Source organism: Ralstonia sp. 1B3, assembly GCF_036631435.1.
In genome coordinates, this window is sequence record NZ_JAPNUG010000030.1 from 1 (window position 1) to 57671 (window position 57671).

Below are 57671 nucleotides of genomic sequence, written 5' to 3' on the forward strand. Positions count from 1 at the left end.
GCAACGTTCAGCGTCGGTTGACCCAACTCGCGGAAGATGCCCACGTCCACCAGCCCCGGCACCTTCTTGAGCTGCGCCTGGATGTCGTTGGCCTTGGCTTCGAGCACGTTGAGGTCGTTGCCGAACAGCTTGACCGAGTTTTCGCCCTTCACGCCTGACAGCGCTTCATCCACGTTGTCCTGGATGTACTGCGAGAAGTTGTATTCGATGCCCGGGATCTTCTCCAGATGCTTGGATAGCCGTTCGACGAGTTGCTCCTTCGTCATGCCGGCAGGCCATTGGTCGGGCGGTGCGAAATACAGGCCGTATTCCTGGTTGAACACGCCCGTGGAGTCGGTGCCGTCGTCCGGGCGGCCGATCTGCACCGAAACCTGCTTGATTTCCGGCTGCTTGACGAAGTACGCGCGCAGGTCGCTCGCGACGGACGCCGAGTAATCGAGGTCGACCGTATTGGGCAGCGTGATGCGTAGCCACAGGTTGTTTTCTTCGAGCGTGGGGAGGAACTCCGTGCCGAGGAACGTGGCGCTGTACAGCGTCAGCAACAGTGCCGTGATGGCCGTGGCAAAGACGGCCATCGGCCGCGCGATCAGCTTGCGCAGCAGGGGCTTGTACCAGCGCAGGATCGCCGTGATGAACGCCGGCGAATGCGGATGCAGCGTCTTGCCGAACACGAACGACGTGGTAGCCGGCACGAACGTCAGGCTCAGCACGATCGACGCCATCAGCGCAAAGCCCATCGTGAACGCCATTGGCTTGAAGATGATGCCCTCCACACCGCCGATGAAGAACAGCGGCGAGTACGCCACGATGATGATGCCGGTGGAAAAGATCATCGCGCGCTGCACTTCGCTGGTCGCCTTGACGATGGCGTCATCCAGCTTCTCGGCACCTTCTTCCAGGTGCCGCATGATGTTTTCCATCACGATCACGGCCGCATCGACAATCACCCCAAAGTCGATCGCCCCGAGCGAAATCAAGTTGGCCGGCACATGGAAGTGCTCCATGCTGATGAACGACACGCACAGCGCCAGCGGAATCACCGCCGCCACCACGGCCGCCGCCCGGAAGTTGCCCAGGAAGACGAACAACACCGCTAGCACGAGGGAGATGCCCACCACCAGCGTGTGTTCGACCGTGCCCATGGTGATGTCGAGCAACACCTGGCGGTCATAGAACGGCTTGATCTGAACGCTCTTGGGCAGAATGCCGTTGTTCAGCTCCGCCACCTTCTCGCGCACCTTGGCGAGCACCTCGCTTGCGTTGGCGTCGCGCTTGAGCAGCACAATGCCTTCGACCACGTCGGGCTGGTCGTTGTATTGCACTTGGCCAAGGCGCTGCACGTTGCCGACTTCCACCTCGGCAATATCGCGCACGCGCACCGGCACGCCGTTGTTGGCGGCCACAACCACGTTGCGGATGTCGTCCACCGTCTGCAGCAGGCCGACGCCGCGCACGACGAACTGCTGCTCGCCGTCGCGCAGCAGGTTGCCGCCGGTGTTGTTGTTGGCGTTGCCGATGGCCGTGATGAGCTGCGACAGCGTGATGCCGTACGACTGCAGCTTCGCCGGCGACGGCACGATGTGGTACTCCTTCACCTTGCCGCCGAAGGAGCTGACATCGGCCACGCCCTGCACATGCTTCAGCTCTTTGGTGATGTCGTAGTCCTGGTAGCTCTTGAGCGTGGTGAGGTCCACGCCGTCGCCAACGAGGCGAAAGCGCATGATCTCGCCCGTGGCGTCCGAGTCGGGGCTCAGCGACGGCTGCACGCCAGGCGGCAGGTTGGCTGCGGCCACGTATTGCGCGAAGTTCTGCCGCGCCTTGAAGCTGTCGGTGCCTTCCTTGAACTTGAGCGTCACGACCGACAGGCCGAACAGCGATACCGAGCGGAACGACTGCACGTCGGGCACGCCGGCCAGCGCGTTTTCGATCGGGATGGTGATCTGCTGTTCGACTTCGGTTGTGCTGCGGCCCGGCCATTGCGTGATGGCCTGCACCGACAGCGGCGCCACGCCCGGATACGCCTGCAGCGGCAGTTCGCGGAAGGACAGCACGCCGGCCACCAGCAGCGCGATCGCCAGGAAGACGATCAGCAGCCGGCGCTTGAGGATGCCCGCGATGGGGTTGAAGCCCATGCCTACGCTCCTGCCTTGACGATCATCTCGTTGAGCAGCGCGGCGCCGCGCACCACCACTTGCGACGAAGCTTCAAGCCCGGCTGTCACGGCGAAGTTGCCGTCGGTGCCGGTGTCCTTGCCGTGCACTTCCACGCGCTTGAAGTGCGTGGCATCGCTCTGCACGATCACGTAGTAACTGCCGTGGTCTTTCACCAGGGCGGACTTCGGCACCACCGTGGCCTGGCCGCTTCCGGTCTGGATGCGCGCCGTGGCGTACATCTCGGGGCGCAGCAGGCCGTCGGGATTCGGCACGTCGCAGCGCACCGTCAACGTGTGCGTGGCCGGGTCGATGTTCGGGGCGATAAAGCTCACGCGGCCCGTGAACTCGCGGTCCGGATACGCCGATGTGTGCAGCGAGATCGGCTGGCCGATGCGCACGCTGGCAATGTCGTTTTCATACACATTGCCGGTGAACCACAGCACGCGTATCGACGATGCTCATGAACGAATCGCCCACGTTCAGGAAGGCGCCCGGATCCATGTTGCGCTTGACGATCGTGCCCGAGATGGGCGCGCGCAGCGTCAGGTGTTCAGCGGGGGTGCCGCGCTTGGCAATCTGCGCGACATCGGCATCGGACATGCCCAGCACGTGCAGGCGGCCCGCGGCGGACTGCACCGTGGCGTCGGCATCGTCCTGCAGATCCTTCATGTTGGAACCCTTGAGCTGGCGGGCAGTATTCAGCGCCAGCAGGTATTCCTTCTGCGCGGAGATGAAATCCGGTGCGTACAGCTGGGCAATCGGCTGGCCCTCGCGCACCTGCGCACCTTCGAACAGGAGGATCTGGTCCAGCCGCCCGGCCACGCGCGCCGAGGCCAGCTTGGTGCGCTCGGCGTTGTAGGCGAGCTTGCCCGGCGTGGACAGCTCCACCGGCACCGCTTGCTGGCCGACCTGTGCGACCTTCACCTGCTGCGGGTCGAAGCCGCCGGCCGGAATTTCAACGGCGTCGGGTTTCGGACGCGACGCGGCAGCCGGCGCAGAGGCCGGACTTGCCGCAGGTTTCGCGGTCTCGGCCGGCACGGCGGCAGGCCACTTGCGTCCGACGACCACGCCCGCAGCCAGTGCTGCGGCCAAGGCGATGACTGCAACAACGGGAGAGAACTTCTTCATGATGTTATTGAGCTTGAACCGGCGAGCGGCCGGTGGCCGCGAGCAGCGCGTGATAGGCCTGCAAGGCCGTGGCCTGTGCCTGCGCGACCGACAGTTCGGCGTTCTTGAGCGCGCCCTGTGCCGTGAGCAGGTCGTTGAAATCGGCGTTGTTGCTGGCGTAGTTGGTCATCGTGACGCGATACGCCGCCAGCGCCTGCGGCAATTGCCGCTGCTTGTTGAAGTCGAGCTGCGCAAGCGTCTGGCGCAGCGTGTTGTAGGCGGTATCGACCGCCAATAACGTCTGCTGGCGCACCGACACGTCATTCGCCTCGGTGGCAATCTGGCTTTCCACCGCCTGGTTCACGCCGTACTTTTCCTTGGTCAGGAACCAGAACGGAATGATCACGTCCAGCTCGATCTGGTAGCTGTTCGGGCGCACGCCATATGGCGGGTTGTCGGTGGTGACGGTGGCGATGACCTGGAAATCGGGCAGGTACGCCTTGCGCGCCAGCGTCACGCTCTTGCGCGCGGCGTCCATCAGCTCGGCCGATGCCTTGATCGACGGGTGCTCGCGCAGCGCCTGGTTTTCCAGCTCGGGCAGTTCCTCCGGCAGATGCACGGACTCGTCGTCAGCGCGCAGCACGAGCGGGAAGCTCGGCTCCTTGCCGATGAGCGTGTTCAGTGTCTGCAGCGTGGTGTCGTACTGGCGTTGTGCGGCAAACAGGTCGTTCTGCGCGCTGCTCTGCATGACCTGCGCGTTGAGGAAGTCGGCGTAGGCGGCGGCGTTGTTGGCGTAGCGCACACGCGTGATCTGCTTGACCTGTTCCAGGCGCGTGATGGTCAGCTTCTGTACGTCGATCTGTTTCTGCAGCGCGATCGCCTGGTAGTACGTGGTGGAAAGCTGCGCGTAGAGCTGCAGGTACAGCGCGTCGTTTTGCGCGTTCAGCGATTCCGCCTGGCGATCGGCAATCTCGGCCGCCAGCGCTTTCTTGCCCGGAAACGGGATCTGCTGCGTCAGGTTGTACTGGCTGCCGCCTGCGCGGTTGACCGCCAGCGGGAATCCCTTGGGGATGCTGTTCCAGATGTAGCCGAGCTGCGGGTTGTTGGGCGACGCAAGCTGCGGCGGTATCGACTTGGCCGAGAGGTAGTTATGGCGTGCCTGGATCAGCTGCGGGTTATTGCCTTTCAGCTCCTGCAACAGTTCGACCAGGTTGAAGCCGGCGCCCGTCACGCCTGGCACGGAAGGCTTGATCGGCGGCATGGTCGCGACCGGCATGCTCGCCACAGCCGGGGCCGATGCCGGCGTGGCTGCCCAGGCAGCGGCAAATGGCAGGCAGGCCACCGCGCACAGCACGGCCCTTACCCGTGGATGGAACGCACCCCGATGTTTCACTGCAGCAGACTCCCCTTGAGACGGGAGCGTTTTTACCGACGCGATCTTTCAAGCGCCTTTCACGACTCGGCAAGCCGTCAGGGTGTTAGAAAAACGCGCAAAAACGCGCCCAGCGGCGGCAGTCTGCGACAGTTGTATGACAAGACATGGCGGGCGTCTCAGGCTGGCGCAAGGGGGCATGGCATGCCGACGCGGGCAGCCAGTGCATCGCGCGTGGCCTGCAAGCTGGCGATGCGGACATCGATGGCGGCAAGTTTCTCCCGCAGCAATGCCGTAACGGCGGCGTCGATGTCGGGTTGCTGCCACACCTGCGCCATCCCTTCGCCAATCTCTGCCAGCGTGAAGCCCAATTGCTGCGCGGTGCGCACGTATTGCACCAGTTCCACAGTTTCGGGCGGGTACGCACGGTACCCGTTGCTCCGGCGCCGCGCGCGGATGAGGCCGCGTGCCTCGTAAAAGCGCAGGCCATCCCGCGAGACGCCGGTGGCGGCGGCCAGGTCGCCGATGGAAAGATCGCCGGTGCGCGCATTGGAAGCGGAATTGGAAGCGGGAAGGGCAGGCATGGTGGTTTGGAGGGCTGGGAACGCCGAAGGCTTGACCTTGAGCGTACACCAGGCTTTACCGTGGCGGCTCCTTCACTTCACCTCTGGAGTTTCCCCATGGTTTCCGAATCGACCTTCCTGCGTATCGTGCGGGCCAGCGCCTGGTATGACCTGATCGTGACCGCGCCGTTTGCCACGCCGTGGACGTTCGCGCTGTTGCATCAGGCGCTCAGCGCATTGGCGCATGCGCTGGGCATCGGCAGCTTGCCGGCTTTTGAGCCGACGCATTTGCTGATGGCCAATCTGATGGGATCGGTGGTGTGCGTGTGGTCGGTGCTGCGTCTCCGACAGACGAGTGTGGCGCTCGGCCGGTACGACGCCGTGGCGCGCTGGCTGTTTGCGACGTGGCAGGCATACGCACTGGCATCGGGCGCTACGCTGCTGGTGGTGCCGTTCCTGATCGCGGAGGTTGGCTTCGGGCTGCTGCAATCGCTGCCCGTGGGCCGCGTGCCCGGGCGAGCAGGCGCGCGGGCAGCGTAACCGCGTGCGCGGTTTAGCGCGCGGCGGGGGCGCTGGCGGGTGCCTCGGGCGGCAAGCCGGCCGGGATGTACGGGCCGCCGCCCAGCACCTGCATGCGCGACAGCACGCGCAGCTGGTTGTCGAGCTTGGCCGCGTCAACAAAGCGTTTGACGTCGTCGCCGGCGCGCCGGGCCATCTCGGGCGTATCGACCCAGCCTGTCAGCGTCACCTTGCCGTCGGGGCTGGAGCGGATGCGGATCTGGCGTGTGCTGAGCGCGGTGTCCTGATCCAGCGCCGCCTTGACCTGGTACGACAGCAGCGAATCGTCGAGCATGCGTGCGCCGGTGCTGTTCGGGCTATCGCCCCACGCGCAAGCCGTAAGCAATGCTGCGGCGCCAATTGCGGCCAATACACCGGCCGAGGCTGCGACGGAGAACTGAGGGAAGCGCATCGATGCTCCTGAAGAGAGGGCGACAAGCCGACATCATAAGCCCGCCGCCCACCCAATCTGCTTAACGCGTGCGGCGCTGCCAGAGCGTCTGCGCCGCTAGCCAACCCGGTCCCACCGTTGCCACGAGCGCAATCAGCACGCCCCACAAAATGAAATTCGATGGCCGATGCCGATAGATTGGCCCAGTACGACATCGCCGCCACCATGTTGACGAAGAACAGTCCCACAGCCGCCAGCCTCGGCACGATGCCGGCCAGCATCAGAGAAGGGAAAACCAGTTCGCCGAACGTGCCGAGCGCTGCTGCCAGTGCGGGCGGCAACAGCGGCACCTTGTATTCCTCGGTGAAGAGCAGCACCGTCGTGTCCCAGTCGTGCAGCTTGGTCAGGCCGGAGCGGAAGAACACGTAAAAGAGATACGCCCGGGCGATCAACAGGATGACCGAACACAGCGTGCTTTGCGGACCGGCAAGCCGATCGAACGACGCGCGCAGGCGCGTAAGCGGGGCAAATGTCGTGGTGAGGGTGTTCATGGCGTGTCTCCAGTAGACGAGGTTGTTGGGCAGGCAGACAGTGCGAGCAGCCCCGAGCGATAGAGGCCGGACAGGCATGCAGTCAGATCAAAATCCGGCCGCTCGGCTAACGTGGTTTCGAGCGCCGCTTGAAGCGAAGTCTCGGCTTCGCAAGCGGCGAGGAACGTGGCGGTCGCAGGATCAAGATCGAGCACGGCAACGCGATGCCCGCGCACGGCAATCGCCGCGGCTTCTCCCACCCCAAGATTGATTTCATTGAGCGCGATGGTTGCGTCAGCCTGGTGCGCGCGCCAGATCGACACGACCGGCCACCGCGACGCCACCCACTGCGCACCGTTGGCCAGGCTTGCGCAGATGGTGTCTGCAGGCTGCGCGAGCAGCGTGGCGTCAGGGGCTTCAACGTGTGCGTCCGGGGCGTAATGCGCCCAATGCACGCACCATTCCAGTCGCGCCACATCGGCCAGATAGGGCACGCTCTGCGCCAATGGCGATTGCGCAATGACGTCCGGCAACGCATTCCCGTAGCGATGCAAATTCGGGGACGTAGATGCCTGCGCGGTCAGCGTGTCGCGCGCGAGCGCATCAAAGCAGTCGTCGCCGACGAGCGCGCGGCAGACGGGGTAGGCCCCCGCCAATGCGTTGCGCAGAATGGCCAGACGCGCGTTGCGGTAGATGGCGATGCCGCGCGTTTCAGCGTCGCTTACAGAATGCGTCAGTGCGCCGACGAGGTCCGCTTCCCAGTCACGCAGTCGCATGGCGCGGCTCCCGCATGACGTGGGCGTGGCGATTGAGTACCGCCTGGGCGCGTGCCGCTTCGTCCAGCAACACCTGCACGGGCGGCAGTTCAGCGTCCCATTCGATCAGGGTCGGGCGCGGGCCGTGCTTGGCAATCCACGCGTCGTACAACGCCCAGACGGGCGCATGGACGGGCGCGCTGTGCGTGTCGATCAGCATGCCGTCTTCCACGCTGAAGCCGGCCAGGTGAATCTCGCCGACCAGCGTTGGGTCGATGTCGGCGAGCACCGATTCGACGGTCACGCCGTGGTTGACGCTGTTGACGTACAGATTGTTCAGGTCCAGCAAGATGCCGCAGCCCGTGCGCCGGGCGAGGGCGGTCAGGAATGCACCTTCGGAGACGTCGTCGGCATCGACCAGCGTGCGGCAGTCGATGTATGCAGCGATGTTCTCGATCAGCAGCGGCCGCTTGAGGATGTCCTGTGCGCGCATGACGTTGGCGCAGACGATGCCGAGCGATTCGCTTGAATAGGGCAGCGGCAGCAGATCGTTGACGACCTGTGCGCCGCTGCGGTTGAAGCACAGGTGCTCGGAAATCGCGGCAGGCGCAACGGCGTCCGCCAGCGCAGCGATGGCGCGAACGTGTTCGACGTCCAGCCCATCTGCGTTGCCGAGCCCCATGCCCACGCCGTGCAGGCTCACCGGCTGGCGCTCTCGCGCGGCCAGCAGCGCTGCACGTGCGGGGCCGCCATACAGATAGTTCTCGCTGTGCACTTCCGCCCACGGGAAGCGCGCTTCCCCGTGCAGCAGGGCGGGAAAGTGCGGTGCGCGCAGGCCTGCGCCGGCGCAGGTTGGCAGAGCGGTCTGCATGGCGGTCACCCGGCGTCGCGCGTTACTTCGACGGAGCCTGCATCGTGCCGCCCATCTGCGCGCAGGTGCCGGCCGGCACGTACTTCCACGACATCGGGTCTTTGTCGATCTTCGACTGGCCTGCGCAGGCGTGGGCGCTGCCGGGGCTGGCGCAATCGTTCTGGCCGGCCTTGGCCACGCCGTAGCACTTTTCCTTGCCGGCAGCGTCGGCGGCCTGCACCGGCGTCGACAGTGCGCCGAGTGCGAGCAGGCTACCCAGGGCGGCGGCGATCATGGCGTGTTGTTTCATGTGTTCTCCTTGATTGAACAGGTGTCGTTGAACGGCTGGCAGGGCGAAATCCCTCGCCGTACGGTTCACTGCGGCATCGCGCAGAGGTGTTCCGTGCACCTTCGTCGGCGCATGGCAACGTTCCCCACGGAGAACAGAAATTTTTCGAGTTTTTTGGAGACAGGTAAATCGGCAACAAAAAAGGCGACCCGGACGGGGCCGCCTTCAGGTCGAGCAGGAAAGATTTACTTGGCGTGCGCAGCGCGGGTGCGGGCTGCCTTCTTGGCGGCAGCGGATCGGCCGGCCGCGCCCTTGGTGGCGGCGCCCTTCTTGGCCGCCGCCGAGCGCTCGCTGCTCGACCGCTTCGAAGCTGCGCTGTGCGCCTGTTTGGACAGCGCCGACTTGGACGCCGCCGAATGGCCTTCCTTCTTCAGCGTGCGTGTCGTGGTCTTGCTGCGTTTGGCCGTGGATTCCTTGCTCGCGCTGGCGTGGCTGCTTTTCTTGCCGCCGGTCTTGCTCCCGGCCTTGACGTCGTGTTCTGCCTTCTTGCGGGTGGCGGCCGACGCCTTGCCTTCCCCCGGCGGCTTGACGGCAACGCCAGAGCGGCGCGCCTTGGACAGTCCGATCGCAATGGCCTGCTTGGTGTTTTTCGCACCGTGCTTGCCTTCGCGGATGTGATCCATCTCTTCCTTCACGAAGTTGCCTGCCTGCGTTGAGGCGGCCTTGCCGTGGCGCTTGTCGGCGCGCGCACGTTCTACGGTCTTGCGTTCCGGCATGATGACGTCCTCCGTTGGGTTGGAGCGCCGGCCGGCAATGGAGTGGAACAACTCGCAGATCAGCAAACCGGCAGCGCTTACGCCAACAACCACGCAACCGGCGTACCTGCGCTGTCTGCGCGTCAGCCCACGCGGAAATGCTCGATGCTCTGTCCGGCGTTGACGGCGCGTTGCAGCCAGTCCGGCATGTCGCCCGAGCCGTCCCAGTGTTGGCCGTCGGCGCTCATGTAGACGGGGCCAACGGGTGCGGGCGGTGCGGGCGGCGGTGGCGTGTCAAAGCAGCCATGCGCCTGCAGGTCTTCGACAGACAGGCCGTACATCTGCATTTGTTCCAGGATCCAGGCGATCGCGGTGTCGCGACCCGGCGCCGGCGGGTGACCTTCCTTCATCTTGTGCGTATCTTCGGGGTTTCTGTCCGCCGGCTGCCAAAGGGGAGAGAGGCAGGGCGCGCCGGGCGCCAGCGGAAAACGCACAAGAATAACAGCAGTTGGGCCGCCCATTCGTGTTGCCGGTGGGGCGGCCTATTGCGCGTATTGCGTTATTTGGAGACGGCGGATTCGCTCTGCGACCGCAGCCACCGATATGGCGACCACCCCAGATTCATACCGGCCGCCGCCAGCAGGATCGCCGCCGCGCCCAAGACTTGCGCCAGTTGCAATCGATGTCCGAACGCAACCATGTCCACGGCGATCGCAACGATCGGATAAATGAACGACAGCGACCCCGTCAGATGCGTCGGCAGCCGCTGGATGGCGCCATAGAGCAGGATGTACATCAACCCCGTATGCACGACGCCCACGGTGACCAGCATCACCCACGCATGGGCATCGGCTGGCGGATGCGACAGGTTGGCCAGCGGCGCCAGCATCAGCACGCCGACGCACACCTGGATGAGCGCGATCAGATGCGGCGGCGTTCCGGCCAGCTTCTTGATCAGCAGCGCGGCCACCGCGTAGGCAAACGCCGCGCCCAGCGCCATCGCAATGCCCGTCAGGTAATCCGTCCCAGCGCTGGCGGCCGGTCCCACCTGCACGATCAGCACCACGCCGATGAAGGCGATGGACAGCCAGGTGAGCTTGGCTGCCGTCAGCTTTTCCGACAGAAACAGCGCGCCCAGCCCGACGAGCATGAAAGGCTGCGTGTTGTACACCGCCGTGGCAATCGAGATGGACGCGCGCGGATACGCCGCAAACAACAGCAGCCAGTTGATGACGATGGCCACGCCGCCCAGCGCGGCAATGCCGGCGCGCCGCCACGTGATCGCGCCGCGCAGCAGCCCCAGCCCTGCGCATACCACCAGCAGCGTCAGCGCCCCGAACACGCAGCGCCAGAACACAACGTCGGCCACGGGCTGGCCGGAGCGGACGACGAACCAGCCGATCGTCCCGGAAATGATCATGGCGGAGGTCATCTCGACCGTGCCGCGCGCCTTATTGTTCATGCGAACCACCTTGTGCGTTGGATGCAAGAAGGATCGCATGCGAATAGGGCGACTTCCATTGCTTTTCTAAGGCAAAATTCACGTTGTTTTTCATGAAATAAGGCGAAACGCCTCAACCGATTGCGGAAGAGAAAATGAACGCGATTGACGCCCTGGACAAGCGCATTCTTGACGTCCTGTTGACCGATTCCCGCATCTCGCTCAAGCAGCTGGCCGAGCAGGTGGGGCTGTCGTCCCCGAGCGTGTCGGAGCGCCTGCGCCGGCTGGAAGAACGCGGCGTGATCCGCAATTACACCGTCGACATCGACCCGACTGCGCTGGGCTACACGCTGCAGGCCATCGTGCGCGTGCGGCCCATGCCGGGCAAGCTGCATATCGTGCAGCAGCTGATCGAAGAGATTCCGGAGATTGGCGAATGCGACAAGGTCACCGGCGAGGATTGCTTCATCGCCCGCCTGTATGTGCGCTCGATCGATCAGCTCGATGAGATTCTCGATCGCGTGGCGTATCACGCCGAAACCAATACCGCCATCGTCAAGGCGCAAACGGTGAAACGGCGCGCGCCGCCGTTTGCCGCGGTTGACTGACGTGCTGGCGGTTACGCCACGACCGGCTCCTGGATGCCTGCACGGGCCATGGCTTGCCGCAGATCGGCAATCAGGTCTTCCGGTGCCTCCAACCCCACATTGAGCCGCACCAGGCGGCCGCGGTAGTGGCGGTTCGGCCGCGCCAAGTCCGGATAGGGCATCACGAGGCTGCTGGTGCCGCCCCAGCTCATGCCGATCCGGAACATGCGCAGCGCATCGATGAACGCGTTCACTTGGTCGGCAGAAACGCTTTCCTGGAACACCACCGAGAACACGCTCGTTGCGCCGGTAAAGTCGCGCTTCCAGAGTTCATGGCCCGGGCATGACGGCAGCGCCGGATGCAGCACGGTGGCAATGCAATCCTGCAGATGGAGCCAGCGCGCCACCGCCAGCGTGGAGGCTTGCAGGCGCTCCAGCCGCAGCCCCAGCGTTTGCAGGCCACGCAGCGCCAGGCTGCAATCGTCGGGCGAGGCGCCCATGCCGAGGTCGGCAAACGCGCTGCCCACGCGCTCGAACATCGCTTCCGAATTGACCGAGACGGAGCCGAGCAACAGGTCGCTGTGGCCGCCCACGTACTTTGTCAGCGCTTGCACGCTGATATCCACGCCGTGCGCGAAGGCATCGAAATACACGCCCGCCGCATAGGTGTTGTCGAGCGCCACCGGCACGCCGCGCGCGTGCGCCGCTGCCACGATGGCCGGCACGTCCTGGATTTCCATCGTGACCGAGCCGGGGCTTTCGGTCCAAACCAGCGCGGTGTTCGCTCGGATGCGCCCCGCGATGCCGGCGCCGATGAGAGGATCATAGGTTTCGACTTCGATGCCCATGCGTTTGAGCAGGCCGTCGGCCATGCTTCGGTTGGGCCCGTACGCGCTGAATGGCACCAGCGCGTGGCTGCCCGCGCCGCAGCAGGCCAGGTAGACGAGCGCGATGGCAGCCTGCCCGCCCGGGACGATAAAGCTGTGGCGTGCGCGCTCCAGTTGGGCGATCCGCGCGCCCAGTTCGATGGCGGTCGGCGTGCCGTACAGGCCGTAGGTATAGCCGTGCTGCGCATGGCGCCAATCGTCCACGACCTGCGCTGCGTTGTCGAACAGCACGGTTGAGCCGCGGTAGACGGGCGTTACCAACGAACGAAAGCCGCCAGGAGCGAGCATTTCCGGGCTGACGAGCTGGGATTGCCAATGCATTGGATGGCCTCTGCGAACGAAATGATGACGAAATCCTATGTCACGTCGGCAGAGCAATTTCCGCTATTCTGCCCAGCCAGACGCAAAAATTTCTCGCCACAAGCCTGGCCATGGCCCCTCAGAAATCGCTCGAACTTGACGCCTTCGACATCGCCATCCTGAATGCGGTGCAGCGCTGCTACACCACGCCGCTGCGTGTGATCGGGGAGGAGGTCAATCTATCGACCGCAGCCGTGCAGCGGCGTATCAAGCGGATGGAGGAGGCGGGCGTCATCGTGGGCAACGTGGCGGTGGTGGACCCTGAGCGGGTCGGCAAACCCATCACCGTGATCGTTGAGGTGCATGCCGAGCGCACCAATACCGCCGCCATGGCCGCGCTCAAGAAGGCGCTCTCCGGCCCCGAGGTGCAGCAGTGCTATTACGTAACGGGCGAGGCCGATTTCGTCCTGATCCTGAACGTGGCCACGATGACGGAGTACGAAGCCCTGGCGCGTCGCCTGTTCGACGACAACGACAACATCAAGTGGTATCGCACGGCCGTGGTGCTCAACCGCGTGAAGGTCGGGCTCGAGGTGCCACTGGGTTAGCGATACGCGCCGTCCCACTGCCGGCGCGATGCGTCAATACGGGGATGAGGCTATAGTGCCCCAGCGCAGCGCCTGATAAGGTTCGCGCGCCATAACACGTACGCTGGCACGACCGGCGTCCATGAAGGTACCAAAGGAGCTCCTATGCAGAATCCCAGAACAGGCATGCGGTGGATCACCGCCGCAATCGCATCGATCAGCATCACGACCGTCGCACACGCGGCGTCCGTCGCGCCCATGGCCGCAGAGAACGGCATGGTCGTCTCGGCACAGCACCTGGCCAGCAAGGTCGGCGTGGAAGTGCTCAAGCGCGGCGGTAACGCGGTCGACGCTGCCGTGGCCGTGGGCTACGCCCTGGCCGTGGTCTATCCGGCTGCCGGCAACCTCGGTGGCGGCGGTTTCATGACCATCCAGCTGGCCGATGGCCGCAAGACCTTCCTCGACTTCCGTGAAGTCGCGCCGAAGGCTGCCACCGCCAACATGTACCTGGACAAGGACGGCAACGTCATCAAGGGCGCATCCACCAAGGGCCACCTGGCCGTGGGTGTGCCGGGCACCGTGTCGGGCATGGAATACGCCCGCCAGAAGTACGGCACCATGCAACGCGCTGCACTGATCGCGCCGTCCATCGCGCTGGCCGAGAAGGGTTTCACCCTCGATCAGGGCGACGTCGACATGCTGCATACGTCCACCAAGGACTTCCAGGAAGACGCCGCATCCGGCGCGATCTTCCTGAACAAGGGCCAGCCGTTCCAGGTGGGCGAGAAACTCGTCCAGCGCGACCTGGCCAAGACGCTGCGCGAGATCAGCAACAAGGGCACCGACGGCTTCTACAAGGGCTGGGTCGGGCAGGCCATTGCTGCATCGAGCAAGGCCGGTGGTGGCCTGATCACGCAAGAAGACCTCGTCAGCTACAAGACGCGCGAGCTGGCGCCGGTGGAGTGCGATTACCGCGGCTATCACGTGGTGTCGGCACCGCCCCGAGTTCGGGCGGCGTGATCATCTGCGAAATGCTGAACATCCTGGAAGGCTATCCGCTCAAGGACCTGGGCTGGCATTCCGCGCAGGCGACGCATTACCAGATCGAAGCCATGCGCCATGCCTATGTGGATCGCAACAGCTACCTGGGCGATCCGGACTTCGTGAAGAACCCGCTGGACCGTCTGCTGAGCAAGGACTACGCAGCCAAGATCCGCGCGGTGATCGACCCAAAGAAGGCGGGCGTGTCGAAGGACATCAAGCCGGGCGTCGAGCCGCATGAAGGCAGCAACACGACGCACTACTCGATTGCCGACAAGTACGGCAACGCGGTGTCGGTCACGTACACGCTTAACGACTGGTTTGGTGCAAAGGTCACGGCCGCCAAGACGGGCGTGATCCTGAACGACGAGATGGATGACTTCACTGCCAAGGTCGGCGTGCCGAACCTGTACGGCCTGGTGCAGGGTGAAGCCAACTCGATCGCCCCGGGCAAGCGTCCGCTGTCGTCGATGAGCCCGACCATCGTCACCAAGGACGGCAAGCCCGTCATGGTGGTGGGTACGCCGGGCGGCAGCCGCATCATTACCGCCGTCATGCTGACCATGATCAACGCCATCGACTACGGCATGAACGTGCAGGAAGCCGTCGACATGCCGCGCTTCCATCAGCAATGGCTGCCGGATGTGACCAACGTCGAGCCGTATGCGCTGTCCGAAGATACGCGCAAGATCCTGACGTCGATGGGCCATAACCTGGGTGCGCCGCAGCCGGCCAACCATCTGGCGGCGATCATCGTCGGTGCGCCGTCGCTGGGCGGCAAGCCGGTCGGCAACAACCGCTTCTATGGCGCGAATGATCCGCGTCGCAACACGGGGCTGGCAGCTGGTTATTGATCGGCATCGCAGCACCCGGAGTACGAAAAAAGCCCGCCGAAACTTGGCGGGCTTTTTGTATGCGGCGTTTCCCCGGGATCAGGCCGCCGCAGTCAACACCGGCAGATTGCCCTCGCCGAATCCGTGGTGCCCGCGCCGCTGCACGATCTCGAAGAAGATTTCGCCCGGATGGCGCTTGATGAAGGTCTGCAGGAACAGTTTGGGCACGCCGCCGACGATTTCGCCGTCGACCAGGATGCCGTATCGGCGCAAGGCGTCCAGATCCAATCCATGGCCGGGCAGTCGCGCGTCGACGGTGTCGTAGTAGTGCGCGGGTGGCTCGACGAAGGTGAGCCCGTTGGCGGCAAGCGCGGTGGCGGTGCGCAGGATGTCGTCGGTGGCCAGCGCAATGTGCTGCACACCTTCGCCGGGGTGGTCGGGCAGGTAGGCGTGCATGAGGTGCGCGCGGTGCGTGCCTTCTTCATAGAGCGGAATCCGGATCATGCCGCACGACGACACCATCACGCGCGAATCTGCCGCGACGTGCCAGTTGGCGTGCAGTTCGTGGATTTCGCTGAAGCCGAGCTGATTGCGGTAGAAGTCGATCCAATCCTGCAGGCGGCCGGGGCCGACGGTTTGCGTCAGGTGGTCGACGCGGGCAAGGCCGACGCCGGCGTGGTGCCAGTCCTCATACGCGGTGGCGGCATCCAGCGGCCGGAAGTCGATGTCGTAGATGGAGATGTCGCCCAGGCCGCCCCGAGTACCGTGCTTGCCGCGCCAGCGGTCGACAAAATACAGGTGCGTATCGCCAACGCCCTGGATGGCCGGTATTACCAGTTCGCTCGGGCCGATCGGCTCGGCCTCGGCCGGCCATGCGCCCAGTTCGACGGCGCGGTCGTAGGCGTGCTGGGCATCGTCGACGCGGATGCCGATGGCGCAGATGCCGACGCCGTACTCCTCGGCCCAGCGGTGCGCAAAGGAATCGGCCTCAGCGTTGACGAGGAAGTTCATGTCGCCTTGCCGATACAGCGTGACGTCCTTGCTGACGTGCCGCGCGATGGCCTTGAAGCCCAGCGATGCGAACACCTGGCCGAGCGCTGCCGGCGCTTGCGTGGCGAACTCGATGAACTCCAAGCCGGCGGTCTTGAATGGCAGGTCGGCGTTGCGGCTCATGGTCAAACTCCTGTGGCTGAAGCAAAGAATGCAGACACCGCATTGTGTACCACGCGCGTGGCAATGCGCATCTCGCAGTCGCTATGCGGCAGCGCTTTGTGGATTCGGCTGGCTCTTCAACTTCGGCAGCCAAAGGAACGCAATGGACGCCAGCACGGTGCCGGCAAGCATCATCGGCACCACCATGGGCCAGGCACCGAGGGTGTGCGATGCGTCGTCAAAGGACGCGGCGGTCTGCCCCAGGCAGAAGGCCGCCAGCATCATGATGAAACCCGACCATGACACGGCACGCCCGGCAAGATGTGGCAGCTCGCCCACTGCGCCTGCCTGGCCGCAGGGCTGGTGGATGCCGTGACCCATGCAATAGACGGCGTGCCCGAGCAGCAGCGGCCACGCGTGCCCGGGAAGCAGCCAGCAGCCCAAGCCCTGGATGCCGGCGCCGATCAGGCTGAGCGTTGCGCCTTGCTGCACCGTCCGCACAAGGCTCTGGCGACGCAGCAGGCGCCGGCAGCCGGTCGTGCTGAGGATATAGACGAGCGAGCCGCCGGCCGGTATCCAGCCATACAGCTCGGGTGACAGGCCGAGGTACGCGATATAGACCATCGGCGAGAGCAGCAGGAAGCAGAACATGCCGGCGTAGGTGGTCGCCGCCAGCAGCCCCCAGACGCGAAAATCCGCGCTGGCAAAGATCTCGCGCACGCTGCCCGCCTGAGTGTGTGTCTCCTGCCGGGTTTCGGCAAAGCCGTACCAGCACATCGCCCAAAGCACGAGTGCATAGAAGCTCATGCCCGCCAGTACCCAGCGCCAACCTGCGTGTTGCGCGACAAAGGCGCCGATGATCGGTGCCATCAACGCCACGAAGCCCAGCCCCGTCAGACCACGCGCCATGACGTGCGGACCATCGCGTGCGGGGTGCAGGTCGCGTACGGCAGCGCGCGCACACCAGGATGGCGGCCATCGAGAAACCTTGTACGGCGCGTGCGGCGGTCAACATGGAGGCGGTTGTCGCCAGCGCGCCGGCCAGCGCACCCATGGCATAGCACGCGAGCCCGATCAGCAGCACCTGACGCCGGCCAAACCGATCTGCCAGGCTTCCCATCGGCAGCTGCCCATGCCAAAGGCCAGCGCGAAGACCGTGAGGCTCGTGCTGGCCGATCCCAGCGTCTGCGCAATGGCTGGCAGGGCGGGGAGGTAACTGTCGGTCGCGACGGGCTGCGCCGATAGCAATAGCGGCAGCAGCAGGGCAAAGCTCAGAGGGCGACGCGTCATCGGGTCAGTAGGCGATGGCGGCGCTGCGCCGCAGTTCATCTGCGGTGGCGGTGCCGAAGCCGAAGAACTCCAGATACGCGGGAATCATCTCGAACAGCATGTCGGTGCCGACCTGGACGTCGCAACCCTTGTCGAGCGCCGCACGCAGCAGCGGCGTGTACTCGGATTTCATGACGACCTCGCCGACAAAGCAGCTCGGCGCGATGCGGGCCACGTCGAAGGGCAGTGGATCGTCTTCCTTCATGCCGACTGGCGTGGCGTTGACGACCACATCGAAGCCGTCCGGATCATTCGAACCGGTGCGCACCACCAGCGCGGGGTAGTGCTCGCGCAGACGTCGGCCCAGCGATTCGGCCGATTCTGCGCGGGTGTCATACAGGGCCAGCTCGCCCACCCCCGCAGCGGCCAACGACGCCGCAATCGCCGAGCCGACACCGCCGGCCCCCGAGAGCAGCACACGCGCGCCTTCGAGCTGGCGTCCCTTGCGCTGCACGCCGCGCACGAAGCCGGCACCGTCGAACTGCTCGCCCAGCAACGTGCCGTCATCGCGCTTGAGGACCGCATTGCAGGCGCCCGCAATACGCACGGCGGGCGTGACTTCATCGACCAGATCCACCGTCGTCACCTTGTGCGGCATGGTGATGAGGGCACCGCGCAGGTTGGTGAAACGGCAGATCGATTCGAAGCTCTGCGCGTAGTCCTCCGCCTTGACCCCCATGGGCACCACAACGGCATCGATGCCTTGTTGCTCGAACCAGGGGTTGTAGATCATCGGCGACTTGAAGGTCTCAGTCGGGTAGCCGATGTGGGCGATGAGGGTGGTTTTTCCAGAAATCATGGTTCAGGAGAAGCGTGTTTCAGGCGGCCAAGGCTCCGGCCCGCTGGCGGGCATATTCGGCCTTGTCGACGGGTTGGGCGGCTGGCTGGCCCAGGTCGTCCATATGGATGCGATACGTCTCGCGTGCGGTCATGGCGGCCACGGCGGAAATCACCGTTACGCCAAAGGCAATGACGCCCACGGTCAGCCAGATGTTGGCGGCTCCCGGCGGGGCCAAGGCGGTGAAGAGGGCCGGCAGCATGGCGGTGATGGCCGTGCCCACGTTCTGCGAAATCGCCATGGCCGACACACGGGTGCGCGTCGGGAACAGTTCCGGATAGAAGCTCGGGAAGACCGCGTTGTAGCCCTGATAGACGACGCCCCACATCAGGATCGACATGACAAACGCGAACGGCACGTTCTTGATGCTGATGGCGTACAGGTAGGCAAACGCGAGCACGCCAGCGAGCAGCGAACCGATCACGATCGGCGGCTTGCGGCCAATGCGGTCGGACAGGTCGCCAACATACGGAATGACGAGCACCGCAACGATGTTGCCCACGACCGGAATCCACAGGTAGATGTCCTTGGCGAAGCCGATGCCGTACGCCGGCTGCACGGCATAGGCTGCGCCAAAGATGGTCGCCACCACCGGAATCACGTTCATCAGCGCCATGCAGACCACGCGCAGCATGTCGGGCGTGCTGTATTTGAAAGCGTCGATCACGGGCGAGCGCGGGCGGCCTTGTTGCTGCTGCTCAGCGGTAAAGGCCGGGGTTTCGTGCACTTCGCGGCGGATGACGTAGCCGGCAATGATGACCACGAAGCTCAGCAGGAACGGAATGCGCCAGCCCCAGGCGTTGAACTGGTCGGCAGGCATGTAGTGGGCAAGCGGCAGGAACACGGCGGCCGCTAGGATCTGGCCCGCCTGCACACCTTGCAGCGTAAAGCTCGCGTAGAAGCCGCGCCGGCCAAAAGGTGCATGCTCCAGGATCATCGAGCTGGCGCCCGAGATTTCGCCAGCCACGGCAAAGCCCTGGATCAGGCGCATGATCACCAGCAGTGTCGGCGCCCACAGGCCGACTTGGTCATACGTGGGCAGCAGGCCCACGCCAATGGTCGAAAAGCCCATCAGGAACATGCACCAGAGCAGCACGCTCTTGCGCCCGTGCGTGTCGCCCAGATGGCCGAGCACGAATGCACCGATGGGCCGCGCGATGTAACCCACTCCGTACGTCGCCAGCGAAGCGATGATGGCCGTCTTGGGGTCGCCCTTGGGGAAGAAAATCTGCGGAAAGATCAACGCCGCTGCGGTGGCGTAGATGAAGAAGTCGTAGTACTCGAGCGCCGAGCCGATCCAGCCGCTGGCGGCGGCTTTTTTCGACTGGTGCTTGCCCAGGGGCTCGTGGGCAGGGGCTGCGGTCATGGTGGTCTCCGGGTTTTATCTGTGCGGCCTATCGTGCAATTCGCGCGATTCGTTCGATGAAGGGCCGTCTGTACACGCAACGCAGCGTAGTCCGCCCGCGGGGCGGCGCACAAGCAATTGCCGATTGCATTCGTTCGATAATCGCACAACATGGTGCGAATAACGTACGACTCAAGGGTTTCTCCGAGTCCGTACCTGTGTCAAAGCATGGCGTTCCGGGGGTAACGAGGGGGACGTGGCCGGCTACAGCACGCGCATGATCGACAGGGCCGTGTCCTGCAGCACCTGCAGCACGCGTTGCAATGCATGCTCCGTGGTTTCTTCACCGACTTGCATGTTCACGCTGAGTGCGGCGATCACGTTGCCATGCCGATCGCGCAGCGGTACCGCGACCCCGCGCACACCAATCTGCAGCTGCTGCTCGACCACGGCGTAGTCCTGCCGGGCAGCTTTGCGGATTTCATCGAACAGGCGGTCCCGCTGCAGGATCGTGTAGGGCGTATAGGGCGTCAGCACACAGGTTTCCAGCCACGCCTTGACCTTCTGCTCGGGTTGCGCGGCCAGCATCATTACGCCGGCCGAGGCCAGCGGCGCCGGCACGCGCGCACCCAGCACGAAGCCCGTGCTCATGACTCGGCTCGTGCTGGTGCGCGAGATGAAGACCAGCTCCCAATCGTCCAGCACGCTCAGGTACGCCACCTCGCCGACGGCGGCCGTCACCTGCTGCAGGAACGGCTGCACCGTGCGCGGCAGGCGCGCCGAATCGAAGTACGACCAGCCCACCTTCAGCACGCGCGGCGTCAGGCTGAAGAGCGTCCCTTCGCTGGTGAGATAGCCCAGATGCTCCAGCGTCAGGAGGTAGCGGCGCGCGGCGGTGCGCGTCAGGCCGGTCTGCTCGGCGGCCTGCGTGGGCGTCAGCCGCGGGTGCTCGTGGTCGAACGCCTCCAGGATCGCGAGCCCTTTTTCCAGCCCGGCGATCCAGTCGCGCCGGTTCAGCGGTTCCTTCGTCATGGCGATAACCCTAAAAACGAGCGATATGTGCGCACGATTGTACGATCATCGCACGCTGTTGCGCGAATGCCGCTTGTGAGCGCGGGGTGTGCCCACCTACGCTGCGGGCATCGTCAGACAACGCATCGCCATGAATTCGCCCCGCGCAGCACGCCATCCCAAATGCATTGCCACCGTCTGCCTGTCCGGCACGCTGCCTGAAAAGCTGGAAGCGGCGGCCGCAGCTGGTTTTGATGGCATCGAGATCTTCGAAAACGATCTGCTGAACTTCGACGGCTCGCCGGCCCGCGTGCGGCAGATGGCGGCCGACCTTGGGCTGGCGATCCTGCTGTACCAGCCGTTCCGCGATTTCGAGGCCATGCCGCATGAGCTGTTCGCCCGAAATCTCGCCCGCGCCGAGCGCAAGTTCGACGTCATGACCGAGCTGGGCGTCGAGATGGTGCTGGTCTGCAGCAACGTGCAGGAGTTCGCCATCGACGATCCGGCGCGCGCGGCGGACGACCTGCGGCAGATGGCAGACGCAGCGGCGCGGCGCGGGCTGCGCGTAGGTTATGAGGCCCTGGCCTGGGGGCGCCACACGCGAACCTGGCGCCAGGCGTGGCAGATCGTACGGCAGGCTGACCACCCTGCGCTGGGGCTGATTCTCGACAGCTTCCATACGCTCTCGCTGGGCGACTCCCTGGAGGGTCTCAGCGATGTGCCGGCAGACAAGCTCTTCTTTGTGCAGTTTGCGGATGCCCCGAAATTGTCGATGGACGTGCTGTCCTGGAGCCGGCATCACCGCAACTTCCCGGGGCAGGGCGATCTGGCGGTGACGGACTTTGCGCGCGATTTGCTTGCCGCGGGCTATACGGGGCCGCTGTCGCTGGAAGTCTTCAATGACGAATTCCGCTCGGCGCCCGCGCGGCTGACCGCGCTGGACGGCATGCGTTCGCTGCTCTGGCTGGAGTCCGAAGCTGGCGGTGCGGAGCTGCCGGCGGCGGCCCGGTTTGAAGGCGTGGATTTCCTGGAGTTTGCGGTGGATGCCGCGGCGGGCCGGGAGCTTGAAGCGCGCCTGCGTGCGCTGGGTTTCGCCTTTGCCGGACACCACCGCTCCAAGGCCGTTGACCTGTATCGGCAAGGCCGCGTCAACGTGATCCTGAACATGGAGCAGGACAGCGCGGCGTCTGAACATTTCGAGTTGCACGGGCCGTCTGTCTGTGCCATTGGCCTGAAGGTGGACGACGCCGAACGCGCGATGGCACGTGCACGTGTACTGTGCGCCCAGGAATGGCGCGGGCCGGTGGGGCCTGCCGAACGCAGCATTCCGGCCCTGCGCGCCCCCGACGGTACGCTGCTCTATCTGATCGATGACCGCCAGGCGGATCGCAGCATCTACGAGAGCGATTTCGTTCTGCAGCCTGACGTGCCGGACGATGCAGCGGGATTGGCATCGATTGACCACGTTGCGCAGGCACTGCCGGCACATCGGCTCGACAGCTTCGTGCTGTTCTACCGGGCCATCTTCGGCATGCAGGCCGAAGGCGTGCAGGAGATTGCCGACCCGTACGGCCTCGTGAAAAGCCGGGCGATGGTGAGTCCCGACCGCAACGTGCGGATTCCGCTCAACGTGTCGGAAAGCGGGCGTACGGCCACCGGCCGGTTCATTGCCGCCTATGCCGGCTCGGGCGTGCATCACATTGCCTTCCGCACCGACCGCCTGTTCGAAACCATTGAGGCCATCGACCGCGGTGCGGCGCGTCTGCAGCATGTGCCCGAGAACTACTACGACGATGTCGCGGCCCGGCTGGGGCTGGACGACGCGCTGCTCGCCCGCCTGCACGACGACGGTCTGCTCTACGACCGTGACCCGCACGGCGATTTTCTGCACACCTACACCGAGCCGTTTCGCGAGCGCTTCTTCTTCGAGCTTGTCCAGCGCAACGGCTACCTCGGCTACGGCGCCGCAAACGCCGCCGTGCGCATGGCGGTGCAGGCGCAACTGAGCCGAAGCGCCAACACTGCGGCTGACCACTGAGTCACGAGAATTCTGGCGCTCACGGTTGTGCGGCCGTGCGCGCTATCCACGCAACACCGCGGCTGCCCGGACAGCCGTCGCACATCCATACCCATCACATCAAAGAGGAGACAAGGGAGCCATGAACAAGACAATGATTGCCGCATTGGTGCTCGGAGCCACGAGCGTGCCAGCGGCAGCGCAAACCGCGAGCGGTGTCACGCTCTATGGGCTGATCGACACCACGATCCGCTACAGCACGCACGAAAACGCGGCAGGCAACAGCAATCTGCAGATGATGGACGGCGTGCTGACCGGCAGCCGCTGGGGCCTGCGCGGCACCGAAGATCTGGGCGGCGGCACCAAGGCCATGTTCATCCTCGAATCGGGCTTCTTCCCCGATACCGGCGGCAGCCAGCAGGGCGGACGTCTGTTTGGGCGCACCGCGGTGGTGGGCCTGGAGGGCGACTACGGCAAGCTGTACCTGGGACGCCAATACACGCTGGCGCATGAAGTGCTGTCTTCGTATGAGGCGATGGCGTTCGCCAACAACTCCATCGTCGGCTATCAAGGCGGCAACTACACCGGCCTGCGTTACGACAACACGGTCAAATACATCAAGTCGTTCGGCGGCCTGCAGCTTGCCGGCGCATGGACGTTTGGCGAGGCGGCTGGCAGCTTCAGCAAGAGTTCGGCCGGCGCCGGCTCGATCGTCTACAGCATGGGGCCGGCTGAAGTGGGCGCCGTGTACCAGGTCACGCGCGATGTGTCATCGGCGTTCTTCGGGGCGGTGCCGGCAGCGCAGGCCAGCAAGCAGACGGTCTGGGGTTTTGGCGGCAAGCTCGATACGTCGATTGCCACGTGGTACCTCGGCTATACGAACAGCCGTCTCGACGTGGCCGACTACAAGAACCAGGCCGCCTATGTTGGTGCAAAGGTGCCGATCTCCGGCGCACTGAGCTTCATCGGCACCGTGCAGTACGACTGGATGAAACATCTTGATGCCAGCGGTAAGCGCCTGACCACCGCTGGCATGCTCGACTACGCCTTCAGCAAGCGCACCGACGTCTACGCCGAAGTGGACTACACCCGCCTGCAGGGCGCCTGGGTTGCCCTGAACAGCGCGGCCGCATTCAACAATTCGGGCAACACGTATGGCAACAACTCGCGGTTGGGCGTGATGCTGGGCGTGCGGCACAAGTTCTGATCGCTTGGTTCATTCCGCAATGAAAAAAGCCCGCCAGTGTTCCGGCGGGCTTTTTTCATGCTGCGATCAATGCAGCGGGCAATCTCGCGAGATCACCTCGCCCACCATGGCAGCGGTCGCGCCAGACAGCGTCCAGCCCAGATGCCCGTGGCCCGTGTTGTAGAACACGCGCGCGTGCCGCCCACGGCCGACGCGCGGCATCATGTCCGGCATCATCGGGCGCAAGCCGGCCCAGGGCACCACGCGCGACGTGCCAATCGCAAAGTTGCGGCGCGTCCAGGCCACCAGCGGTTCGATGCGGTCCGCGCGGATGTCGCGGTTGTAGCCGTTGAACTCTGCCGTACCGGCCACGCGGAAGCGGCCCGCGCCCAGCCGGCTTGTCACGATCTTTGCGCTCTCATCGAGCAAGCTGACCCACGGCGCGCCTTGCACGCTGGCGTCGTCGTCCAGGTGGACCGTGATCGAATAGCCCTTGACCGGATACACGTTGATGCGATCGCCCACCAGTTGTGCGATATGCCGGCTGCCCACGCCCGCGCACACGACCATCGCATCGGCGGCAAGGTCCTGTACGACATTCGCCGAGCTGGTGGAAAGGCGGTCATCGAGTGTGGTTTGCAACAGCAGGCGCACGCCGCTTTCGGTGGTTTCCACATCGCGCACATCGACGCCGTGCATGAACCGCACGCCGCGCTTCTCACACGCCTGCGCCAGGCCACGCGTGAACTTGTGGATGTCGCCCGTGGCATCGGATGCGGTGAAGTAGCCGCCGTAGTAGTCGCCGCGCAGCGTCGGCTCAATGGTGGCAATCTCCTCGGGGCTCACGGCGTGGCGCTCAAGCCCGCCGGCGACGAGCAGGGCGTTGGCCTTGCCTGCTGCCGCAAAGCTGGCCTTGTCGTGATAGACGTGCAGGATGCCGCGCTTCTGCAGGTCGAAATCGATCTGCTCCCGTTCGGCCATCGCAAACAGATGCTTGCGTGCCTCGATGGCCATGCGCGTGGTTTCGATGGTGTTGCGGCGGTAGTGCGCGATGCTGGCGACGAACTCGCCGATCCACGAATATTTGTGCCACGAGGGCTTGGGATTGAGCAGCAGCGGGGCGTCGTTGCGCAGCATCCATTTGATGCCTTTGAGCAGCGTGCCGGTGTTGTTCCAGACTTCAGCGTTGCTGGCGGAAAGCTGCCCGCCGTTGGCGAACGAGGTTTCCATGGCCGGATACAGGTGGCGGTCGAGCACCGTGACCTGATAGCCGAGTTGCGAGAGCGTGTAAGCGGTAGTGACGCCGGATATGCCGGCGCCGACGATGACGATGTGCGTCATGGCGGTCCCTATGGAGTGATGTCATGACCGGACGATCCGGTCGGCTCACCCCATCTGTCTTGGGACCTGAGAGCTTGGGCATCAGCAGCGCTGCGCCTTCCCCTTCGGTGGGCGCGCACGTGCACGCCTCTCTCCAGATTCGCAGTCGACGCCACAGTCCTTTTGCCTGAGAGTTTCCGGGGTGGTTGCTCCATCGGCGCCGGGCGGTGCGCGTATGCGCGGTGGGCCCGGTCTCTCCTGCGGCGTGTTGCAGCTGTCGTTGGTGCGTCAGCCGCGCCTGCGTGCTGCCGGTGTGGGCAGCCGGAGGGAGTGTGTCATGGGTCGTGAGGTTCGGCAAGTCGGGCTGTACCCGAGGCAACAGCAGGAACAGGTGGGGTGTCGTCCTTCAGGTCGACGCCGCTGCGGCCGAGCGCCAACGCGCCGTTGAGCAGGAACACCAGCCGGCTCGCCGCCTGGTCATAGGACAAGCCTGCCGGCCTCACATTGGAGATGCAATTGCGCTCAGCATCGGAGCGGCCAACACGCGGCGCGTAGGTCAGGTAAATGCCTAGGCTGTCAGGCGAACTCAGCCCCGGCCGCTCGCCGATCAGCATCACCACCTGCCGCGCGCCCAGCAGCGCACCGATCTCATCCCCCAGCGCAACGCGGGACTGCTCGGCGATGGCGACTGGACCGATCGACCAGCCGGCCGGCAGACGCTCACGCACGCTGCAAAGCAGCGGCACGGCATGGCTTTGCACCGCCAACGCGGAGAGCCCATCGGCAATCACGAACACCACATCGAACGGCTGCGCTGGCCGCAATGCGCTGAGTCTTGCGCGGCTGGCTTCGTCAAGACGGCGGCCGAGGTCGGGACGGCGCAGATACTCCGCGCGATCGGCAGCCGCGCTGTGCGCCGTCACCGCCGTGAAGCCCGCTTTCGCAAGTGCCGCCGCCACCGCTGCGCGATCGAGCGGCAGGTGCACGGCATCGCGTGCCTGGGCATGCGCCACGCCGAATGCCAGCACGGCGTCGGTCGTCTGGCTGTTGCCGGCGCGGCCCAGCGCGATACGGGCGTCGGTAAAGGCGCGCAGGTTCGTCCACGGATTGGGCTGAACGAGGGGTGTTTCGGCATGTTCGGCTTCTCCACCGAGTTCACAGTGCGTGAGCCAATTGCAGCAGCGGTTGCCGCGCCGTGGCGTCCTGCAGGCGGCCGGCCGCATCGACGATGCCCATGCTTTGCAGCCACGCCTCGAACTCCGGTGCAGGCCGCAGGCCGAGTGTGTCGCGCAGATAAAGCGCGTCATGAAACGACGTGCTCTGGTAGTTCAGCATGATGTCGTCAGCGCCCGGCACGCCCATGATGAATTGGACGCCCGCCACGCCAAACAGCGTCAGCAGTGTATCCATGTCGTCCTGGTCCGCCTCTGCGTGGTTGGTGTAGCAGACGTCGCAGCCCATCGGCAGGCCCATCAGCTTGCCGCAGAAATGGTCTTCCAATCCGGCGCGGATGATCTGCTTGCCGTCGTAGAGGTACTCCGGGCCGATGAAGCCGACGACCGTATTCACCAGCAAGGGCGAGAACGCCCGCGCTACGGCATAGGCCCGCGCTTCCATCGTTTGCTGATCGACGCCGTGGTGCGCGTTGGCCGACAGCGCGCTGCCCTGGCCGGTCTCGAAATACATCACGTTGTTGCCGACCGTGCCGCGCGCCAAGCCCTGGGCGGCGTCATGCGCCTCCGCCAGCAATGCGAGGCTGATGCCGAACCCCGCGTTGGCTTGCTCGCTGCCAGCCACCGACTGGAACACCAAATCCACCGGCGCGCCCTGGTCAATCGCGCGCATGGTGTTCGTCACGTGGGTCAGCACGCACGACTGCGTGGGAATGGCGTAGCGGTTGCGCTGCTCATCCACCAGTTGCAGCAGCGAAACGATGGCGCCGAGATTGTCCCCGGCGGGGTTGATGCCGATGGTCGCGTCGCCGCAGCCGTAGAGCAGGCCATCGATGATCGACGCAGCAATGCCTTTGGGATCATCCGTCGGGTGATTGGGCTGCAGCCGGACTGACAACCGGCCCGGCAAACCGATGGTGTTGCGAAAGCGCGTGACCACGCGGCACTTGCGGGCCACGGCGATCAGATCCTGATTGCGCATCAGTTTGCTGACCGCGGCGGCCATTTCTGGCGTGATGCCCGCGGCGACGCTCGTCAATGTCGCGCTGTCGGTCTCGTGCAGGAGCAGCCAGTTGCGAAATTCCCCACGGTGAGCGAGGCGATCGGCTCGAAGGCCTGCGCGTCGTGCCGATCCAGAATCAGGCGCGTGACCTCGTCGTCTTCATACGGCACCAGCGCTTCGTTGAGGAAGACCGACAGCGGCACGTCCGCCAACGCCATCCGCGCGGCCATGCGTTCGCCCTCGCTGGCCGCGGCCAGGCCCGCCAGGGAGTCGCCGGAGCGCGCCGGGCTGGCTTTGGCGAGAAGCGTCTTGAGATCGTTGAACACATGACGCTGTGCGCCAATGGTGTGGGCGAAGTGCATGATGGGATACGCGGCAGAGTCCAATGACGGTGACGGCGACGCCTATCCTGCCACTTTAGTTGCCTTCCAAGCCATGGCGGCAATGTTCTAATACGCGTTTCTTAAACACCGATATCCCGCCCCGATGACCGCTTCCGCCACACCGTCCCGTACACATCAAGCGGGCTCTGCCATGGAAGTGCTGGCGGTCTTTCTCAAGCTGGGTCTGACGAGTTTCGGCGGCCCCGTCGCGCATATCGGCTATTTCCGGCGCGAGTTCGTGGAGCGCCGGCGCTGGCTGGACGACGCGACATTCACCGATCTCGTCGGGCTCTGCCAGTTTCTGCCCGGGCCGGCCAGCAGCCAGGTGGGGTTTTCCGTCGGTCTGCTCCGGGCCGGATGGCGCGGCGGCTTGGCGGCGTGGTGCGGCTTTACGCTGCCCTCCGTCTTGTTGCTGCTGGCCTTTGCGATGCTCACGCCGAGTCTGGGCGGCCCGGTCGGCGCTGGCCTGATCCACGGTTTGAAGCTCGTTGCCGTTGCGGTGGTGGCGCAGGCCGTGTGGGACATGGCGCGCAAGCTCTGTCCTGACTGGCAGCGCGCGGGCATCGCAGTAATCAGCATCGCCGTGCTCAGCGCGTTGACGACCGTTTACGCGCAACTGACCGTGATTGCGCTTGGCGCAGTGCTGGGGCTGGTGTTGTGCCGATCTTCCAGTCCGGCGCGTGGTGGTCCGAGCGCAGGGCAGGGCGCCGCATTCCGCGTGTCTCACGTGGCCAGCATCGTCAGCCTCGTGCTGTTCTGCGTGCTGCTGTTCGGGCTTCCGGTTGTAACGGACCTCTATCCGTGGATGCCCGCGAAGGTGTTCGACGCGTTCTATCGTTCAGGCGCGTTGGTGTTCGGGGGCGGTCACGTCGTGCTTCCGTTGCTGGAGCAGCAGACGGTCGCAACCGGTTGGGTCGCGTCGAACGGTTTCCTTGCCGGCTACGGCGCCGCGCAAGCGGTGCCCGGGCCGCTATTCACCTTCGCCGCTTTCCTCGGCTGGATGATCGGCCCGGGGCTCAATCACTGGGCCGGGGTTGCGCTCGCTACGGTGGGCATTTTTCTGCCGGGCTTGCTGTTGGTCATCGCGGTATTGCCCTACTGGCAGGCGTTGCGCGCGCGTCCTTCCATGGCAGCGCTGCTGGCGGGTGTGAATGCGGCAGTGGTTGGATTGCTGGCGTTTGCCCTTTACACGCCGGTCTGGACGAGCGCCGTGCGGTCATGGCGCGATGTTGCAGTCGCGGCGATTGCGTTCCTGCTGCTGGCGCGATGGAAAACGCCACCGTTGATCGTGGTGGCGTTGTGTGCGGCGGCGGGTGTTGCCGCTGCCATGCTGGGTTGAGGCGCTGGCGGCGCAGGGGAGGGCGTCACTCCTCCATCAGCCGGACCCTGACCTTCTTGCCCTTCACCGTCCCGGCGTTGAGCTTGCGCAGCGCGTCGCGCGCGATGCCGCGCTCGACCGCGACGTAGGTCGAAAATTCCGTCACGTTGATCTTGCCGATCTGGTCGCCGCGAAAGCCAGCGTCGCCGGTCAAGGCGCCCAGCACATCGCCGGGGCGGATCTTCTCCTTGCGTCCGCCGAGAATCTGCAGCGTTTCCATGGGCGGCAGCAGCGGCGCATCGTTGCCGGTATCAAGCTCGTCGAGCTTGTGCCATTCGACCTCGCGGCCCATCGCCTCTTCGATATTGCCGACGCGGCCCATCTCGTCCATGCTGGCGAGGCTCAGCGCCCAGCCGTTCTCGTCGGCGCGGCCTGTGCGGCCAATCCGGTGCACGTGCACTTCGGGATCGGGCGTCACGTCAACGTTGATCACCGCTTCGAGTTGCGCGATATCGAGCCCGCGCGCGGCGACGTCGGTTGCAACCAGCACCGAGCAACTGCGGTTCGCAAACTGGATCAACACCTGATCCCGCTCGCGCTGTTCGAGTTCGCCGTGCAGCGCAAGCGCGTGAATGCCCTGCGCGCGCAACACGTCGAGCAGGTCGCGGCATTGCTGCTTCGTGTTGCAGAACGCGAGCGTGCTCACCGGTCGATAGTGCTTGAGCAGCAGCCCGACCGCATGCAGCCGCTGGCTGTCGGTCACCTCGTAGAAGCGCTGGCGAATCTTGCTGTCGTCGTGGCGCTCTTCAAGCTTCACTTCTTTCGGGTTGCGCAGAATCCGCTGGCTCAGTTTGGCAATGCCTTCCGGGTACGTCGCCGAGAACAGCAGCGTTTGCCGGTCGGCCGGGCATTGCCGCACAACCGTCGCGATGTCGTCAAAGAAGCCCATGTCCAGCATGCGGTCGGCTTCGTCCAGCACGAGCGTCTTCAGTGCACCGAGCGCGAGATTGCCTCGCTCCAGATGGTCCATGATACGACCCGGCGTGCCGACGATGACGTGGGCGCCGTGCTCCAGGCTTGCCGCCTGCGGGCGCATCGGTGTGCCGCCGCAGAGCGTCAGCACCTTCACGTTTTCTTCGGCGCGCGCCAGGCGGCGGATCTCCTGCGCAACCTGGTCGGCCAGCTCGCGCGTAGGGCAGAGCACCATCGCCTGCACGTCGAAGCTGCGCGCGTCGAGCCGTGCGAGGAGGGCCAGCGCAAACGCGGCGGTTTTGCCGCTGCCGGTTTTTGCCTGTGCGATCAGGTCGTGGCCCGCAAGGGCGATCGGCAGGCTTGCGGCCTGGATCGGCGTCATGTCGGTGTAGCCAAGCTGCGCGAGGTTGGCCAGCACGGCAGGGGCGAGCGGCAGGGTGCTGAAGGGCGCGGCGGTCGATTCGATGGTCATGTCGTTGCGTTGGATCACTTGAGCGGCTTGCCTTCGATTTGCTTGTAGATGACCCGGCCGTCTTTGGTTTCGACGCGTTTGAGATAGTTGCGTGCGCCGCATAGCGCACAGCGGAACAGCGGCCCTTGGCCCTCGTCTTTGATGACGACGTCGGAAAGCTGCCACTGCGTGCCGCAGCTCTGGTTGATGCAAGTGAACACGGTTTTCTCTAAATGGAGGTGTCGTTGTGCCTCGGTGGCGAGGCAGGTGGATCGGGCCGCAAGTGCGCCGATGTCGATCTGAATGCAGGAAGTGAATGAGACGCTGGCGCCGGTTGTACCACGGAAACGCCCCGCCTTGGGGCAAGTAGCGACTCCGTCTCATCTGAACGGGATGTGGCAGGTCGATTTCTACTGCGCTGGCTTGCTGACGCCGCCCTGCGGGGCGGAAGCTGCCGCATAGAAGTTGTCGAGGCCTTCGATCTCGGCAGCGGTCAGGCGGCGGGCAAAGCGCGCATGACGCCATCGTCGTCGTTGGCGCGCGCGCCGGAGCGAAACGCATTGAGCTGCGCAGCGACCATGCCCTTGGGTTGCCCCGTCAGCGGTGGCAAGACGGGCCGCCGCCGCGTCCGGAGGCGCCGTGGCAGTCTGCGCAGGCGGGCAGGGCACGCGCGTTGTCCCCGACCAATGCAAGCTCGCGGCGGCGCCATCCGTGGGCAACGCTGCGGTGCCCGGCCGCGCTTGCGCCGCGTAGTACCGCGCGACTGCTGTGATATCGCTGTCCGACAATTCCCGCGCGACCGGTTGCATGACGGACGATTGCCGCGCGCCGCTGCGGTAATCGAGCAGTTGCTTGACGATGTACTCAGCCGGCAATCCCTCCAGCGCAGGAAACGGTTGCGGCGCCACCGACTTCGCCCCATGGCAGGTCGCGCATGCAGGCGGCACGGCGCCACTGCCCTGCGTGACAAGGATTCGCGCGCGCGCGGTGTCCTCTGCGGCGCCTTTGCCAGCAGGGCGGACCATGCCGTCGGCTTGGGAATGAAATCGGTGGCGCGCCTGACCGCCGTGCCGGTTTCCGCCACGTTCCCTGGCGGCTTCGCATGGTTTTGCGCCTGGCTTGCCCCACGAAATGACGAGATGCCCCGATCCGACAACATGTCATAGAAGACCGCGCAGATCGGCAGCGCAATGCCGAGCAACGGCAGCAGCCATAAAACGACCGGCAGGCGGCGAGAGGGCGGGCGGTCTTCGGTCATACCAGCCCCTTCCCGGGGACTTCAGATAGCGCGCGTTGATGGCGTCGGCAATCCAGTACGCCGTGGCGCCCACGGTACCGGTGGGGTTGTAGTTGGAGTTTTGCGGGAAGAGGCTGGCCCCGGTCACGAACACGTTCGGCACATCCCAGCATTGCCCGAAGCGGTTGACGACACTGGTGGCCGGATCGTCGCCGATCGCGGCGCCGCCCGTGAGGTGCGTCGACTGATAGCTTGTCGCCGTGTACGGCCGCTTGCGTGGGCCAGGCTCGGTCGCCACAACACCTTGCATGGCCTTGCCGATCGCGTTCCCACGGTCGGTCAGAAAGGCTGACATGCGGATGTCGTTGTCAGGAAAGTCGTAGGTGATGCGCAGCAGCGGCAGGCCGTAGACGTCGCGGTACGTCGGGTCCAGGTCGAGATAGCCGCCGCGCGTCGGCATGGCGGAGCCTGTGATCGTGATCGACGCGGAATGGTTGTAATAGCGCTTCACGGCACGCTTCCAGGCGCTGCCCCACTGCGGGGTGCCGTGCGGGGTCGGGTGGTATCCGATGGGCGCGCCGCTCACCACTTGGATCTGGATGTAGCCGCCGCCCACGAAACCATGCGGCCCGTGGTCGAAGTTGTCGGCGCTGAAATCGTCGATCGTCACTGCCGCGGCACCGGCGCCCATGAAGGGGTTGAGCCAGGTCTTTTCATCGAAGAACAGGTTCACGCCGGACGTTGTCTGGTGCGTGTAATTGCGGCCCACCACGCCTTGACCCGTGGCAGCGTCGTAAGGCTTGCCGATGCCGGACAGGAGCAGCAGCCGCACGTTCTGAACGCTGAACGCGCACAGCACCACCATCTCTGCGGGCTGGAAGAACTGCTGGCCTGTGGCGTCGACATAGGTCACGCCGCGCGCGTGCTTGCGCGCTTCGTCCAGCTCGACCTTCAGCACGTGGGCGTTCGTGCGCAACTCAAACGTGTTGAGCTTGAGCGCCGCCGGCAGTACGCAGATTTGCGGGGACGCCTTCGCAAAATGCTCGCAGCCGAAGTTGGAGCAAAAGCCGCAATACACGCATGCATTCATCGGCAGCCCCTCGGTGTTCACGTACGGACGCGTGCACAGCGCAGAGGGCTGGATGTAGGGGTGGTATCCCATTGATGCTGCAGCCGTGCCGAATAATGCCGATGCAAACGGCACCTTCATCGGCGGATTCGGATACGGACGCGAGCGCCACGGCTCGAATGGGTTGCCTCCCGGTTGCAACTGCCCCTTCAGGTTGCCGGCAAAACCCGACGCGCCGATGAGGTAGTCGAATCGGTCGTAATACGGTTCCAGCTCGTCGTAAGTGAGGGGCCAGTCCTGGGCGGTGAGTTCGGCATCGAAGATGCGGTCGCCGTAGCGCTGGCGATAGTGGCTACGCAGCTTGAGGTCGCTCGGGTCGAATCGGTAATAGGCGCCGGACCAGTGGTTGCCGGCGCCGCCCAGATGCGTGGCCGGATAGGCGAACTGCCAGCGGCGCATCGGCAAGGCCACCTGGTCGCCGCGATTGCGGAAGGTGAAGGTCTCGGTCGACGTGTCCTGGTGCAGCGCATGCCGGCGCGTGTATTTCAGTTCGTCGTGGATGGCCGGCGCCTGGAAATCGGGTGACGGCCAGCGGGGCTGGCCCCGTTCGAGCACCACCACACGCGAGCCATGGGCCGCCAACTCCTTGCCGATGATGGCGCCGGTCCAGCCGCCGCCAATGATGACGGCATCCACAGGGGGCAATGTCTTCATTCACCGCCTCCGTTGCCGGTACCCGTGCGGCTGCGGCATACCTCGTTACTTGCAAGCGCGACGAAGGCAATCGGTTGGGCTTCCGAGCGCGGTGGCGCTGTTGCCATGTCGTGCGCATGTGCTGTGGCAATCGAAACAGGTGCGCGCGTGTAGGGCTGGTTGTGGCGCTCGATGTCATTGGCAAAACTGGCCATTGCACCCGGAAAACCGACCAGCTTCCAGCCCACCATGTCGCGGTTGCCGCCGTAGATGGGGTCGGAGAAATAGCCCTCGACAGCGCCGTCCAGCAGCATCTGGAAGAACACCGCGCTCGGCACACCGTCCATCTGCAGTTTGCCGGCTTCAGCCTCGCCCAGCACCGCGTCCTGCGTCGCTGTATCGAGCTGGACGAATCGCTTTCCGCCATAACGGTTTGCACAGGCGCGGTCCAATGCTGCCAGCCCGAGGCGGTAGCATTCCGCCGGCGTGAGCGCCAGCTGATAGCCCTGTTCCGGTGTGCCTGGCTGGAAGGGGCCATGGCGATAGAAGTTCGCGCCGTTGCCGAAACTGCCCGCCAGTTGTCGATCCAGGAACACCGTGACGCCAGCCTCTTTCGCACCGGGCCCAAGTTCGTCTGCCGGAATCAGGCGCGCAACGATCGCATCGACCGCCGCTTTTTCGTCTGCATTGAAGAAAAGACTCACAGGTTCAGTCGCCGCTGCGCCGGAGGTGGCGCTTGGCCCCGGCGTGGCAGTCATGCCCGGAAGGTGCTCGGATGTGCGTGCCGCTGGGCTTTGCGCGCCAGCGAATACGGTGGTCGAGGCGGGTAGCGTGATCCCCAGGGCCTTCAGCAAGCGGCGTCGGGCCGGTTTGAAGTCGTCGTGCATATCGGGCTCCGTCTTCGGGGATGTTGACGATGGCGGCTCAGCGCGAAACAAAACGCTGAAAGACGACCGGGCAGCAAGAATCGTGACTGCGAACGGATACCGATGGCATGTCGGCTGCTTCAAACACCGGCACGCACCGGAGGCCGAGCATGGACGACGTACGGAAAGTGCAGAAGAGGGCAGCGGCTGGCTTGCTCGTTTTGCTGGGATGGGGAAGTGGGCTTTCGTTCGCGCAGCCCGGGAAGATGGACTCTGCGCGGCCAGCTTCCGCAGCGGCGGCTCCACCTCAGGCGACAAAATCCCTGCCCCGGCATCCCAATACAGTGCCGGCGTCCGCGCCCAAAGCATCCGGCCCCGAGGGCGCCGGCACCTCGGCCGGATCGCGTGGATCCGGCGGTAGCGACGGTTTGGCAGGAACGGGCGCGGCCGCGGGCTCGGGCGGATCCGCAGATATGCGAGGCGAGCCGACGCGTCGGTAGACGACGAGGTTGGCCCGGGGGCGCGCGGTAGTGACCTGCTGCCCGGATTTCCACCCCCGGATGTCGTTTCTGTGACTCCACCTAGAGTCGGCCCTCTTGTCCCAGTTTGAGGTGCATCAAGTCCGGGCGGTAGCCCCTGGCATCTAATGGATTGCATATTTCGCAATCGTTTGACGCCCCGACCATGCGCACCGCCCCCGTGCCGTCTTCGTTGACTGCTGAGCAGATCGACCAACCGTTTCACGCTGCGCTTGCCCGCGCCTCCAATTCGCTGTCGCTCGCATCGATGCAACTGGCGCTGCTCGACTGGGCGCTGCATCTGGCCGTCTCTCCCGGCAAGCAGCTGGATCTGTACCGCTTGGCGCTGACGCAGGCCCAACAACTTGACGGTTACATCCGGAACTGCATGGCGTCCGGGCCCCAGAACGCGTGTCTTTGCGTCCAGCCGCCGGCCCGCGACCGTCGTTTCTCTGCCGACGAGTGGCGCTTGTGGCCGTTCAACGTGCTGCATCAGGCCTTCCTCTTGACAGAACAATGGTGGGAGGCGGCGACGCGCGGCGTGTGGGGAGTCGCCAAACATCATGAGGACGTGGTCGCCTTTGCTGCGCGTCAGTGGCTCGACATGATGTCGCCGGGCAACCAATTGGCAACCAACCCGATTGTCCTGCGCCGGACCTTTGAACAGCACGGCACCAATCTTGTGCGCGGCGCGCTCAATGCGCTTGACGATCTGGAGCGCTCCATGAGCGGCGCGCCCGCTGCCGGTACCGAACGCTTTATGGTGGGCCGCGACGTGGCCATCACGCCCGGCAAGGTGATCCTGCGCAATCGGCTGATCGAGCTGATCCAGTACACGCCGGCCACGGGCAAGGTCCAGGCCGAGCCCATCCTGATCGTGCCGGCCTGGATCATGAAGTACTACATCCTGGACCTGTCGCCGCAGAACTCACTGATCCGCTATCTGGTCGAGCAGGGCCATACCGTGTTCTGCATCTCCTGGAAGAACCCTGACGAGGCGGATCGCGACCTCGACATGGACGACTACCTGAAGCTCGGCGTCTTTGCCGCGCTCGATGCCGTCAATGCCATCGTGCCGGGCCAGCGCGTACATGCGACCGGCTACTGCCTTGGGGGCACGCTATTGGCGATTGCCGCCGCTGCCATGGCACGCGATGGCGATGCGCGGCTGGCCTCCATGACGCTGTTTGCCGCGCAGACAGACTTTGTGAGCCGGGCGAACTGGGCCTGTTCATCGACGAGGCCCAGGTCAGCCTGCTTGAAGCACAGATGGAGCAGACCGGCTATCTGCGTGCCAGCCAGATGGCCGGGGCCTTCCAGATGCTGCGCTCGTACGACTTGCTGTGGTCGCGCCTGGTGGGCGAATACCTGCTGGGCGACCGCGCGCCCATGAACGACCTGATGGCCTGGAACGCCGATGCCACGCGCATGCCCGCGCGCATGCACAGCCAGTACCTGCGGCACCTGTTTCTGAACGACGACCTGAGCGAGGGCCGCTACCCCGTCAACGGCAAGCCGGTGGCGCTCAACGATATCGATTTGCCCATCTTCGTGGTGGGCACGCTGACCGACCACGTGGCGCCCTGGCGCTCCGTCTACAAGCTGCATCACCTGACCGAGGCTGAGCTGACGTTCGTGTTGACCAGCGGCGGCCATAACGCCGGCATCGTGAGCCCGCCCGTCAACTCGCATCGGCGTTTCCAGATGCAGACACGCCATGCAGGCGAGACATCGGCGGCGCCGGATGATTGGCTGGCCTCGGCACCCGCCACAGAAGGCTCTTGGTGGCCGGCGTGGCATGCATGGCTCGTTGCACATGCCTCGGGCTCCGCAGTGGTGAAGCCGCCGAAGATGGGCGTTCCAGGATCGCCGCCATTGGCCGAGGCGCCCGGCACCTACGTGCTGGAGAAATAGATGCGTGTGGAGAAACAACGCCGGCAGCATGGCAGCTACGCAGGCACCCGCACCGCCGGGATGGCCGCCGCCGCTGTGCTGGCCCTGTCGGCTTGCATCTCGATGGCGCCGCCTTACGAGGCGCCCGCGTTGCCTGTGGCCCAGCACTACGACACCGACGACGGCACGGACGGCCTGTCCGCCGCCGCCACCGGCTGGCAGGCGTACTTTACGGACACGCGCCTGCAGGCGTTGATTGCGCAAGCGCTGGAGAACAACCGTGACTTGCGCACTGCCGTGCTGCGCGTGGAAGAGGCGCGTGCCGCGTTTGGCATCCAGCGCTCGGAGTCTTTTCCGCACCTTGACGCGCAGGCCGGCGTCAGCCGTCTGAGCATTCCGGCGGACGTCAGCCCATTCGGCATACCCATGCGTGTCACCCAGTACCAGGTGGGGGCCGGTGTCTCCAGCTGGGAGATCGATTTCTGGGGGCGCGTGCGCAACCTCAACGACGCCGCCCTGGAAAGCTACGTAGCCTCCGACGCGGCGCGCCGCGCGGTCGCGCTTGGGCTGATCGCACAGGTGGCCGACAGCTACCTGGTCCTGCGTGAACTGGACGAGCGCATCGCGCTGGCGCAGCAGACCGTCGACAGCCGCACCGAGACACTACGCATCTTCTCGCGCCGCGTTGCGGTCGGGGCGACTTCACGATTGAACCAAACGCAGGTCGAGACCCTGCTGACCCAGGCGCAGGCGCTGCTGACGCAACTGCGGCAGGCGCGCGACGTTCAGGCGCACGGCCTAGCCGTGCTTGTCGGCAAGCCCATCGACCTGCCACCGGTTGCCGAGCCGCTTGACGAGCGCCACATGCTGGCCGAGCTGCGCGCTGGTCTGCCTTCCGATCTCCTGACGCAGCGCCCGGACATTGCAGCTGCGGAGCACCGGCTGCGGGCCGCGCACGCCAGCATCGGTGCGGCGCGGGCAGCGTTCTTTCCGCGGGTGGCGCTGACGGGCGCTTACGGCACGATCGCCCCGGAACTGGGCAATCTGTTTGCACCCGGCACACGCGCCTGGGTGTTTGCGCCGAGTATCAGCCTGCCGCTGTTTGAAGGTGGAAGCTGCGCAGCAACCTCGACCTGGCAGAAGCCCGCCGGGACCTTGCCGTGGCCGCCTACGAAAAGACGGTGCAGGGCGCATTCCGCGACGTGTCTGACGCGCTGTCGGCACGCAGGTGGCTGGCCGAACAGCTCGACATTGCAAAGGCCGCATTGGCCGCACAGACCGAACGGGCGCGGCTGTCGCAACTACGTTTCGACGCTGGAGCATCGACGTTCCTGGAGGTGCTCGACGCCCAGCGCGATCTGCTGGCCGCGCAGCAGCAACTGGTGCAAATGCGTCGCTCGCTTCTCTCGAGCCGCGTTGGCCTGTATGCGGCACTGGGCGGCGGCACGCAGGCCGTCGAATCCGCAACTGATCCGCAACCCCATCCTCTGAGCCTGACGCCGGCACCGCGCGTATCGGGCCGAACAACACCATGACGACGACTCCCCAACAACGATGGATTGCGCTGCTGGCGGCCGCCCTGGTGGTAGCCGGAGCGGCGTTCGCGTGGAAGGCGCTCCGGCAAGAAGGTCCCGGCAAGGGTTTTGTGAGCGGCAACGGCCGCATCGAAGCCACCGAAATCGACGTGGCAACCAAGCTCCCCGGCCGCGTGCAGGACATCCTGGTGGACGAGGGCGACTTCGTGACGGCAGGGCAGCCGCTTGCACACATGCAAGTGCAGACGCTGGAAGCGCAGCGCGACGAGGCTCTGGCGCGGCAGCAGCAATCGGTATCTGCCGTGGCGAGCGCACAGGCGCAGGTGGCCGTGCGAGAAGCCGATAGGCAAGCGGCACTGGCGCAGATCGCCCTGCGTGAGAGCGACCTCGATGCCGCGCAGCGCCGCCTGGCGCGCTCCGAGACGCTGTCGCACGAAGGGGCATCGTCGATGCAGGAGCTGGACGACGACCGCGCCCGCGTGCGCAGCGCCAAGGCCGCGTTGGTGGCGGCCCGCGCGCAAGCCGAGGCGGCGCAGGCAGCCGTATTGGCCGCGCGGACACAGGTGGCCGGCGCCGGCGCCACCGTCAAGGCGGCAGACGCCACCGTACTGCGCATCAAAGCCGATATCGATGACAGCGCCCTGACGGCGCCGCGCGACGCCCGCGTGCAATACCGCATCGCCCAGCCCGGCGAGGTCTTGGCCGGCGGCGGGCGGCTGCTCAATCTCGTCGATCTGTCCGACGTCTACATGACCTTCTTCGTGCCGGAGACCGACGCGGGCCGCATCGCCATGGGCAGCGAGGTGCGTATCGTGCTCGACGCAGCGCCGCAATACGTGATTCCGGCGCGCGTGTCGTTTGTCGCCAGCACCGCGCAATTCACGCCCAAGACCGTGGAAACGGCCAGCGAGCGCCAGAAGCTGATGTTCCGCGTCAAGGCGCAGATCGATCGCGATCTGCTGCGCAAGCACCTGAAGCTGGTGAAGACCGGCTTGCCCGGCGTGGCGTGGCTGAAGCTCGACGCGCAAGCCGAATGGCCGGCCGGCCTGGCGATCAAGGTTCCGCAGTGACCGCCTCTGCCGACTCATGCGCCTCGCCTGACGCGCGCCCGGCGGCGCCGGTGGCCAGCCTGGCCGGCGTGCGCCTGCGCTACCGCAAGACGCTCGCGCTGGATGGCGTCACGCTCGACCTGCCCGCGGGGTGCATGGTCGGGTTGATCGGCCCGGACGGCGTGGGCAAGTCCAGCCTGCTGTCTCTGGTGGCGGGCGCCCGGGCCCTGCAGGAAGGCTCCGTCCATGTGCTGGGCAGCGACATGAGCGACCGCCGAGCACGCGCAGCGGTCGGCCCACGCATCGCTTACATGCCGCAAGGGTTGGGGCGCAACTTGTATCCCACGCTTTCGATCGAAGAGAACCTGCAGTTTTTCGGGCGCCTGTTCGGCCACGATGCAGCGGAGCGCCGCCGCCGCATTGATGCACTCACGGCCAGCACCGGCCTGCGGGCGTTCCTCTCACGGCCTGCAGGCAAGCTCTCGGGCGGCATGAAACAGAAGCTGGCGTTGTGCTGCGCGCTGATCCACGACCCGGATCTGTTGATCCTCGATGAACCGACCACGGGCGTCGACCCGCTTTCGCGCAGGCAGTTCTGGGACCTGATTGCCAGTATTCGCGCCGCGCGACCCGGCATGAGCGTGATCGTGGCCACCGCATACATGGAAGAGGCCGAGCGCTTCGACTGGCTGGTCGCCATGGACGCCGGGCAGGTGCTCGCCACCGGCACGCCGGCTGAGCTGCGCAGCCGCGCCGGTGCCGATTCGCTTGAGGCCGCCTTCATCGCACTGCTGCCGCCAACGCGCCGGCAGGGCCATCAGGCCGTGGTGGTGCCACCCCTGGTGGCCAGTGCAGAAGACGATGTGGCTGTGCAGGCGAGCGGCCTGACCATGCGCTTCGGCGACTTCGTTGCCGTCGACCACGTCGACTTCCGCATCCGTCGTGGAGAAATCTTCGGCTTTCTCGGCTCCAACGGCTGCGGCAAATCGACCACCATGAAGATGCTCACCGGCCTGCTGCCCGCCAGCGAAGGGCAGGCCTGGCTGTTCGGCCATCCGGTGGACCCGAAGGACATCGACACACGCCGGCGCGTGGGTTACATGTCGCAGGCGTTCTCGCTGTATGGCGAGCTGACGGTGCGTCAGAACCTTGCGCTGCATGCGCGGCTGTTCCAGGTGCCCGAGCAGGAAGTGCAGTCGCGCGTGGCAGAGATGCTGACCCGGTTCGGGCTGCAGGACGTGTCCGACAGCCTGCCCCAGAGCTTGCCGCTGGGCATGCGGCAGCGCCTGTCACTGGCCGTGGCGATGGTGCACAAGCCCGAGTTGCTGATCCTGGACGAGCCGACCTCCGGCGTGGACCCGGTCGCACGCGACATGTTCTGGCGCCTGATGATCGACCTCGCGCGGCGGGACCGCGTGACCATCTTCATCTCCACGCATTTCATGAACGAGGCCGAGCGATGCGACCGCATCTCGCTCATGCATGCGGGCCGCGTGCTGGTGAGCGACGCGCCCGCGGCGCTGGTGCATGCCCGGGGTACAGAGACGCTGGAGCAAGCGTTCATCGCCTATCTGCAGGAGGCGGCCGAAGCGTCTGCGGGAGCCGCCGAGTTTGCCGCGCCGCCGGAGCGCGCGGCGCCAACCCTGCGCCTACCGGCATGTCGGCCGCGCGCCGCTTCAGTCTGGCGCGTGCGATGAGCTATTCGCTGCGCGAGGCCCTGGAACTGCGCCGTGACCGCGTGCGCGCCACGCTGGCGCTGCTGGGCACGGCCATCCTCATGTTCATCATCGGATACGGCATCAGCCTCGATGTGGAGAACCTGACCTACGCCGTGCTCGACCGTGACCAGACCGTGCTTTCACACGACTACACGCTCAACCTGGCGGGCTCGCGTTATTTCATCGAAAAACCCCCGATTCGCGACTACGCTGAGTTGGACCGCCGCATGCGCAACGGCGAGTTGTCGCTGGCAATCGAAATTCCGCCGGGCTTCGCGCGCGATGTGGAGCGCGGCACGGCCGTGCAGATCGGGGCCTGGGTGGACGGCGCCATGCCCACCCGCGCGGAAACCGTGCGCGGTTACGTGCAGGCGATCCACCAGCTCTGGCTGGCAGATGCGGCCGTGCACCGGCTGGGCGTGCGCCTGGCGGCGCCCAGCAGTGTTGAAACGCGCTATCGCTACAACCCCGACGTGAAAAGCCTGCCTGCCATGGTGCCCGCCGTGATTCCAATGCTGCTGATGATGATTCCCGCCATGCTGGCGGCGTTGTCCGTGGTGCGAGAGAAGGAACTGGGCTCCATCATCAATTTCTACGTGACGCCGGTCACGCGGGCGGAATTCGTGCTCGGCAAGCAGGCGCCGTACATCGTGCTGGCCATGCTGAACTTCTTCTTGCTGGCGCTGCTGGCGGTGACGGTGTTCGGTGTGCCGATCAAGGGCAGCTTTGCAACGCTCGCGCTGGGGGCGCTGATCTTCGTGACGTGTTCCACGGGTTTCGGGCTGTTTGCGTCGACCTTCACGCAAAGCCAGATCGCGGCCATGTTCGTCACGATGATCGGCACGATCATTCCGTGCGTGCAGTTTGCAGGACTGCTCAATCCGGTGTCGTCGCTGGAAGGGGCGGGCGCTGTGATCGGGCGCGTGTATCCGGCCACGCATTTCCTGACGATCAGCCGCGGCGTGTTCAGCAAGGCGCTGGATGTGGGCGCGCTGGGCAGCGCCTTCTGGCCGCTCCTGGCGGCGGTGCCGTTCATCCTGGGCGCCACCTTGCTGATGCTGCGCAAGCAGGATCGGTAGGAGAGTCACGCCATGCTGCACCTTCCGACCAATCGCCGCACCGCCCGCCTGAGCAACATTTTCCGGCTGGGCATCAAGGAATTGCGAAGCCTGCTGCGCGACCCGATGATGCTGGTGCTGATCGTCTACACCTTCACGCTGTCGATCTACGTGGCTGCCACCGCGATGCCGGAGAGTCTGCACAATGCCTCGATCGCCATCGTTGATGAAGACAGCTCGCCGCTGTCGGCGCGCATTGTCTCAAGCTTCTATCCACCGCATTTCCGCACCCCGGCGCTGATCCCGCTCACGGACGTGGACCCAGGCATGGACAGCGGCCGCTACACGTTCGTGCTCGACATCCCGCCCAATTTCCAGCGCGACGTGCTGGCTGGCCGCGCACCGTCGATCCAGCTCAACATCGACGCCACGCGCATGAGCCAGGCCTTCACCGGCAACGGCTACATCCAGCAGATCGTCTCGGGCGAGGTGAACACGTTCCTGCAGCGCCACCGCGCCGCGCCTGCCACGCCGGTCGACCTGGTGCTGCGCACACGCTTCAACCCCAACCTGGAGCAGACGTGGTTCGGCTCGTTGATGGAGATCATCAACAACGTGACCATGCTGTCGATCATCCTGACGGGCGCGGCGCTGATCCGCGAACGCGAGCACGGCACGATCGAGCACCTGCTGGTGATGCCTGTCACGCCGTTCGAGATCATGGTGTCCAAGGTCTGGTCGATGGGGCTGGTGGTGGTGCTCGCCGCGCTGGTGGCGCTGGTGTTCGTGGTGCAGGGCGCCCTGCATGTCCCGATCGAAGGCTCGATCCTGCTCTTCATGCTGGTGGCCACGCTGCACTTGTTTGCCACAACCTCCATGGGAATCTTTCTTGCGACGGTGGCGCGGTCCATGCCGCAGTTCGGCATGCTGCTCGTTCTGGTGCTGCTGCCGCTGCAGTTGCTCTCCGGCGGCACCACCCGCGCGAGAGCATGCCCGGCGTGGTCCGGGACATCATGCTCGCCGCACCGACCACGCATTTCGTATCGGCGTCGCAAGCCATTCTCTATCGGGGTGCGGGGCTGGATGTCGTGTGGCCGCAGTGTCTGGCCATCTGCGTTATCGGCGCCGTGCTGTTTCTCGCATCGTTGACACGTTTTCGCCAAACCATCAGCCAGATGGCTTAAGGAGCCAACATGGATACACCCGCCAACGTTCCGCTCGCGCTCCAAAAGGCGCAGCTCGCATTCGCACTGCAGACGTTGGGTCTGCTCAAGGCAACGCGACAGCGCTGGTATGAACTCGGCGCCGGCCTGCTTGCCGCAGACGTGGCCCGCACGGAATCTGCGCTGGCCGACCTGCAAAGCGTCGAGGACTGGAACGCGTTTGCAGCACTGCTGCCCAACGCTTTCTGGCAGAGCAGCCAGCGCGCCATGGATGTGCTGCAAGGGTTGCTGCAAACGGCTATCTCGAACCAGTCGAGCTTCGTGGCGGATTACCAGCGCGTCATGCTGGAATGGCAGCAGGCTTCCGTTCGGGCCCTGAGCACAGCCGGCAATGCCATGCCGGTCCACACGGCGCTGCAGGGCATGCTGTCAACGTGGGGCGTGCCGGGCGATGCATGGGTCCGCCCCGCAAGCGAGCAGTCGAACCCGAATCTTCTGCGTGCCCCGGCAAGGGCAACGGACAACTCCGCAAAGCTTCCTGACGAGCGCACATGGGCCCCGATCATCTGCCTCCATCTCCGGCGCTCCTGCCGGGCAGCGACCTCAGCGTGGTGCGCAATCGCACCTTTGACGAAATTGCCGTTGGCGACACCGCAGCCATCCTGCGCACGCTCACGGCCGAGGACATCCAGCTCTTTGCCGTGCTGTCGGGGGACGTCAACCCCCAGCACCTCGACCCGGAATTTGCCGCATCCACGCGCTTTCATGGCGTGATCGCCCACGGCATGCTGGGCGGAGCGCTCATCTCCGCCTTGCTCGGGACCCGTTTGCCGGGCCCGGGAACGATCTACCTTGGGCAGACGCTGCAATTCCTGGCACCGGTGCGCATTGGCGACACCTTGACCATCCGCGTGACGGTGGTCAGCAAAGAGAATGAAAGAAAGCGCGTCAAGCTGGCATGCACGTGTACGAACGACAGCGGCACGGTGGCCATCGCGGGCGAGGCGGAGGTCATCGCGCCCACCGAGCGAATCGAGCGTCCGCGTACCACACTGCCGGATGTGCGCATCACCACCGGCAGTGACGGTATCCATCGGCTGCTCGACCATGTGCGGCCTCTTGGTGCGATTCACATGGCTGTCGTTCACCCGTGCGACGTGCTGAGCCTGTCTGCCGTGATGGACGCGCGCGCTGAAGGGCTGATCGTGCCGTGTCTCGTCGCGCCATATGCCAAGCTGATGCGCGTGGCCGCCGAAGCCGGCCTCGACCTCCGCGGCATCGAGATTGAAGACGTGCCGCACAGCAGCGCCGCTGCCACCCGCGCAGTGGAGCTTGTCACGCAGGGCAGGGCAGAGGCGCTCATGAAGGGCAGCCTGCATACCGATGAACTGATGGCGGCGGTCGTGCGCGAAGAGGCTGGGCTGCGTACCAAGCGCCGGATCAGCCATTGCTTCCTCATGCAGTCGCCCGCGTATCCGAGGCCGTTTATCGTGACGGATGCGGCGATCAACATCACGCCGACCCTCGACCAGAAGGCGGACATCGTGCGCAACGCCATCGATCTGGCCCATGCGATTGGCGTGGAACGGCCTCGGGTGGCGATCCTTGCAGCGGTCGAAACCGTGAACCCGCGCATGCCGGCCACGCTCGATGCGGCGGCGCTGTGCAAGATGGCGGACCGTGGCCAGATTGAGGGCGGGGTGCTGGACGGGCCATTGGCCTTCGATAACGCAGTATCTGCCGCTGCCGCGCGCATCAAGGGCATCGTCTCGGAAGTGGCAGGGCAGGCCGATGTGCTCGTGGTGCCCGATCTCGAAAGCGGCAACATGCTCGCCAAGCAGTTGGAATACCTGGGCGGGGGCCAGCGCGGGCATCGTGCTCGGCGCCCGCGTGCCCATTGTGCTGACCAGCCGTGCCGACTCACGCGAATCGCGCATTGCGTCGTGCGCGCTTGCCACATTGCTGGCTCACCGTTACCGCAACTTACCGCCATGAACGATTGCATCGTCGTACTGAACTGCGGCTCGTCGAGCATCAAGTTTGCGTTGTTCGATGCCACCTGGACCCGTTGCCGCGCAGGCCCATGTGGAACGGCAAAGTGGAGGGGATCGGCACTGAACACCCCACCGCAACTGAGGCAGGCGCGCCGACACACGCGCTCCAACTTGACAGTGCGCAGCCGTATCACGCCGCGCTCGTGCACATTCGCCGACGTGTCGAGCAAAGGCTGGACGGCCGTCGGCTAATGGCCGTGGCGCATCGGGTGGTGCATGGCGGCGCCAAGTACTTTGCGCCGGTACGCGTGGACGCGGAGGTGCTGTCCGATCTACGCAGCTACATTCCACTGGCGCCGCTGCATCAGCCATTTGCACTGGAAGCCATCGATGCGCTTCTGTCGGACTTGCCTGACGTGCCGCAAGTCGCCTGCTTCGATACCGCGTTCCACAGCACGCTGCCGCAGGTCGAGACGATGCTGCCGTTGCCTTACAAGGCATGGGAGCGCGGCCTGCGGCGTTATGGCTTTCATGGGCTGTCGTACGAATACATGTCGATTGCCTTGCCCGAACGGCATGGCGATATCGCCCGCGGGCGAACCATCGTCGCGCACCTCGGCAGCGGTGCCAGCCTGTGTGCAATGCACGGGCTCAAGAGCGTGGCCACAACGATGGGGTTTTCCGCACTCGAAGGCCTGATGATGGGCACGCGATGTGGCTCGCTGGATCCGGGTGCGGTGCTCTACATGATGGAGACGGAGCATCTTTCCCCGGCACAGGTCGGGCACGTGCTGTATCACGAATCGGGTCTGCTTGGCGTGTCGGGGCTGTCTTCCGACCCGCGCGAACTCATTTCGCACGAAGCCGACAACCCGCGCGCCCAGGCAGCGCTGGCGCTCTACGTGCGCCGTATCGTCCGCGAGATCGGCGCCTTGGTGGCGGTGCTGGGCGGGCTGGATTTCCTGGTATTCACGGCCGGTATCGGCGAACACAACGCCGTACTGCGCGAACGCGTTGTCGGTGCACTGGGTTACCTGGGGGCCGAACTGGATGACGCAGCCAACCAAGCGCATGCCGCAATCATTTCCAGTTCTGCGAGCCGCATCCGCGTGGCGGTAGAGCCGACGAATGAAGAATGGATTGCGGCTCGGCATGCTGTCCGATGCAATTTGCGGTGACAAGTCTTCTTGTCGAAAAAACCGGATGGGAGAGATGCTGTCGGCGCCTGCGGGCGCTCCATTTATTTTACATAATGCAAATTACACGACATCTTGATGTCAAAGCTACGTGCCGATGCGCCGTTGACATGCATCAATGGCGGCTCGTGCCGGCCATACATTGACATTGCGTGCATCTGCCGCCTTCCGCACAAAAAATCCCGTTGACCCTCCCTGCATGGGAGGGTTTATCGTTTTCTGAGCGTACGAAACGCGTGCTGCCCCGAAAGCAGGTGCATCTGGCAGCGGGCGAACGCATAGGAAGGAGCCAATCTCAATGGAAGAGCACCGCCACATCCACGCTGCCGAGCCCGATCACACGCGTTCACATGACGGGCATGCCGGCCATCATCATGAAGGGCACGATGTGATGCACCGGCACGATCGAACTACAACATCGCCCATCGGGCAGATCGACGCAGACCGCGTTGCGCCCTCTTCCGCCGGCCCCCGAGCGGGGACCGTCTACACCTGCCCGATGCATCCTGAAATCCGGCAGGACCGCCCAGGTAATTGTCCGATCTGCGGTATGACGCTGGAACCGATCGTTCCGGAACTGGGTGACGAAGAGAACCCCGAGCTGGAAGACTTCCAACGCCGCTTCTGGTGGACGCTGCCGCTTACCGTTGCGGCTTTCATCCTGGCGATGTTCGGACACCGATACGGCTGGATGGACGCCCCGCAGCAAAGCTGGATCGAGCTGGCCTCTCGACGCCCGTCGTGCTCTGGGCGGGCTATCCCTTTTTCAAGCGATGCGCTCAGTCGTTCATGCATCGTAGTCCAAACATGTGGACGCTCATTGGCCTGGGCGCCGGCGCGGCCTATCTCTACAGCGTGATCGCCACCATCGCGCCAGGCGCGTTTCCACAGACGTTCGCGGAGCATGGTCGCATCGGTGTCTACTTTGAGGCGGCGGCGGTCATTATTTCGCTCACGCTGGTGGGTCAACTTCTGGAGTTGAAGGCGCGCTCGCAGACGTCAGCGGCAATCAAGTCGCTGCTTGGGCTTGCCCCCAAAACGGCACGGCGTGTCAACGCAGACGGCACCGAGGCAGATGTGCCCTTGGCCGACGTACACGTGGGCGACCGCCTGCGCGTGCGCCCCGGTGAGAAAGTGCCCACCGACGGCATCGTGATCGAGGGCGCAAGCTCCGTCGACGAATCGATGATTACCGGCGAGCCCATTCCTGTGACCAAGCGGGTGGGCGACCACGTGATTGGCGCGACCATGAACACCGCAGGGAGCTTGATCATCGAATCGGAGAAAGTGGGCTCCGAGACTGTCCTCTCGCAGATCGTTCAGTTGGTCGCTCAAGCGCAGCGCTCCAAGGCACCCATGCAGCGCATGGCCGATAAGGTCGCGGGAGGCTTCGTTGTTGCTGTGGTTGCCATTGCGGTGCTCACCTTCTTTGCCTGGGGATTGTTTGGGCCGCAGCCAAGCTGGGTGTATGGGCTCATCAATGCGGTTGCCGTGTTGATCATCGCGTGCCCATGCGCGTTGGGCCTCGCCACCCCAATGTCGATCATGGTGGCAAGCGGCAAGGGCGCCACGAACGGCATCCTGTTTCGCGACGCGGCCGCCATCGAGAATCTGCGCAAGGTAGACACCCTCGTCGTCGACAAGACCGGAACGCTCACGCAAGGCAAGCCCGCGTTTGAGCGCAGCTTGGGCGCCAACGGTTTTGATGCGTCCGAAGTGCTCCGCCTGGCGGCCAGTCTCGACCAGGGCAGCGAGCATCCATTGGCGGCGGCCATTGTCGAGGCCGCGAAAGCGCGCGGATTGTCCTTGCAGAACGCCCAGGATTTCGAGTCCAGCAGCGGCATCGGCGTACGCGGTTCGGTCGGGGGAAAGAGGCTCGCGCTGGGCAACGCCGTGTTGATGGAGCAAGAGCGTGTTGACGCAACCGCATTGGCCCAGTCCGCGGACGAACTACGCACCCGCGGCGCAAGCGTCATGTACCTGGCCGCAGACGGCATGCTTGCCGGTTTGCTCGCCGTCTCCGATCCGGTCAAACCGACCACGGTCGAAGCGTTGGCGCAGTTCAAGGACAAGGGCATCCGCGTGGTGATGGCCACAGGCGACGGCACGGCAACGGCAAAGGCGGTCGCTCAATCATTGGGCATCACCGAATTTCACGGAGAAGTCAGGCCCGCCGATAAGTTGGCGCTCGTGACGAGGCTTCAAAGCGAAGGCAGAACAGTGGCGATGGCCGGAGACGGGATCAACGATGCACCTGCATTGGCGAAGGCCGATGTCGGTATTGCCATGGGCACGGGCACGGACGTCGCCATGAACAGCGCGCAGGTCACGCTTCTCAAAGGCGATCTGCGCGGCATCGCACGCGCACGGGCGCTGTCCGAGGCGACGATTGGCAACATGAAGCAAAACCTCGGTTTTGCGTTCGTCTACAACGCCTTGGGGGTACCGCTCGCGGCCGGTGTTCTGTACAGCACGACCGGTTTGCTGCTGTCTCCGATGATCGCGGCGCTCGCGATGAGCCTCAGTTCGGTTTCGGTGGTATCCAACGCGCTGCGCTTACGCCGCGCAAGCATCTAGCCGCCAGCCACGCACCGGGCGTTCAGCAAATCAGCCAATGCGTCCTCCAGGCGCGAAAACCGAAACCGATAGCCTGCCTGCATGGCTCGTGCGGGCTCAACATGCTGGCTTCCCAGCAACAGGATGGACATTTCCCGTAGCGCCACGCGCAACGCCCATGCGGGAACAGGAAAGAGCATTGGGCGGTGAAGCGCCCGCGCCAGGGCCTGTGCAAATTCCCTATTGCACACGGCATGCGGCGCGCACGCATTGAACACCCCTCGGCAGTCTTCCGTGCGCAGCAGAAAGTCGATCAGTCCGACCTCGTCATCCAGATGGATCCACGGTGTCCATTGGCGGCCATTCCCGAGACGGCCACCGAGCCCCAAGCTGAACGGCAGCAGCAGCTTCGGCAACATTCCGCCACTGCGGGCAAGTATCGGCGCCGTCCGCAGCAGGACAACCCGCATGCCCAGTTGCTCGGCGCGCTCGGCCTCTTGCTCCCAGGCCACGCAAAGCCTGCTGCCAAAATCGCTCCCGCCCGGATCGCTACCCTCGTCGAGGCGCTCGTTCCCGCGGTCGCCATACCAGCCCGTTGCAGAAGCCGAGACGAGCACGCGGGGACGCAGCACGCTTTCGCCCAGCCAATCCACGAGTTCGCGTGTCAGGTCGATGCGGCTGCGCCATAGAACCTGCCGCCTCCGCGCGGTCCACGGGCGGTCGGCGATCGGTGCGCCGGCCAGGTTGACCACTGCATCGAACGGCTCCGCGTCATCAAGCTCGCGCAGAGCGGCCACCCCTTGCGCACCGGAACACAGCGTCGGCACACGTAGCGGCGTACGACTCCAGACAACGAGCTCATGGCCGGCCGCCACCCAATAACGGCAAAGCGCCCGGCCGATCAAGCCGGTGCCTCCGGTCAGCAATATACGCACGGTTGTTCAAGGCTCATGTCAATCGAAATCGGGACAGTGCAGCACAGCTTGGGTCTACAGCGTCTCCAGCCGCGCACGCACGTCCTCGGCGCATCAAGTTCCTCTGCCAGCGCCCTCCCCTTGCGGATCTGCCCCCTGCCCGGCGTTGTCCAGCCAGTCGACCAAGTTGCTGTGAACGCCGTGGTCCACCGGTTGCGCTTTGAGCCAAGACGCCGGCGAGCGCCGTCGTGCCGCCACCCGCGATGGCCACGCCGGCTGCGCGATATTCCCGATTCATGAAACGAAACTGGCCGGCGACATTGGCGCTCAGCTTGGCTATGGAGTCAGTGCCGAGTATAGGGATGCAAGGCCGTGTTCTGTGTCCTTCCGCTCGCCATTTCGAACACAAATACCAACGCATTCCCGACTCACGGGCCGAGCAAACGCGTCAAAGCAAAAGAAGTCCGCTACGCCTTGGCAATGAAATCGCCGTTGGGAATGTCACGACACCGATACAGCGGTGTGCGGCGCCAGCATCAACGCGGCGACTGGCACTTCTGCCAGAAGACTCTCCGAGCCGGAGCCGACCGCGCCCATCGTCGCAGCGCCGACGGCCTCAAGCGGCACAGCCAGCACGAATGTGGCGCCCATCCCTTCGCCGGCGCTCGTCGCTGTCAACGTGCCGCCGTGCAGCGTGGCGAGCTTGCGCGCAATGGCGAGCCCGAGACCCAACCCGCCGTGATCCTTGGGACGCGACGCACCCAGCTGTGCAAACGGCTCAAAAATCGTTTCCAGCTTCTCCGGCGGGATGCCCTTGCCGCTGTCGGACATTGCGACCTTCACGATGGGGCCGTCCAAGGTGACAACAACATCGATGTGCCCGCCCGCAGGCGTGTAGCGCATTGCATTGCTGAGCACGTTCGAGATGATCTGGCGCAGACGTACCGCGTCACCCACCACGGCGCCCCCAGCTTCGAGCCGATAGCGCAGATCGATCTGCTTGCGTTGCGCAATCGGCATCCAACTTTGGACCTCCGCCGAGACAATGTTCTCGATGCGCAGCGGCTCGGTTTCAATGACCAGTTTGTTGGTTGCGGCTCGATTGACATCCAACAGATCGTCGACGAGTCGTGCCTGTGCATCGATGTTTCGATGCAGCACCTCGACACACCGCATGACAGCCTCAGGGTCGGCCGCCTTGGCTGCCAGCACCTCGGTCCAGGCCTTGATTGCATTGAGCGGCGTGCGGAGTTCATGCGAAACCGTGGCGATCAACGAGTCCTTGAGCGAGCTTGCGGTTTGCGCTTCCTGACGGCGAAGCCGCTCGTGCTCCAGCAGCCGGTCCCGCTCCTTTTCCACCAGTTTCTGCTTGGTGATGTCGATCGTGATCCCGTCAAACTGAACGGGGTCGCCCGATTCGGAATGCCGCGTGCGGCCCATCGCCCGCACCCAACGCACGTCACCCGACGGCGACAGCGTGCGGTATTCGATGTCATACGGCATGGCGCGGTACACGGCCGCTTCGACGGCCTCGCGCGTATGTTCGACATCGTCTGGATGCAACCGCGCATAGAAAACGCCGATATCGACCTCGGCATCGGCCGGAAGCCAGAAATGCTCTTTGCACTTGGCATTCCAGACGATCTTGTCCAGCGGCATCGGGCAGTAGAACGTGCCGATCTCGGCCGCTTCAACCGCCATGCGAAGCATGGCTTCGTCTTGAAACGCGTCGTCAGCGCGGCCACTGCCGCGGCGGTGCTCAGAAACGCGGTGGAACCGGATGATGGCGCGGCCGGGCGACGCTTCTTCGCCGTCAGGCAGGATCTCCGCTTGGAAGCGGGCACCGCTGCGCCCATGGAGTTCAATCGTTTGCGCAGAAGCGCGCTGAATGACACCCAAAATGGCATCGAGAAGCGTATCCGCTTGCAGATCGAGCGCTTGCCCCTCTTGAAGCGGGAGCATGAGCGTGTCGCGCGCCGCCGTATTCGCGAAAACGATGAAGAGCCGCTCGTCTACGACGATATACGGTTCAGGAAGGACCTTTAATACGCCGTAGGGCAGTTGCATTAGAGCCGCCAGGTGGGGAAGCCGGCAGGTCGCCAGCCACGGCATTGTAGGGTGTTGCAGACGCGGCCGCACCTTTACCGCGGGCGCAACGTCAGGATGGACTTCCCATGGGTGCAAACGTGGCGCCCAGGCGCCGGTAAAAAACGCATTGTCGCTGCGGTGCCGGGCCAGCTCGGCCAGACTCAACTCATCGCCCTGCTTTTGTTTGTGTGTCTTCGGATGCCGATGCGAGCGATGCCCGGTGCCGCCAGCGCAGACGCTTCGTTTGTAAAAGTGCCGCCAATCCACTTTGGCGAACCCATAAACGAGCGCGAGAAACACGACCTGCGACACGACGAAGTACACGCCCATATACGCCCCGTCGATCTCCGTCTCCTCATCCAGATAACGGGCGCCGATCTGGGCAATGTGCGTCCAGGTCAGATAGCTGATCCAGCGGCCAATGAAGAACGGCACGCCGATCAGCCATAGCCGCATCCCGGTCAAACCGTACGCAATGAAGATGTAGTTGGACGGAAACGGGCTGAAGGCGTAGGCGAGCATCAGGCCGACCGTCATACCCTTGCGCTCTTCCAACCAGCCTCGCACCACGTCGACGTTCTGACGATCCGCCTCGCGCATCCAGCGCTTGCGTACAAGCGTGCAGGACAGCCTCGCAAGGACCAAGCGCCCAAGGGTTGCCGCGCAGGCAGCAACGCCCGCAAGAAGCTCCGGGTTCGCATCGGGCCGCGAGAAGCCAACCCATGACATCACCATCCACGTGGGCGGTGCGAAGGCCGGCATCACGTTCAGCAAGAAGATGGTCGCGAACAACGCGAGCAGGTTTGTCATGGCGTTCAGGCCTCTCCACCCAGCACATGGAACAGTTCGTCTTCTTGCGCGCAATGCAGCCGCAGGATGGCATCGAGCCCGTACAGCAGGCGTTGCAGCTCTTGTGTCACAGCGGCATCGGGTCCGTCCGGGGAAACATCCGCCACGATACGGCCCAACAGGTTCGTCACGCGGAATATCTCGCGATGCATGGCGCTCATTGCCGCCATCGGGTCGTCTCCGCCGAGCAGGCGCGCGACGTCCGGGTACAGCTGGGTATCGTCTCGGCGCTCATGCGGCAGCAGGACATCTGCCAAGGATTGGTTGAGCGACAGCAGCGCGGCTTTCGCCGCAGCGCCCGCCATATGCGGCAGCGAGTCTGCGACGACGCGGATGCGGCCGAGAATGGGCTCCAGCTCGGCGTGTTCGGCCTTCAGACGTTCGACGTCTGCAGAGATCATTGAACGGGTCGCCTCGTCTTGTGCGGGCAGTAGCGCCCGCAACGCGTTGGCGATTGCCAATACATCAATCACCTCCTGCAGCAGCGCGCCCGCCAACGGCGGTAGATGGCCTAGCGCTGCGACAACCATGGCGGCCAGCGACAACGACATGCCGATCATCACGCTCTGCAACGCGATGCGGCGTGTGCGGTGCGCGATCCGGACCGCATCAACGAGCCGGTCCAGGCGGTCCACCAGCAAGACAATGTCCGCGGCCTCCGAAGAGGCGGCAGCGCCGCGTGCACCCATGGCCACGCCAATGTCCGCCGCGGCCAGCGCAGGCGCATCGTTGACGCCATCACCGACCATGATGACCGTGCCATTGGCGCGGGCATCCCGAATCGCCGCGAGCTTGGCCGCCGGCGACAGCGCCGCATAGACCTCCGTCACCCCCAGCATGGATCCGACCGATTCCGCAACGTCTGCCCGATCGCCGGTCAACATCGCCTGCCGTGCGATGCCCTCTCGGCGCAGGAGGCGCAACGCTCGTGGCGCTTCAAGGCGAACGCGGTCGATCAACTGCAATGCGCCCACCAGTGCGCCATCCACACCGACAAAAACGGCTGACGCACCGCCATAGCTCACGCGCTTGACGAACGCTTCCACCCAGGCCGGCACGGCGGCCGAACCCAAGACATAAGGCAACGCGCCGATGGAAACGACATGCCCTTCAACGCGGCCGCAGACGCCGGCGCCTGGGCTCTCCTCAACGGCGCTTGGCAATCGCAGCGTGGCGCCCTGCTCCCGCGCGGCCTTGGCGACGGCTTCGGCCGTAACGTGGTTCGACGCCTGCGCGAGTGAGCCCGCAAGCCCAAGCACAACATCCGGCGCGTACTGCGGTGCGCATTCAATGTCGACCAATCGTGCATATCCGCTGGTGAGCGTGCCCGTTTTGTCGAAGAACAGCGTGTCGGCCAATGCCAGTCGCTCCAGCGCGCTCCCGCCTTTGACCAGTACGCCCCGTTTGGCGCAACGCGACAACCCGGAAACGATGGCGACCGGCACCGCAAGGATCAACGGACACGGCGTGGCGACAACGAGCACGGCAAGACAAAGCGCCGGATCACCCGTGAGGATCCAGCTTGCCCCGGCCAGAAGAATGGCGACGCCGCCAAAGGCAAAGGCATATCGGTCAGCCAGCCTCACGGAAGGGCTGCGCTCTGACTGCGCGGCACCGACGAGGCGGACAACGCCGGCAAACGTGCTTTTCTCGGCTGACGCACTCGCGATCATTTCGAAAGCGGCGCCCACATTGAGCACGCCGCTGCAAATGGCATCTGCGGGCAAACGATGACGGGTGAGCGATTCTCCGGTCAACGTGGATTCATCGAGATCGGCGGGCTCGGACAGCGTGCCGTCCACCGGCACGACTTCGCCGTGTCGCACCAGCAACCGGTCACCGACTTGCACCGTCTCCAGACTGACCTGGCGCCACTGACCGTCGTCGAAGCGATTCGCCCGCTTGGGCGCGTGGCCGAGCAACGCGGTCATCTCGCGCTGCGCGCGCGCCTGGGCAAAGTCTTCCAACGTGCGGCCCGTCGCCAGCATCAACGCAATGACCGCCGACACCAGCACCTCGCCAGACAGCAGCGCAAAGCTGATCGACATCACCGCCAGAACATCCACGCCGGCCTGCCGTCGCATCAGCGACTGGACAATCGTGACGGCCAAGGCGAGCCAGTTCGGCACCACGCCGATCAGCCAGAGTTGCTGCGCCAGCGCATCGGCACCGACATACCGCGCCCATAACCCCGCTGCCAAGGTCAGCGCCGACCCGGCAAGCAACGCAACGTTGGCGAGCAAGCGCGTGGAGTGCATCGTGGAGTCCGTGGTCGGCGCAGTCTTCATGTGCTCATGTGCCCATGTTGACTACAGCATGCGGCGCAGCAGCCGATCCTTCAGGATGAACTCGTGCCAGAGCGCCGCAGCGGCATGCAGCCCGACTGCGATATAGACCAGCGTGGCGCCCGACTCATGAATTTCCTTGGACCAGTGCGCCAAGGTCTTGTCTTGCGTGAGCGCCAGCGGCAGATTCAGCCCGAACGGTTGAATCGGCTTGCCGCCCCAGGCCAGTGCCAACAGGCCCAGGACGGGCATCCCGACCATCAGGGCGTAGAGCGCGCCATGCGTGAGTCGCGCCGCAAGCTGCACTAGCGGTGTGCCCGGAACCGGTGGCGGGGCCTGCGTGGCCACCCGGGCCAACAGGCGCAACACCATCAAGGCGAGCACGGAGAGGCCCGCTGTCTGGTGAACAATAAATAGCGCTGCGCGCTCGGCACTGCCTTTCGGGAAGAAATCCATGATTTCGATGGCCACGACGGCGATCGACACCGCCAGGACCACCAGCCAATGGAGCGCGCGCATCGTGGGCGAATATTTCAGTTCTGTTTGCATAGCGTTATCCAGAATGTGTTGAGTGAGCGGTCAAGCGGTTGCAGGTCAATCGTCGAAATCCCACATCCGATGCAGATCGAGTTGAAGGCGGCTGTCGGCTTCCAGCAGGTCGACGCGGGCAAGCCGCTCGGCCAGTTGCGCCTCGGCCAGACTGCGGCGCGCGGCCAATAGCTCCGTCAGGCCCGACTCCCCTGCGCGATACGCACGGGTCGCCCTGTCGGAAGCGCTTTTCTGCAGCGTAGCCGCTTCCATCTGCGCTTGCGCGCTCGCCCGCTTGCCTTGCAAGTTGCCGTAGAGGACGTCGAATTCGGCTCCCAGCCGCCGCTCCGCGCCCAGCCTGCGCCGTGCCGCCGTTTCCGCATCGGCAGCGGCCGCCGCCGCCGCTGTGCGACGATGTGCCGACCCGATCGGCATGGCAACGCTGACGCCCATGATGCGTTCGGCACCGCCGCGCTCCACCGTAACGAACATGCCGACTGTCGGGTCGGGCCGACGGTCCAGATCGGCACGCTTGGCCATCTGCTGCGCCTGCGCCTCTTCTGCCATGGCGAGCCGGTATTCGTGGCTGTCCTGGATGTACTGGGTGCGTAGACGATCTGGTGGATCGTGTGGATCGCGTGGCAACGCTGGGAGCGCGGAATCGGCGCCAAATGCGGGATGGCCCAGTCCCGGAAACCGGGCTTGCAGCTCTGCCTGCGCTGTTCGTTCCGCTGCCTCGGCGGTCGCCAGCGCGGCCTGCATGCGCGCGCGGTCGGCTGCGGCCAGCTCGGCCTCCAGGCGGGAGGCATCCCCCAGCTGTACCCTTCGCGCTGTCAACGTCGCCAGATCGGCGGCGGCCTTGGCATTTTCCTGCGCCGCCTGGCGTGCCTGCCCTGCGCGCACGGCTGCAAACCAGAGGGCCAGAATCTGCCGGGATGCCTCATGGCGCGCGTCCTTGACGGCAAGCTGGCCGGCCTCGGCAGCCGCATCGGCAAGCTGCCCATCGGCTTGCGTTTTGCCCCATAGCCGCAATGGTCGTTCCACGGCAATCTGCCCTTCGGCATGGCGCTCGGAAGGGTCGCGCACTTGTCGGCCTTGGCCAATGGCACGCACCACCGTTTCCGCCGTGCCGACGCGGATGCCCTCAGCGCGGGCCAGTACGGCATCGCGGCGGGCCTCTGCCGCCAGCACGTCGGGCGACTGCGCGACGGCCTCGCGCACGCCGTTCTCGGCGGGTAGATAGCTGGGCGAACCTTGCCCTTGCGCTTGCGCCGCGGCAGTCCACAGCAGCATCGCGCCCGCTCCGGCCAATACGATGCGAAACAGTTCCAACCTCATTGTGAATCTCCCTGCCCGGCGGCCGCGCGCGGCCGAGGCAACCCAAAACGTTCAAACAGCAGGGGCAGAAGAAGCAGCGTCAGCGCGGTCGAAGAGATGAGCCCGCCCGATACGACGGCCGCCAGCGGCCGCTGAATTTCTGACCCTGGCCCGCTGGCCAGCAGGAGCGGAATCATGCCCAGCGCGGTGATGCAGGCCGTCATCAGGACGGGCCGCAGGCGGTCTCGCACGCCGTCGCGCACAGCTTGCGCCATGCCAATACCGGATTCCAGCAGCGTGTTGAAGTGCGACACCAGCACCACGCCGTTGAGCACGGCGATCCCGAGCAACGCGATGAAGCCCACGGAGGCCGGCACCGAGAGGTACTCGCCCGATATCCGCAGCGCTGCAATGCCACCCACGAGTGCGAACGGAATGTTGGCGACCACCAGCACGGCCTGGCGCACCGAGCGGAACGTCAGCATCAGCAAGAGGAAGATCGCGCCCAGGGCAAGTGGAACCACCAGCGCAAGGCGGGCCGCGGCGCGTTGCTGGTTCTCGAACTGACCGCCCCACACCACGCGCAGCCCTTTCGGCAAGGTGCCAATGCCACCGACTGCTGCCTGGGCTTCCTGCACGAAACCTGCGA

General features: G+C 64.9%; 34 protein-coding genes, 14 pseudogenes and 1 riboswitch (1 of these 49 running past the window's edge). Of the genes and pseudogenes, 15 read left to right on the plus strand and 33 right to left on the minus strand.

The features are described 5' to 3' along the window. The 4 genes and pseudogenes from OWR21_RS08725 to OWR21_RS08745 all read right to left on the minus strand — a co-directional run. A partial coding sequence (locus tag OWR21_RS08725; RefSeq protein WP_332395010.1) for an efflux RND transporter permease subunit occupies positions 1–2132 on the minus strand: 2132 nt, incomplete at its 3' end. 2 nt (positions 2133–2134) lie between these two features. Then, positions 2135–3281: pseudogene (locus tag OWR21_RS12605) on the minus strand (efflux RND transporter periplasmic adaptor subunit). Positions 3282–3285: 4 nt separating this feature from the next. Beyond that, positions 3286–4653: a TolC family protein gene (locus tag OWR21_RS08740; RefSeq protein ID WP_332395013.1), complete on the minus strand. Its 1368-nt coding sequence runs from the start codon at positions 4651–4653 to the stop codon at positions 3286–3288. A 158-nt stretch (positions 4654–4811) separates the two neighbouring features. Next, positions 4812–5216, minus strand: coding sequence for a MerR family transcriptional regulator (locus tag OWR21_RS08745; RefSeq protein ID WP_316876352.1), 405 nt, complete (start codon positions 5214–5216; stop codon positions 4812–4814). Positions 5217–5312: 96 nt separating this feature from the next. On the opposite strand from OWR21_RS08745, the gene OWR21_RS08750 reads away from it, so the two are divergent. Beyond that, positions 5313–5735 carry a hypothetical protein gene (locus OWR21_RS08750; protein WP_332395014.1) on the plus strand — a complete coding sequence of 141 codons (423 nt, stop codon included), beginning with the start codon at positions 5313–5315 and terminating at the stop codon, positions 5733–5735. Between the two features lie 13 nt (positions 5736–5748). Here OWR21_RS08750 and OWR21_RS08755 read toward each other — a convergent pair whose 3' ends face one another. The 8 genes and pseudogenes from OWR21_RS08755 to OWR21_RS08790 all read right to left on the minus strand — a co-directional run bounded on the left by OWR21_RS08755 (position 5749) and on the right by OWR21_RS08790 (position 10785). Next, entirely contained in the window at positions 5749–6165 is a 417-nt protein-coding gene (locus OWR21_RS08755) for a BON domain-containing protein (RefSeq protein ID WP_332395015.1), read from the minus strand. A gap of 61 nt (positions 6166–6226) precedes the next feature. Beyond that, positions 6227–6695 (minus strand): annotated as a pseudogene (locus OWR21_RS08760) (DoxX family protein). Further along, the gene (locus OWR21_RS08765) at positions 6692–7450 is read right to left on the minus strand and encodes a DNA-binding domain-containing protein (protein ID WP_332395016.1); all 759 of its coding nucleotides are present in this window, start codon (positions 7448–7450) and stop codon (positions 6692–6694) included. Before OWR21_RS08765 ends, OWR21_RS08760 begins: the two are co-directional and overlap by 4 nt. After that, on the minus strand, positions 7437–8300 hold the full coding sequence (gene bufB / locus OWR21_RS08770) for an MNIO family bufferin maturase (RefSeq protein ID WP_332395017.1): 864 nt from the start codon (positions 8298–8300) through the stop codon (positions 7437–7439). The genes OWR21_RS08765 and bufB overlap by 14 nt, the downstream gene beginning before the upstream one ends. 22 nt (positions 8301–8322) lie before the next feature. Beyond that, positions 8323–8589: a BufA1 family periplasmic bufferin-type metallophore gene (locus OWR21_RS08775; RefSeq protein WP_063394404.1), complete on the minus strand. Its 267-nt coding sequence runs from the start codon at positions 8587–8589 to the stop codon at positions 8323–8325. Between the two features lie 224 nt (positions 8590–8813). Continuing rightward, on the minus strand, positions 8814–9344 hold the full coding sequence (locus OWR21_RS08780; RefSeq protein ID WP_332395018.1) for a DNA-binding protein: 531 nt from the start codon (positions 9342–9344) through the stop codon (positions 8814–8816). Positions 9345–9466: 122 nt separating this feature from the next. Then, positions 9467–9733 (minus strand): H-NS family nucleoid-associated regulatory protein, encoded by a 267-nt coding sequence (locus tag OWR21_RS08785; RefSeq protein ID WP_332395019.1) that lies wholly within the window; start codon positions 9731–9733, stop codon positions 9467–9469. Between the two features lie 149 nt (positions 9734–9882). After that, the gene (locus OWR21_RS08790) at positions 9883–10785 is read right to left on the minus strand and encodes a DMT family transporter (RefSeq protein WP_316876344.1); all 903 of its coding nucleotides are present in this window, start codon (positions 10783–10785) and stop codon (positions 9883–9885) included. Positions 10786–10919: 134 nt separating this feature from the next. Here OWR21_RS08790 and OWR21_RS08795 point away from each other — a divergent pair, with 134 nt between their 5' ends. Continuing rightward, entirely contained in the window at positions 10920–11372 is a 453-nt protein-coding gene (locus OWR21_RS08795) for an Lrp/AsnC family transcriptional regulator (RefSeq protein ID WP_147217465.1), read from the plus strand. An 11-nt stretch (positions 11373–11383) separates the two neighbouring features. Here the strand turns inward: OWR21_RS08795 and OWR21_RS08800 are convergent, their stop codons facing one another. Then, the gene (locus OWR21_RS08800) at positions 11384–12559 is read right to left on the minus strand and encodes a cystathionine beta-lyase (RefSeq protein ID WP_332395020.1); all 1176 of its coding nucleotides are present in this window, start codon (positions 12557–12559) and stop codon (positions 11384–11386) included. A 110-nt stretch (positions 12560–12669) separates the two neighbouring features. Here OWR21_RS08800 and OWR21_RS08805 point away from each other — a divergent pair, with 110 nt between their 5' ends. After that, complete coding sequence (locus tag OWR21_RS08805; RefSeq protein WP_316876341.1) at positions 12670–13146, plus strand: Lrp/AsnC family transcriptional regulator; 477 nt, start codon at positions 12670–12672, stop codon at positions 13144–13146. A gap of 144 nt (positions 13147–13290) precedes the next feature. Further along, positions 13291–15020: pseudogene (gene ggt, locus OWR21_RS08810) on the plus strand (gamma-glutamyltransferase). A gap of 78 nt (positions 15021–15098) precedes the next feature. On the opposite strand, the gene OWR21_RS08815 reads toward ggt, so the two are convergent. From OWR21_RS08815 to OWR21_RS08835, 5 genes and pseudogenes are all read right to left on the minus strand, one after another. Next, the gene (locus OWR21_RS08815) at positions 15099–16172 is read right to left on the minus strand and encodes a 4-hydroxyphenylpyruvate dioxygenase family protein (RefSeq protein WP_316898084.1); all 1074 of its coding nucleotides are present in this window, start codon (positions 16170–16172) and stop codon (positions 15099–15101) included. Positions 16173–16253: 81 nt separating this feature from the next. Continuing rightward, positions 16254–17441: pseudogene (locus tag OWR21_RS08820) on the minus strand (MFS transporter). A 4-nt stretch (positions 17442–17445) separates the two neighbouring features. Continuing rightward, positions 17446–18279 carry a shikimate dehydrogenase family protein gene (locus OWR21_RS08825; RefSeq protein ID WP_332395021.1) on the minus strand — a complete coding sequence of 278 codons (834 nt, stop codon included), beginning with the start codon at positions 18277–18279 and terminating at the stop codon, positions 17446–17448. Positions 18280–18298: 19 nt separating this feature from the next. Further along, complete coding sequence (locus tag OWR21_RS08830) at positions 18299–19684, minus strand: MFS transporter (protein WP_332395022.1); 1386 nt, start codon at positions 19682–19684, stop codon at positions 18299–18301. A gap of 243 nt (positions 19685–19927) precedes the next feature. Beyond that, positions 19928–20695 (minus strand): IclR family transcriptional regulator domain-containing protein, encoded by a 768-nt coding sequence (locus OWR21_RS08835; protein WP_332395023.1) that lies wholly within the window; start codon positions 20693–20695, stop codon positions 19928–19930. A gap of 130 nt (positions 20696–20825) precedes the next feature. Between OWR21_RS08835 and OWR21_RS08840 the strand changes: the two genes are divergently transcribed. Both OWR21_RS08840 and OWR21_RS08845 read left to right on the plus strand, forming a co-directional pair. Further along, positions 20826–22712, plus strand: a complete 1887-nt coding sequence (locus OWR21_RS08840) for a bifunctional sugar phosphate isomerase/epimerase/4-hydroxyphenylpyruvate dioxygenase family protein (RefSeq protein WP_332395024.1) — start codon at positions 20826–20828, stop codon at positions 22710–22712. Positions 22713–22833: 121 nt separating this feature from the next. Further along, a complete protein-coding gene (locus tag OWR21_RS08845) occupies positions 22834–23898 on the plus strand; it encodes a porin (protein ID WP_316898075.1) in 1065 nt (354 codons plus the stop codon). A gap of 66 nt (positions 23899–23964) precedes the next feature. On the opposite strand, the gene OWR21_RS08850 is transcribed toward OWR21_RS08845, so the two are convergent. The 3 genes and pseudogenes from OWR21_RS08850 to OWR21_RS08860 all read right to left on the minus strand — a co-directional run bounded on the left by OWR21_RS08850 (position 23965) and on the right by OWR21_RS08860 (position 27734). Further along, positions 23965–25218 (minus strand): D-amino acid dehydrogenase, encoded by a 1254-nt coding sequence (locus OWR21_RS08850; protein ID WP_332395025.1) that lies wholly within the window; start codon positions 25216–25218, stop codon positions 23965–23967. Positions 25219–25362: 144 nt separating this feature from the next. Continuing rightward, positions 25363–25468, minus strand: a riboswitch (glycine riboswitch). Between the two features lie 64 nt (positions 25469–25532). Next, on the minus strand, positions 25533–26420 hold the full coding sequence (eutC, locus tag OWR21_RS08855; protein ID WP_332395026.1) for an ethanolamine ammonia-lyase subunit EutC: 888 nt from the start codon (positions 26418–26420) through the stop codon (positions 25533–25535). After that, positions 26353–27734: pseudogene (locus tag OWR21_RS08860) on the minus strand (ethanolamine ammonia-lyase subunit EutB). The gene eutC and the pseudogene OWR21_RS08860 overlap by 68 nt, the downstream one beginning before the upstream one ends. Positions 27735–27858: 124 nt before the next feature. On the opposite strand from OWR21_RS08860, the gene chrA reads away from it, so the two are divergent. Continuing rightward, positions 27859–29094 (plus strand): chromate efflux transporter, encoded by a 1236-nt coding sequence (chrA, locus tag OWR21_RS08865; protein ID WP_332395027.1) that lies wholly within the window; start codon positions 27859–27861, stop codon positions 29092–29094. Positions 29095–29119: 25 nt separating this feature from the next. Here chrA and dbpA read toward each other — a convergent pair whose 3' ends face one another. The 5 genes from dbpA to OWR21_RS08890 all read right to left on the minus strand — a co-directional run bounded on the left by dbpA (position 29120) and on the right by OWR21_RS08890 (position 34382). After that, positions 29120–30517, minus strand: a complete 1398-nt coding sequence (gene dbpA, locus OWR21_RS08870; RefSeq protein ID WP_332395028.1) for an ATP-dependent RNA helicase DbpA — start codon at positions 30515–30517, stop codon at positions 29120–29122. Positions 30518–30531: 14 nt separating this feature from the next. Continuing rightward, positions 30532–30717 (minus strand): hypothetical protein, encoded by a 186-nt coding sequence (locus tag OWR21_RS08875; protein WP_009241699.1) that lies wholly within the window; start codon positions 30715–30717, stop codon positions 30532–30534. A 189-nt stretch (positions 30718–30906) separates the two neighbouring features. After that, positions 30907–31521, minus strand: coding sequence for a c-type cytochrome (locus OWR21_RS08880; RefSeq protein ID WP_332395029.1), 615 nt, complete (start codon positions 31519–31521; stop codon positions 30907–30909). A 135-nt stretch (positions 31522–31656) separates the two neighbouring features. Beyond that, positions 31657–33516, minus strand: a complete 1860-nt coding sequence (locus OWR21_RS08885) for a GMC family oxidoreductase (protein ID WP_332395030.1) — start codon at positions 33514–33516, stop codon at positions 31657–31659. Next, positions 33513–34382, minus strand: coding sequence for a gluconate 2-dehydrogenase subunit 3 family protein (locus OWR21_RS08890; protein WP_332395031.1), 870 nt, complete (start codon positions 34380–34382; stop codon positions 33513–33515). Before OWR21_RS08890 ends, OWR21_RS08885 begins: the two co-directional genes overlap by 4 nt. Positions 34383–35045: 663 nt before the next feature. On the opposite strand from OWR21_RS08890, the pseudogene OWR21_RS08895 reads away from it, so the two are divergent. The 8 genes and pseudogenes from OWR21_RS08895 to OWR21_RS08930 all read left to right on the plus strand — a co-directional run bounded on the left by OWR21_RS08895 (position 35046) and on the right by OWR21_RS08930 (position 49062). After that, a pseudogene (locus OWR21_RS08895) lies at positions 35046–36793 on the plus strand (PHA/PHB synthase family protein). 60 nt (positions 36794–36853) lie between these two features. Continuing rightward, positions 36854–38307 (plus strand): annotated as a pseudogene (locus OWR21_RS08900) (efflux transporter outer membrane subunit). After that, complete coding sequence (locus tag OWR21_RS08905; RefSeq protein ID WP_316891173.1) at positions 38304–39377, plus strand: HlyD family secretion protein; 1074 nt, start codon at positions 38304–38306, stop codon at positions 39375–39377. Before OWR21_RS08900 ends, OWR21_RS08905 begins: the two are co-directional and overlap by 4 nt. After that, positions 39374–42153: pseudogene (gene rbbA / locus OWR21_RS08910) on the plus strand (ribosome-associated ATPase/putative transporter RbbA). Before OWR21_RS08905 ends, rbbA begins: the two are co-directional and overlap by 4 nt. Positions 42154–42165: 12 nt before the next feature. After that, a pseudogene (locus OWR21_RS08915) lies at positions 42166–43316 on the plus strand (ABC transporter permease). A 530-nt stretch (positions 43317–43846) separates the two neighbouring features. Beyond that, positions 43847–45290, plus strand: a pseudogene (locus OWR21_RS08920) (bifunctional enoyl-CoA hydratase/phosphate acetyltransferase). After that, positions 45287–46467, plus strand: a pseudogene (locus OWR21_RS08925) (acetate/propionate family kinase). The pseudogenes OWR21_RS08920 and OWR21_RS08925 overlap by 4 nt, the downstream one beginning before the upstream one ends. A 517-nt stretch (positions 46468–46984) precedes the next feature. Further along, a pseudogene (locus OWR21_RS08930) lies at positions 46985–49062 on the plus strand (copper-transporting P-type ATPase). Here the strand turns inward: OWR21_RS08930 and OWR21_RS08935 are convergent. The 7 genes and pseudogenes from OWR21_RS08935 to OWR21_RS08965 form a co-directional block, all read right to left on the minus strand. Then, positions 49059–49976, minus strand: a complete 918-nt coding sequence (locus OWR21_RS08935; protein ID WP_332395032.1) for a TIGR01777 family oxidoreductase — start codon at positions 49974–49976, stop codon at positions 49059–49061. The pseudogene OWR21_RS08930 and the gene OWR21_RS08935 sit on opposite strands and share 4 nt — an antisense overlap. A gap of 480 nt (positions 49977–50456) precedes the next feature. Then, positions 50457–52067: a sensor histidine kinase gene (locus OWR21_RS08940; RefSeq protein ID WP_332395033.1), complete on the minus strand. Its 1611-nt coding sequence runs from the start codon at positions 52065–52067 to the stop codon at positions 50457–50459. A 219-nt stretch (positions 52068–52286) separates the two neighbouring features. Continuing rightward, a pseudogene (locus OWR21_RS08945) lies at positions 52287–52853 on the minus strand (hypothetical protein); the annotation flags it as partial. 5 nt (positions 52854–52858) lie between these two features. Continuing rightward, complete coding sequence (locus OWR21_RS08950) at positions 52859–55150, minus strand: heavy metal translocating P-type ATPase (protein ID WP_332395038.1); 2292 nt, start codon at positions 55148–55150, stop codon at positions 52859–52861. Between the two features lie 51 nt (positions 55151–55201). Next, positions 55202–55726: a cytochrome b gene (locus OWR21_RS08955; protein ID WP_316898034.1), complete on the minus strand. Its 525-nt coding sequence runs from the start codon at positions 55724–55726 to the stop codon at positions 55202–55204. A gap of 45 nt (positions 55727–55771) precedes the next feature. Continuing rightward, positions 55772–57043, minus strand: coding sequence for a TolC family protein (locus tag OWR21_RS08960; RefSeq protein WP_332395034.1), 1272 nt, complete (start codon positions 57041–57043; stop codon positions 55772–55774). Continuing rightward, positions 57040–57671, minus strand: a pseudogene (locus tag OWR21_RS08965) (efflux RND transporter permease subunit); it runs 2481 nt beyond the window's last position. Before OWR21_RS08965 ends, OWR21_RS08960 begins: the two are co-directional and overlap by 4 nt.

Excerpts from the sequence above, each read along its gene's own strand:
- OWR21_RS08750 (WP_332395014.1), top strand. The coding sequence starts at position 5,313 with ATGGTTTCCGAATCGACCTTCCTGCGTATCGTGCGGGCCAGCGCCTGG.
- OWR21_RS08950 (WP_332395038.1), bottom strand. The coding sequence starts at position 55,150 with ATGCACTCCACGCGCTTGCTCGCCAACGTTGCGTTGCTTGCCGGGTCG.
- OWR21_RS08765 (WP_332395016.1), bottom strand. The coding sequence starts at position 7,450 with ATGCGACTGCGTGACTGGGAAGCGGACCTCGTCGGCGCACTGACGCAT.
- OWR21_RS08790 (WP_316876344.1), bottom strand. The coding sequence starts at position 10,785 with ATGAACAATAAGGCGCGCGGCACGGTCGAGATGACCTCCGCCATGATC.
- OWR21_RS08775 (WP_063394404.1), bottom strand. The coding sequence starts at position 8,589 with ATGAAACAACACGCCATGATCGCCGCCGCCCTGGGTAGCCTGCTCGCA.
- OWR21_RS08905 (WP_316891173.1), top strand. The coding sequence starts at position 38,304 with ATGACGACGACTCCCCAACAACGATGGATTGCGCTGCTGGCGGCCGCC.
- OWR21_RS08785 (WP_332395019.1), bottom strand. The coding sequence starts at position 9,733 with ATGAAGGAAGGTCACCCGCCGGCGCCGGGTCGCGACACCGCGATCGCC.
- OWR21_RS08815 (WP_316898084.1), bottom strand. The coding sequence starts at position 16,172 with ATGAGCCGCAACGCCGACCTGCCATTCAAGACCGCCGGCTTGGAGTTC.
- eutC (WP_332395026.1), bottom strand. The coding sequence starts at position 26,420 with ATGCGGCCGGCCGCCTGCAGGACGCCACGGCGCGGCAACCGCTGCTGC.
- OWR21_RS08850 (WP_332395025.1), bottom strand. The coding sequence starts at position 25,218 with ATGACGCACATCGTCATCGTCGGCGCCGGCATATCCGGCGTCACTACC.
- bufB (WP_332395017.1), bottom strand. The coding sequence starts at position 8,300 with ATGCAGACCGCTCTGCCAACCTGCGCCGGCGCAGGCCTGCGCGCACCG.
- OWR21_RS08960 (WP_332395034.1), bottom strand. The coding sequence starts at position 57,043 with ATGAGGTTGGAACTGTTTCGCATCGTATTGGCCGGAGCGGGCGCGATG.
- OWR21_RS08940 (WP_332395033.1), bottom strand. The coding sequence starts at position 52,067 with ATGCCGTGGCTGGCGACCTGCCGGCTTCCCCACCTGGCGGCTCTAATG.
- OWR21_RS08830 (WP_332395022.1), bottom strand. The coding sequence starts at position 19,684 with ATGACCGCAGCCCCTGCCCACGAGCCCCTGGGCAAGCACCAGTCGAAA.
- OWR21_RS08835 (WP_332395023.1), bottom strand. The coding sequence starts at position 20,695 with ATGACGAAGGAACCGCTGAACCGGCGCGACTGGATCGCCGGGCTGGAA.
- OWR21_RS08845 (WP_316898075.1), top strand. The coding sequence starts at position 22,834 with ATGAACAAGACAATGATTGCCGCATTGGTGCTCGGAGCCACGAGCGTG.
- dbpA (WP_332395028.1), bottom strand. The coding sequence starts at position 30,517 with ATGACCATCGAATCGACCGCCGCGCCCTTCAGCACCCTGCCGCTCGCC.
- OWR21_RS08825 (WP_332395021.1), bottom strand. The coding sequence starts at position 18,279 with ATGATTTCTGGAAAAACCACCCTCATCGCCCACATCGGCTACCCGACT.
- OWR21_RS08745 (WP_316876352.1), bottom strand. The coding sequence starts at position 5,216 with ATGCCTGCCCTTCCCGCTTCCAATTCCGCTTCCAATGCGCGCACCGGC.
- OWR21_RS08890 (WP_332395031.1), bottom strand. The coding sequence starts at position 34,382 with ATGCACGACGACTTCAAACCGGCCCGACGCCGCTTGCTGAAGGCCCTG.
- chrA (WP_332395027.1), top strand. The coding sequence starts at position 27,859 with ATGACCGCTTCCGCCACACCGTCCCGTACACATCAAGCGGGCTCTGCC.
- OWR21_RS08885 (WP_332395030.1), bottom strand. The coding sequence starts at position 33,516 with ATGAAGACATTGCCCCCTGTGGATGCCGTCATCATTGGCGGCGGCTGG.
- OWR21_RS08800 (WP_332395020.1), bottom strand. The coding sequence starts at position 12,559 with ATGCATTGGCAATCCCAGCTCGTCAGCCCGGAAATGCTCGCTCCTGGC.
- OWR21_RS08805 (WP_316876341.1), top strand. The coding sequence starts at position 12,670 with ATGGCCCCTCAGAAATCGCTCGAACTTGACGCCTTCGACATCGCCATC.
- OWR21_RS08880 (WP_332395029.1), bottom strand. The coding sequence starts at position 31,521 with ATGGTCCGCCCTGCTGGCAAAGGCGCCGCAGAGGACACCGCGCGCGCG.
- OWR21_RS08955 (WP_316898034.1), bottom strand. The coding sequence starts at position 55,726 with ATGCAAACAGAACTGAAATATTCGCCCACGATGCGCGCGCTCCATTGG.
- OWR21_RS08755 (WP_332395015.1), bottom strand. The coding sequence starts at position 6,165 with ATGCGCTTCCCTCAGTTCTCCGTCGCAGCCTCGGCCGGTGTATTGGCC.
- OWR21_RS08780 (WP_332395018.1), bottom strand. The coding sequence starts at position 9,344 with ATGCCGGAACGCAAGACCGTAGAACGTGCGCGCGCCGACAAGCGCCAC.
- OWR21_RS08840 (WP_332395024.1), top strand. The coding sequence starts at position 20,826 with ATGAATTCGCCCCGCGCAGCACGCCATCCCAAATGCATTGCCACCGTC.
- OWR21_RS08795 (WP_147217465.1), top strand. The coding sequence starts at position 10,920 with ATGAACGCGATTGACGCCCTGGACAAGCGCATTCTTGACGTCCTGTTG.